This is a genomic window from Bacillus sp. LNXM65, assembly GCF_002998575.1.
In the GTDB taxonomy this organism is placed as follows: domain Bacteria; phylum Bacillota; class Bacilli; order Bacillales; family Bacillaceae; genus Bacillus.
Genome location: NZ_PVRB01000004.1, coordinates 284807 through 339674 on the forward strand (window position 1 = coordinate 284807; position 54868 = coordinate 339674).

The following is a 54868-nucleotide window of genomic DNA, read 5'->3' on the forward strand; positions in this document are numbered from 1 at the left end:
TGCTGTCATGTCGAATCCTCCTATTGCTGCTTTAGGTCGTTTTTAATGTTTGAAAGTACACCATTTACAAATTTCGGTGCTTTATCATCACCGAATAATTTGGCCAGTTCAATCGCTTCATTCATCGAAACACTAAGCGGGATATCTTCTTGATACACCATCTCGTACACAGACAGCCTTAAAATGGCTCTGTCTACGTTTGCAATACGATCGAGTTTCCAATTCACTAGATGCTGTGAAATCATGTCATCGAGCTTGTCCTTTTGTTCAAGCACACCGAAAACCAGTTCCTCGAAAAAAGGATCTGATTCTTGTTCATCCAGCGCATGTGTAATGGCCTCTTTCGGATCAATATTGCTCACATCAATTTGAAATAATGTTTGTAGCGCCTTTTCTCTTGCAGTTCTTCTTTTCATTATTTACTCCTTTAACCACTTTATCCGCTTGTCGTTAAGCCATACAGAGATCATAACATATTTTGCCCGTGGTCGCACCAAGATCCATGCGAGCTGTGACGAAAAACGAATCAATCAACGCGTGAGATCATTATTATTCGGAAATGACCCAAAAATGGGCTTTAAAAAACCAAAGAGGCAATGCCTCCTTGGTTTCACTTGAACTCTTTTTTTACATTTCTTGATCTACTTCAGCCTCAGATGCTTTAGTATCAAATTGAATACCAACGACATGAATATTGATTTCATTAATCGTCAAGGCAGTCATGTTCAAAAGAGTTTGACGGATATTTTCTTGGACAGCAGTGGATACCTTTGGAATGGATAGGCCAAATTGAACCACACAGTATACATCGATTGTGATGCCTTCATCAGAGACATCTACTTTCACACCTTTACGGTGATTTTTCTTACCAAAGCGTTCTGCTACATCAGCAGCGAAATTGCCGCGCATTTCGGCAATGCCTTCGACTTCTGAAGCGGCGATCCCAGCAATGACCTCAATCACTTCTGGTGCAATTTGCACTTTTCCCAATTGATCTTCATCAAGGTTCATTTCAAGCAAATTGTTTTCTGACACGATCATTCACCTCCGAAAGCTGTGATTATTTCATGATTTGGTATGTTTCTAAAAACTTCGTATTAAAATTACCGCTCACAAATGTTTCATGCTCAAGCAATCTTAGATGGAATGGGATCGTTGTGTAGACTCCTTCAATGACGAATTCCTGAAGCGAGCGTTTCATTCTCGCAATCGCTTCTTCTCTCGTTTTACCATATGTGATCACCTTTGCAATCATACTATCGTAATATGGCGGAATCACATAGCCCGGATAAGCGGCAGAATCAACACGTACTCCTAGACCGCCTGGCGGAAGATACATTTTAATTTCACCAGCTGATGGCATGAAGTTTTTCTCTGGGTTCTCTGCATTAATACGGCATTCGATCGCCCATCCTTCGTAGACGACATCCTCTTGTGTAAGAGAAAGTTTTTCACCTGATGCAACTTTAATTTGTTCTTTGATCAGGTCAACACCTGTGACCATTTCTGTTACAGGATGCTCTACTTGAATACGGGTATTCATTTCCATGAAGTAGAATTTCTCTTCATTATAATCATAAATGAATTCGACTGTTCCAGCACCAGTGTATTCAACAGCTTCTGCTGCTTTTACGGCTGCTTCACCCATTTGCTCACGGATGTCTGCATTCAGCGCTGGTGATGGCGTTTCTTCAAGAAGCTTTTGCATTCTTCTTTGGATCGAGCAATCACGCTCTCCTAAGTGAATGGTATGGCCATGCTGATCTGCAAGCACTTGGATTTCCACGTGTCTAAAGTCTTCAATGAACTTCTCTAAATAGACGCCAGGGTTACCAAAGTTTTGCGCTGCTTCCTGCTGCGTGATGGTGACACCATTAATGAGCTCTTCTTCGGTACGAGCCACACGGATTCCTTTACCGCCGCCGCCTGCAGTTGCTTTAATAATGACAGGATACCCAATACTTGCTGCTGTTGAAACAGCATCATCAAGATCTTTTACAATTCCTTGAGAACCAGGAACAATCGGAACCCCGGCATCTTTCATTGTTTCCCTTGCGACATCTTTCGTTCCCATTTTGGAAATCGCTGACGCAGTTGGACCAACAAAGATGACATTGCATTCCTCGCAAAGCTCTGCAAAGTCTGCATTTTCAGCAAGGAAGCCGTATCCTGGATGGATGGCATCTGTCCCTGTTAATTTTGCTACACTGACAATATTCGTGACATTTAAATAACTATCTTTTGAAGCAGTCGGTCCGATGCAATATGCTTCATCAGCCATTTGAACATGAAGCGCATCGCGATCCGCTTCAGAAAATACCGCAACTGTTTCAATTCCAAGCTCTTTACAAGCGCGGATAATTCTAACTGCGATTTCTCCTCTGTTTGCAATTAATAGCTTTTTAATCATGATCGTACTCCTTACTCTGCTTTCACTAGAAAGAGGGGTTGTCCGAATTCTACAAGCTGACCGTTCTCAGCTAATACTTCGACGATTTCACCTTTTACTTCTGCTTCGATTTCATTAAACAGTTTCATCGCTTCTACGATGCACACAACTGTGTTTTCCTTCACCTTAGAACCTGTTGTCACGTATGGACCTGCTTCTGGTGAAGATGAAGCATAAAATGTGCCAACCATTGGGGATGTGATTTTATGCAGATTTTCAGACGCAGCTGCCTCTTGTGCAGGGGCTTCGGTCTGAGCTGGAGCTTGTGCTTTAGGAGCTTGTTGAGCTGGAGCTGCTTGGACAGGAGCCACTGGTGCCGCAACTTGCTGAACGACTTCTTTATTTTTCTTCAGTTTGATTTTTGCACCTTCGTTTTCGTACGTAAATTCATCAATTGTAGATTCGTCAATTAATTTAATCAGTTCATGAATTTCTTCAATTTTTAACATGGATTTGCACCCCTATGTATGGATTTATCTTTTTCTTATAGGCTAGTACTAAAAGTACATACTATAACCATCTTACAGGAGGATTTCAATGAATTCAACTACTATTGTGGCGAAGCGCCTCGCGAAAGCACCTTGGAGAGGGCGCCAAACCGCATCAAAAAACGCCCTTTTCGGCAAGGGCGCCTGTTCATTTTTTATTGATTGGAGGGCTCAAAAGTGACAGCTACGTTATCAAGACCTCTCATTTCTTTTGTGACCATATCAATAATATCGGCCGCTTGGGACTTTGATTTTTTGTCAGAACGAACCGTGATGCTCACTTTATCTCCTTCAGCACTCACTAGCGCATCTTTATATCCTTTTGTTTTAATTAAGGTTTCGAGCTGACGCTCCGTCCCTTCTGCCTCACTAAGCGCTGTCATTTGATCATACGCTTCACTTTTTTCTTGTGCTGTTGCATCATCACTGGATACGATTTCGTTGAACTCTTCGCGCTGTTTGCTTCGTTTATCTTCAAGCTCTAATCTGTATGTTGTAAAAAGCTCATCGTCTGTTTGCTCCGACACAGCCTTTCCTTCTTCACCGCTTGTTTCGATATCCTCTTGTTTGCCATTTGTTTCTTTGTCAGTGGACTTCTCATCAGTGCCTTTTTCCGTTCCTTTGTCCGTCCCTTTTTCTGTTTCAGTCTTTTTCTCTTCCGTTCCTTTTGATTTCATATCTTCTACTGTCACTGCATTTTCACCTTGTGGAGACATGATATAGTACACACTTAAGACGACAACTAAACTTAGCATCGTTAATAGCCAAACCGTTTGTTTTTTTAACATCATTCCGAATCCTCCTTGATTTTTTTAGGGGCAACAGCCACTCTATGGCTCGGTACATCAAGCACTCGTGTAACCGCTTCAATGATGGTTTTCTTTATTTGAACGTTGTCTACTCCTTGAGCAACAACGAGGACACCGCGAATATCTGGTTTTTTCGTTTGAACCACTACAGGTGTTTCTTCATTGCCATTTTTGATGATGACAATTTCTTCTTCTTTTGTTTGATCAGTGACACTTCGCACGCCGCCTTCTTTATCTGTTTCCTCGGTCGTTGTGCTTTTATTGGATTTGTTTTTTTCAAACACTTTTAAAGAAGTTGCGTCTACATTGACCACAATCGATACATCCTCAACGCCAATGATGGTCTCTAAAATTTCTTTCAGCTGATTTTCGTATTCTTGCTCCACATCCTCAATCGAATTCTTTGATTTACTTGACGATGCCGGCTTGAATACCTCCTGCTCTTGTGAGGATGTTTTTTTAGAAGCAGGAACAGCAGCCTGTTCTTTGCTTGATGGCGGTGACAAGATCTGACTGACTAACATGAAAGATACGCCGATGATGAATACAAGCAGCAAGTAATGGTGCTTCGTTAATTTTGGTTTCCCTTCACCTTTTTCAGGCGGCTGCAAGAATGATTTCAGCTTTTGTTTCCAGTCCTTGTTATTCATGATCTGCTGCGTCACCTCCCTCAATGTTCAGCGCAATGTGCTCAGGACTCGTATTCCAAACATCAGCAAGTGTCTCTTTCACCCTCGTGATCTCTTTGCTAGAAGATTCAGCGCTTTCCTCCTTTTGCGTGGAGAGATCAATGTCCACCTTTGCCACCGTTTCTACAGCATCACCTGTGAGCGGGGAAAGAACTGCTTTGATGCGAAATTGATCCGCCTCCATATTCTGATCCAGGTGCTCCTCATCTGCCAGCACTTCTACGTGTTTCATTTCATAGCTCTCCTTCTCCAGTGGCTCCTTTGCGCTTTTTTCTAGTTGGACAGCCATTTGCTTTAAAATATATGCACGCTGAGAGGCTTGTATTTCTTTTTTTTCTAAATTCATCTGATTTTTTATTTCTTCTGACTGTGCTTCTTCCTTCCCCTTCATCAATTCCGAAAAAATTTGGTCAGGGTCTGCCCGAAATAAAGCAAAGATCGGATTGAGCATCACCACAATCAGCAGCAGGCTGACGACCATTTTGGCATACTTTTGCATGCTTGAATTGGGAAGCAGAAGATCAATGACAATCGCAAATAAGATAAAGAGAATAATACTTGTGATCCATTCCGTGAGAAAACTCAAAAGGTGTCCCTCCTTACTTCATCATCATGGTCAAGTTGCCAGCAGTGATAATGACGGTAATGCTTAAAAAGAACATGAGCGACACGACAGCAAGTGCGGCAAAGATATAAAGAACACTTTTTGAAATGACATCAAGACAGCTGATGATCGGTCCGCCTCCTAATGGCTGAAGAATGGCTGCGGCAAGCTTATATATAAGGGCTAGTGAGAGCACTTTAATCGCCGGGAAGGCGGCAATTGAAATGAGAATGGCGACGCCAACAAGTCCGACCGTATTTTTGAGTAACACAGAGGCACTGATCACCGTATCCGTCGCATCTGTAAACATTCTGCCAAGGACAGGGATGAAATTTCCGGTAATAAATTTGGCTGTACGAAGAGCGATTCCATCCGTAATTGCAGCAGATGCACCTTGCACAGAAATGACGCCAAGAAAGACAGTTAAAAAAACGGCTAACCCGCCTATCGCCACATTTCTTAACAGCTGGGCAAGCTGGGTGACCTTGTATTGTTCGGTCAGCGTACTGACAATGCTCAATATCGCAGATAAAAAGATAAGGGGAAGAACGACATATTGAATAAAAACGCCGCTCGTATTCATCAAAAATAAAATAACAGGATGAAAGAATCCGGCTGAGACAAGCCCGCCTGATGAAGCAATAAGTGCTAATAAAAGAGGAATAAGAGCAAGAATAAAACTGGTCATCGTTTGAATGGCTTCTGTTGCATAAGAAATCGCCACATGAAAGCTGTTGAGTGCAATAATGATCAGCACCATATAAACAAGAGCGTATGCGACTTTACTGACGGTGCTTTGCTCAAACGCATTCTGCAAAAGCTGCAAAAGCGAACAAAAGATGGTGAGTAAAATCAGTGTACCTAGGAGCTTTCCGTTTGCTATGACCTCGTGAAAAAGATAATGAACAAAGGCTTTCAGCCATGTTTGGGGAGACAGCTCTTTATCGCCATCAATCATTTCCTTCACTGTGCCTTTTTGGCTTTCTGGCAGAAAGCCGCCATACTCGTCCAATATGGTTTCCCAAAAGTCATTGATGGATTGAAGCTCTAGTGCATCAGCCTGTCCATTCGCCACTTCCTCTGCTGCTGGTTCTTCATTTGATAAAGGTACTTTCTCTTCTGCACCTGCATGCGGAGCGATCAGCCAGAAGAAAAGCATCAGTCCCATAACAGCTGTCACCCGTTTCATTGTCATCACCTCTTTTCAATTACGTCATGGACGGGATCATACCTAAGATGGTCTCAATGATGACTGTTAAAATAGGGACTGCCATGACCAAGATGAGAATTTTGCCGCCAAGCTCTATTTTTGATGCAATGGCGCCTTGTCCAGCATCTTTTGTCAGCTGGGCGCCGAATTCTGCAATATAGGCAATGCCAATAATTTTTAAAATGGTTTCAACATACTTCATATTGACGCCGGCGCTTGCCGCAATTTTTTCAATCATCGAGATAATGGCATAGATTTGATCAATTAAATAAAGAAAAATCACACATCCTGTAAAAACAACAAGCATAAAGGCGAAGGTCGGCTTTTGTTCTTTGACGATTAATGCTAAAAAAGTAGCGATTAAACCAAGTCCAACAATTTGTATGATTTCGATTTGTAAGCCCTCCCCTATCCTTGAAATAGAAATACGGCTTTAATCTTTTTAAACAAATCATCTACAATGGTTGCCACCATAAACAAAATGTAGATAAACCCAAGCAGCGTGACCCACTGAGCGTACTCCTTTTTCCCCATTTGATCTAAAATCGTATGGAGGAATGCCACAACGATGCCTACTCCCGCAATTTGAAAAATGACGTTTACATCAACGCCCATGCTCTCGACTCCCTTCCTCTCACATCAATAAAAGAATCAGTAGTAATCCGCTTAAAAATCCGAGACTTCTGACCATTTTTTCATTTTTCGCTTGGGCGATTTCAGCTTCCTTCTCCTCCGATTCCAAATGACCTAAAGCAAGCTTGATATACTTTTGCTGAGAAGTGACATCATGCTGGCCAAGTGTTTCTCCAAAGTGCTTCAGTGCCTCATATTCGCCTTTTTTCAAAACGGTTTTTTTCCAAACATCCTCAAGACTCTCATTCCATGCATGCCGTGCCGAAAAAGTTCCGACTTTGAGTTTTTCTGCAAATTGTTCAAATAACCGATTCACAGGAGGACCTACTTGCGACGCAATTTGCTCTGCAGCCCGCGCTAGAGGCGTTTGCCCATACATAATTTCAGCTTCAAGAGACTGGAGCGCAAACCGAAGCTGCCGAATTTGTTTCGGCCGGTCGCTATATCGTTTGGCAAACTCGAACCCTCCCCAAGTCGTAGCCGCGACAATCAAGATAGCGCCAATGAGCTTTAACATACGTCCACTCCCCGCCTCCATTTCATCTCTTGTCCGTCTTGGTCATATATCCGCCTAATCGTGCCGGGACCATTCTTGCGATTTAATTCAACATATCGTTCAAATACTCGAAGCTCCCATAATGGCTTCAATGATGGACGTTTATACACATCTTCAAGTGAATAGCCATGAGCTGAGACGATAATGGTGACTCCGGCATGAATCGCTTCTAAAAGTGCCTGTACATCCTCGCTTTTTCCGATTTCATCAACAATCATGACCTCTGGACTCATAGACCGAATCATCATCATCAAACCTTCAGCCTTTGGACATGCATCGAGCACATCAACCCGGTGTCCAAACTGGTGCTGCGGCACCCCTCTTATACATCCGGCGATTTCAGAACGCTCATCTATAATGCCTGTTTTTTTAGGAGGAATTGCTTTTCTGCCAGTACTAGCCAGTCTTGCTACATCCCGCAATAATGTCGTTTTCCCTGTTTGCGGTGGACCGATGATGAGTGTATTGCACCAGTGCTCGTCATATAAATAAGGAAGAAAGGGAAGCGCAATCCCGATTTTTTCTTTTGCGATGCGGATATTAAATGAAGAGATATCTCTTAATCCTTTGACAATGCCGTTTTCAACGATCACCTTTCCTGCAAGTCCCACCCGGTGTCCGCCAGATATGGTGATGTAGCCTTGCTTTAGCTCCTCTTCAAGTGTGTACATGCTGTAATTGCTCAGCCTGCCTAATAGCTGAGACGCATCTTCTCCTGTTGTGCGATAAGAAAGAAAGCGCGGTTTTCCTCTTTGCATCAATTCAATAGGACGATCCGTGCGAATGCGGATTTCTTCTATTTGATCCCATTCTGCTTCTTTTAGCAGTCTAAGTTCTTGTCCAATCGAGTGCGGGAGAATATCCAACAAACTCCGCAACGAATTCCCCTCCTTTTTTTCTTCTCTAAAATGTATGATGGGAGTCGTTAATTATGCCAAGCCGTTTCACTTATAGATCCCAACAAGAATAAACACGACACCAATGAAAATAAAGACGAGCTTGGCATAGGATAACTGCCCTGCAATTTGATAGATTCCAATCGTCATCGTGATAATAAAAATGAGCGGCCCAATGATCGCCAATATACTATTGATGACAACCGCTTTTCGAACGTCATTTGTGACTAAAATGAGGATGGCGGCCGTCAGTTCAATCGCTGCCGATAAGAACCTCATGCCTGCCATTGCAGCTACTGACGGATGGATGCCTGGGAAAAGAAATGGTTTCATATAGAACCTCCAGCTTTTTTTACACTATATGCTTGTCTAGCTGGAAGTAGTCTTGTTTTTCAGAAAGGAAGAGAGATGAATGAGAGAATTGAGAGAAGGTCTGCCTTTTGAGGAGTCTTACATGTTTTACAATAAAAAAAGACTGTAAACACGACGTTTACAGTCAAAGCGTGTAGACAAACCCTCGCATTCGGTGTCAGTCCTGCGCGCCGATGCTCACGAATGGCAAATTCGCTCCGCTTCGGTGCTCGTCCTTCCTAGACTTCAAAGGTTTTCTATCACGCTGAAAAGAAGACAAAGGGCTAAAATAAACGTCATTTTAGCCCTTTGTCAACAATCTAAAAAGACTGTAAACACGAGGTTTACAGTCTTTCTTCGTTCATTACGCTCTTGACACGTATGAACCGTCTGATGTATTAATGACTAGTTTATCTCCTTGGTTCACAAAGAAAGGAACGTTGACGATTAAACCAGTTTCAGTTTTTGCAGGTTTTGAGCCGCCTGATGTTGTGTCACCTTTAATACCAGGCTCTGTTTCTACTACTTCTAGTTCTACCGTGTTTGGAAGTTCTACTCCAAGTGTTTCAGCACCGTACATCACAATTTGAACTGACATATTTTCTAGCAAATATTTCAGCTCATCTTTAATTTGTGTTTCACTTAGTTCAAGCTGCTCATAAGAACTTGTATCCATGAAGACATGCTGGTCGCCATTTGCGTACAAGTACTGCATTGTTTTTGTTTCAATTTGAGCTTTCGCTACTTTTTCGCCTGCACGGAATGTTTTTTCTTGAATAGCACCAGTACGCAGGTTACGCAGTTTCGAACGAACAAACGCTGCGCCTTTCCCTGGCTTTACGTGTTGGAAATCCACTACACGCCAAATACCGCCGTCCACTTCAATTGTCAGGCCTGTACGAAAATCGTTTACTGAAATCATTTTGTCATCCTCCTACATTTCACCATCATAATATGATAAGTTCTTTCGGTGAGTGGGTCAATCGTTTATTGCCGTCAGCTGTCAGGACAATATCATCCTCAATTCTCACGCCGCCGACATCCGGCAAGTAAATTCCCGGCTCAACTGTCACGACCATTCCTTCTTCTAAGACGACCTCTGATCGTGAGGAAAGGCCTGGCGCTTCATGTACTTCCATCCCTAGCCCGTGGCCAGTTGAATGCCCGAAGTATTGACCATAGCCATACTTTTCAATGATGTCACGTGTGATGCGATCAGCTTCTTTTCCTGTTAAGCCTGGCTTGATTCTATCCACACCAGCGTTTTCTGCTTCTAATACGATATGATAAATTTCCTTTAGCTTATCGCTCGGTGTGCCGACAGCAATCGTTCTTGTCATATCAGAACAATAACCTTTATAGTAAGCACCAAAATCGAGTGTGACTAAATCACCAGATTCAATCACCTTTTCACTCGCTCTTCCGTGCGGCAGGCTTGAACGAACACCTGAGGCGACAATCATATCGAATGAAGATCCTTCAGCGCCTTCTTTTCTCATGAAAAATTCAAGCTCGTTCATGACAGCAATTTCCGTCAAGCCCGGCTTGATGTAAGTGAGAATATGATCAAAGGCGTGATCTGCAATCTTCGCAGCTTCCTCTAATATCTTAATCTCTTCACTAGACTTAATCAAGCGCAACTTTTCAACTGATTCTGAGACCGGAACAAGCTCTATATCGCCTGCTTTATCTGCATACTGCTGGTACGTGGCAAATGTCATATGATGTTGTTCAAACCCAAGGCGTTTTATCCCAAATTCCTTTGCCGTTTGGGCTGCGGTTTCCACGATGTTTCCTTTATGTTCAATAATGTCGTAGCCTTTTACTTGGTCCTTCGCTTGCTCTGTATAACGGAAATCCGTGATAAAAGCTGCCTGGTCCTTTGAAACAACTGCAAGACCGGCTGAGCCAGTAAAGCTGGTCATGTACTGTAAATTAAAGCTGCTCGTAATGACAAGACCATCGATCTCTAATTCAGATAAAAGTGCTTTTAACTTTTCAAGTTTCATGATACTGCTCCCCCTTCACTCACTAAATAACGAATCGCCAATTTATACCCTTCTAAACCAAGACCAACGATTTGCCCTTGGCATACTGGAGCAAGTACAGAATGATGGCGGAATTCCTCTCTCTTATGAACGTTTGAGATATGTACTTCGACGACGGATAAAGAAATACTTGCAATGGCATCTCTCAGCGCATAGCTGTAGTGTGTAAAAGCACCCGGGTTAAACACGACTCCATCGTACTGATCTTCTGCCTCGTGGAGCGCATCAATCAAATCCCCTTCGTGATTCGATTGAAAGAACGTTAACTGGATATTGGCTCTTTCTGCAAACTGGAACAAATCCGTTTCTAAATCTGTCAGCGTCTTACTTCCGTAAACAGCCGGCTCTCTTTTGCCAAGCCTATTTAAATTGGGCCCATTCAGCACAAGAAAATGAGGCATACAACCACTCCTTCACCCTAATTCAATCTATATCGAGATCTGTTTCTTTTTCATTAGAAACCTTTCGTTTCCAAAAATATTTTATCATATGAATAGGTGATTTACACTTTATTCTGTCTTTTCCCGAGAGCCCTTGCAAGCTTCTGACTCGTTAATTCATTATATTCAAACGAAATACTGTACCCGACAAACATGCCATATAAAATATATAGGCAAAATGTCGTGACGATGGTGCTTTGCTGCAAATCTTGGACTTGCTTTACATCTGGGAAAATCGGATTAAATACGTAAAAAACGAGCAGCCATAAAAGCGCGCCATATATCAGCCCCATCCAATAGCCTTTGATTCGTTTTAAAACCCCATAATAAATAAAGGCTGCTCCAATCGATAAAACCCCTAAAAGCACAATACTAATAAAAGTGCCAAGTCCTCCCTTTTTCCACTCTCCGAGCACAAATGGCTGAAGGAGCATATTGGGACTCACCTCTGAGAAATGAAACATATGGGTCAGAAACCCGATAAAGCCCCAAAAAACACCGCCAACAAAGCCTGTCGCAGCTGCTCTTGCCAACAGCGATGACGTTTGTACAGACTGATTTTTTTCTTCTTGGTTTTTCTTTTCATCACGTTTCATTTGTGAACACCTCCAGCAAGTAGTATGTCCAAAATGTCATAAAAAAAAGGATTTCCATCCGTGAGTGTAAAATTTTTATAACAGGGTATACTGGCTAAAAAGAGGTAGATAGAATTCTAGTAGATAATCGACCTGTGCGCTAGTGATTTCCCCTCATTTCCTGTACAATAAAGGTACAAGGAAATGCATGTAAATTACAGGAAACAGGCAGGTTGATGAAATATGTCCAATCAAACAAAACGTCCAGCATATGGAGGGCAGGCAGTTGTCGAAGGTGTCATGTTTGGAGGTAAAAAGAACTATGTGACAGCGATTCGGCGAAAGGATCAGTCCATTGAGTTTTTGAAGCTTCCCCGGACCTCCAATAAACGAACCGCCTTTCTCAAGAAAATTCCCTTTGTCAGGGGTGTTGCTGCACTTCTTGAAGCAAGCGCAAATGGCAGTAAGCACTTGAACTTCTCCAGCGAGCGCTATGACTTAGATCCTTCAGAAGATCATACTCTTGAAAAAGAACAAAAAAGCTCGAAATTATCCATGATTTTCGGCATTGCTGTAATCGGAGTTCTCTCTCTTCTCTTTAGTAAATTTGTCTTTACCCTAGTACCTGTCTTTTTAGCTGAACTGGTGCGGCCCGTCTTTTCAGGGAATTTCGCACAAATCGCAGTGGAAACATTCTTTAAACTGGTCCTGTTATTAGGCTACATTTACTTTATTTCCATGACCCCTTTAATTAAAAGGGTATTTCAATATCATGGCGCAGAACATAAAGTCATAAACTGCTATGAACAGAATCTTGACATCACAGTGGAAAATGTACAAAAACAATCACGGCTGCATTATCGATGCGGTAGCAGCTTTATTTTATTCACTGTCATTGTTGGAATGTTCGTCTATTTACTCGTACCGACAGATCCTTTATGGGTGAGAGTTCTGAATCGCTTGGCGCTCATTCCGGTTGTTCTGGGCATTTCATTTGAAGTGCTTCAGCTCACGAACAAACTCCGAGAAGTGCCTGTGCTTAAAGTGCTTGGCTATCCTGGCCTTTGGCTGCAATTGCTCACAACAAAAGAACCCTCTGACGATCAAGTCGAGGTAGCCATTGCAAGTTTTAATGAACTTCTTCGTTTAGAGGAAGCGTCTGAGAAACAAGCATCAGATTCTGCTCATCAAGTGATCTAACTTATAAATCCGGTAAATTCCTTCGGAGGTGGACAGTTATGAATCGCCGAGTACATCCTGCTTTTACCATTATTTTCGCTTTAGGTGTTTTGGGATTTGTGTATTTACTCACAACGAATCCAGGCAGACTTTTTACAATGCTGCTATCAGTTGTGATCATTGGAGCGGCTCTATTTTTCCTATTTAGATGGCTGATGAATCGAAGAACTGGAACAGAGGGCAATCTTTATCGTAAAGCAGTCAAACAATCAAAACGTCGCTACCAGCAGCCTAAACCAAAAACGAAAAGCCAGATGAAAAATCGGGTCACTCATTTGCGAAGCGTGCCGACTGACCACAAGTCTAAGCCCGTCCTTCTCAAAAAGAAAAGCCAAACACAGTTAACTGTGATTGAAGGCAAGAAAAACAAAAAGAAAAATCGCGCCTTGTTTTAAAATGTCCAGCTTTTTAAAAATTGCTCGGCTTTCTGTCTGCCTAGATCGACAAGCGCCTTTTTCTTTTCTGTCTTCAGATGAAAATCAGTGGCAATGACGTGTTCTACAGGAATAAAAATAACATGACGTTCGTGTTTTGTGGCAATGTGTCTTTCGTCATGAGCACCACGCATCGTTTCAAAAAGAGCGCCAAACAGTTCAAACGCATTGCGGATGGAGTGTTGAGGGCGTTCTTTTTCGTTTGGGGTTAATGTGACACCGACGAACGGTCTTTTTTTCTCTTCCGCAAACAACCAAATTGGAAAATTGCTAAGCACTCCTCCATCCACAATGGTACAAATGCCTTTTGATGACCTTAGTTTGACAGGCTCGAAAAAATACGGCAGGCTGCAACTCATCCGAATCGCCCTTGCAACGGAAAAGCGCTCTGGATTTAAGCCGTATGAAGGAAGGTCGTCTGGCAGCACGAGGATTTTCCCATTTGTTAAATCGGAGGCAACAATTTTCAGCGAATCTTTTTTGAGATCTCCAAATACGGTAACCCCTTTTCGTTTTAAAACGTCTGTCAGCCATTTTTCCAGCCGGTCGCCTTTGTACAGACCGAGGCGCCAGTAAATGGATACCCACCTGAGCATTTGAAACGGAATGAATTGGCATCTCCTGTCAAGCAAGTGATGTTCCTCCATTTCATCTAAAAGCTCCCGAATCTCCTGACTAGTAAAACCTGCTGCGATGAATGAAGCAATGATCGCTCCAGCACTTGTACCAGCAAGGCGGACAAATTGATATCCTCTCGCTTCAAGCGCTTCATAGGCACCCGCAAGTGCTGCCCCTTTAATGCCTCCACCTGAGAACACACCATCTATCTTCATCAAGGAGCCCCCTTTGATATCACGCTATTAATAGTGTAAGAGCATATGCTTTCAATTAGAACTTTAATCAAAAAGGACACCCATGCTGAGGGTGTCCTTTCAGCGCGCGGACAAACCCTCGCATTCGGTTTCAGGTCTGCGCTCCGGTACTCGCCCTTCCTAGACTGCAAAGGTTTTCAAATCACGCTGAAAAGAAGACAGAGGGCTAAAATAAAAATCATTTTAGCCCTTTGTCAACAATATGAAAGAACACCCTTGCTAAGGGTGTCCTTTTTCTTAAGATTCTTGATTTGTTTGTTCGTTTTTCTTTTGAATCGCTTTCAGCTGAACAGATCGCTCGTCGTTTTCTTCAAAGAATTGAACAAGATCGCCGATGCGGTCAATGCTGTTCCAGCTGAGATGATGTTCAATGCCTTCTACATCATCATAAATTTTCTCTTCATCTACACCAATGATTCTTAAAAATTGCTCTAGCAGTTCATGTCTGTATACGAGACGTTTTCCAATTTTCTTGCCTTTCGGGGTTAAAATTAGACCACGATACTTCTCATAAATGAGGTATTCATCTTTATCTAGCTTCTGAACCATTTTTGTTACAGAGGAGGGATGGACAGCGAGTGCTTCTGCAATATCAGAGACTCTGGCATATCCTTTTTCTTCTATCAGCATATATATTTGTTCAATGTAATCTTCCATACTAGGTGTAGTCATAAAACCCCTCCATAATGCACCTTTACTTAATAATCATAACAATTCTACACCATCGCCCATTAAAAAACAAGGAGTGTCCACTGTCTTAACGCTTGTAATTCCACTCGTCTGAGGCATATTTCGTTTTGGCGAGATGATGGACAAACGCTAATTCTTCATCTGTCAGCTCATAAGGCACAAGCTCAATATTTAACCCTTTTTCAAATCCTCGTTTAAACGCAACACGCGCATCGTCTATTGTACAAGTTCGGTCTGAGATTTCATTGATGGCGACCGCTTTGTTTTTAAAGCTCCGCTGCATCCGCTCTCTCACACGGTCGTTTGGATAAAGAAATAAATCGAACAATTTGTCCTCATCAAGGTCAATTAAGATGGAGCCGTGCTGGAGGATCACTCCTTTTTGTCTCGTTTGAGCACTGCCTGCTACCTTTCTGCCTTCTACGACAAGCTCATACCAGGAAGGAGCATCGAAGCATACAGACGATCTTGGATTTTTTAAGCTTTCTTTTTCTTTATCTGTACGAGGAATGGCAAAATATGCATCGAGTCCCAGTTCTTTAAAGCCCTCTAAAATGCCTTCTGAAATGACGCGGTATGCCTCTGTCACCGTCGCTGGCATTTCTGGATGTTCCTCTGACACAATCACGCTGTAGGTCAGCTCCTGATCATGAAGAACCCCCCGCCCTCCAGTTGGTCTACGGACAAACCCAAGACCATAGCGCTCGACTGCTTCCATGTTGATTTCCTTTTCAACATGCTGAAAATACCCCACAGACAATGTCGCCGGATTCCATCCATAAAAACGGATGACAGGCGGGATGAGCTTCTCACTATGCCAATAAAGCAAGGCTTCATCCATTGCCATGTTAAAGGCAGGGTCTTGATTTCCTGTATCAATGAAACACCATTTCTCTTTTTGCATATAAAAATCCCTTCTCTTTTACGTAGTCAATGTTAGATGATGGTGATGGCCACCGGTTTTCTCTCTTCATCAGTCTATCAAATAGGGAACGAATTGAAAATAATTCTTACCATTTATGATGACAAGTTTCTTTTGCTTTACTATAATAGTATTTGTCTAAAACGTACCATCAGACAGGCTACTGTGCTGATGCTCAAGAAGGAGTCGAGTTGTATTGTCAATATTCAACTATATCGTCCTCTCACTTTGTGGACTTTTCGTTCTTTATTCCATCGGCAGCTACATTTATCAGCAGCGCATTATGAAAACGCTGACGGAAGCAGAATTTATTAAAGGTTACCGCAAAGCTCAACTCATTGATGTGAGAGAGCCAAATGAGTTTGAAGGCGGACATATTTTAGGGGCCAGAAACATCCCCCTTTCCCAGCTAAAGCAGCGCAAAAATGAAATTCGTCCTGACAAGCCTGTTTATCTCTATTGCCAAAACAATTTAAGAAGCGGAAAAGCAGCTCAAACTTTACGTAAAAACGGCTGTCGTGAGATTTATAATTTAAAAGGCGGCTTTAAAAAATGGGGCGGCCGCATCAAAACGAAGAACTAACAAAAAAGACTCTGGGAGCGTGATCCCCCTGAGTCTTTTTTTCTTTATCTTTCAAAAACGAGGACTGGATTCCGCGCGGCCTTTGTTTCGTCCATTCGTTTGACGACCGTCGTATGCGGCGCTTCCTGTACCACTTCTGGATTCTCTTCTGCTTCTTTGGCAATCTGAATCATCGCTTCGATAAAGGCATCAAGAGTTTCTTTTGATTCTGTTTCAGTTGGTTCAATCATGATACATTCCTCTACATTGAGCGGGAAGTAGATCGTTGGCGGATGATAGCCAAAATCAAGTAATCGTTTGGCAATATCGAGTGTCCGCACACCTAATTTTTTCTGACGTTTACCTGAAAGAACAAATTCATGCTTACAGTGACGGTCAAATGGCAAATCGAAATGAGCACTTAAGCGGCGCATCATATAGTTCGCATTTAACACGGCATTATCCGTTACAGCCTTTAGGCCGTCTGGACCCATAGAGCGAATGTACGCATATGCTCTGACGTTAATGCCAAAGTTGCCATAGAACGGCTTCACGCGGCCAATTGATTCTGGTCGATCATCATCAAAGTAAAAGCGGCCTTCCTTCTTCACAAGTACCGGCTTTGGCAAGTACGGAATCAAATCCTTTTTTACACCAACAGGACCTGAACCAGGGCCTCCGCCTCCGTGTGGACCTGTAAAGGTTTTATGAAGATTTAAGTGAACGACATCAAATCCCATATCCCCCGGTCTTGCTCTGCTTAAAACGGCATTCAAGTTGGCTCCGTCATAATAAAGCTTACCGCCAGCTCCATGAACGATTTCAGCCATTTCTAAAATATTTTCTTCGAATAGGCCGAGTGTATTCGGATTCGTCAGCATTAAAGCAGCTGTTTCTTCATTGACAACACGGCGCAGGTCCTCTAAATCAACAAGCCCATTCGTATCAGATGCGACGGTAATGGTTTCAAATCCGGCCACTGTCGCAGATGCCGGGTTCGTTCCATGGGCAGAATCAGGCACAATGACTTTTGTTCGCTTATGGTCTCCTCTTGCTTCATGGTACGCACGGATCATCATGAGTCCTGTCCATTCCCCGTGTGCTCCTGCCGCAGGCTGTAATGTCACAGCGTCCATCCCAATAATTTCTTCAAGATGAGCACCCAGGTCGTGGAGTAACTCTAATGCACCTTGCACAGTGTCTGCCTCCTGTAGTGGATGGACTTGCGCGAAGCCTGCAAGGCGTGCGACCTTTTCATTAATCTTAGGATTATATTTCATCGTACAAGAGCCAAGAGGATAAAATCCGGAATCGACCCCATGATTACGTCTTGATAATGCTGTATAATGACGCATGATATCAAGCTCAGATACTTCAGGAAGCTCAGCATCCTCATGACGGATATACGTGTCATCAAATAAAGACGGGATCTCCTGTTCAGGTACATCTAAATCAGGCAGGCTATAACCAATTCTTCCTTCTTTGGATAATTCAAAAATAAGCGGCTGATCTTGTTTATTCATGGCGATCCCCCAATTCCTTAATGAACGTATCAATTTCTTCTTTCGTTCTTAGCTCTGTTACGGCGACAAGCATGTGATGTTGAAGCTCTGGGTAGTCTATCCCTAAGTCATAGCCGCCGATGATTCCTTTTTCAAGCAATCGTTTATTGGCTTCTTTCACAGGCTCTTGTAATTTGATCACAAATTCATTAAAATGGGCCCCTTCTACATCAGCAAGCAGTCCATATGCTTCTGCCTGCGTCTTAGCATAGTGCGCTTTTTGCACGTTTTGATAGGCGATGTCTTTGATGCCTGTTTTTCCGAGTGCTGTCATGGCAACGGAAGCGGCTAATGCATTTAATGCCTGATTCGAACAAATATTGGACGTCGCTTTATCTCTCCGAATATGCTGCTCACGCGCTTGAAGGGTCAGCACAAACCCACGAACACCATTTTCGTCTTCTGTCTGCCCCACTAAACGACCTGGCACTTTTCGCATCAACTTTTTCGTCACAGCAAAATATCCGCAATGCGGTCCGCCAAACGCTGCTGGAATGCCAAACGGCTGTGCATCACCAACGACAATGTCTGCCCCAAGTTTTCCTGGCGGCGTCAGTAACCCGAGTGCAAGCGGATTGCTTGAGACAATGAACAGACTTTTCCCTTTATGCGCAATAGGTTCAATGTCTTTTAACGGTTCGACGACACCAAAAAAGTTTGGATATTGCACAAGAACTGCTGCTGTATCGTCGCAGACGGCCTTCTCTAATGCTGCTAGATCCGTCTGCCCTTTTTTCGCAGGCACTTCAACAACTTCGATGTGCTGTCCTTTGGCGTATGTTTTTAGCACTGCTCTTGATTCAGGGTGAACCGTTTCAGAAACAACCACTTTTTTCTTTTTTGTATGTCCCGCAGCCAGCATCGCCGCTTCAGCTAATGCCGTCCCGCCATCATACATCGAGGAGTTAGCAAGATCCATACCCGTCAGCTCAGCAATCATTGTTTGAAATTCAAAAATGGCCTGTAATTCACCTTGCGAAATCTCCGGCTGATAAGGTGTGTAGGCTGTATAAAATTCAGAACGTGAGATGACATGATCAACAATAACAGGCTGGTAATGATCATATACACCGGCACCAAGAAACGATGCATAGGAAACCGTATCTTTATTCTTTGCAGCTAATCGGGATAATTCCCTTACAAGCTCTGTTTCAGATGCGGCTGGTTTAATGTTGTATGCTCCTTTAAATCTCACTTTTTCTGGGATATCTGAAAAAAGCTCATCAATCGACTGAACGCCGATGACATCCAGCATTTCTTTTTGATCTTGCTCTGTTTGCGGCAGATACCTATGCTTCATCCTCTATTCCCCCTCGTTATTTGGCTCTTTTATAAAATGGTGTCGAGACGATTTTAGCTTTTAGGCGTTTTTTGCGAACTTGTACTTCCACCTCTGTTCCAAGCTGCGCCTGAGAAGATTCGATCAAAGCAAGCCCAACATTTTTCTTTAATGTTGGAGATTGTGTGCCCGTTGTGACAACCCCAATCTGCTTTTCTCCTGAAAAGACCGGATAGTCTGTGCGCGGAATCCCTTTATCGATCATTTCAATGCCGACAAGCTTTCGCTTCGCTCCCTCTTCTTTTTGCTTTTTGAGCGCTTCTTTGCCAATAAAATTGGCTTCTTTATCCGTTTTGACAGCAAAGCCAATCCCGCCTTCTAATGGAGAGATATCCTTTGTCAGCTCCTGGCCATAAAGCGGAAGTCTTGCTTCAAATCTCAAGGTGTCACGTGCACCGAGCCCGCACGGTATTAACCCTTTTGGCTCGCCTGCTTCTAATAAAGCCGACCAGATGTGGACCGCATCTTCTGACTGGCAGTAGATCTCAAAGCCGTCTTCCCCTGTGTAGCCCGTTCTCGAAACAAGCACTTCTTTATAAGCGACCTCAGCTTTTGATAAAAATGTAAAATGCTTGAGTGACGTCACTTCTTCATCCGCCACATCTTTCATAATGCCAGCAGCAAGAGGTCCTTGAAGGGCTAGCAAGGCGATTTGATCCGAGACATTTTGGATCAATACGTCGTTCTCATCTTGATGCTGAAGCAGCCAATCCACATCTTTTTCAATATTTGATGCATTAATGACAAGCAGATAATTGTTCTTTTCTTTTTGATAGACGAGCAGATCATCCACCGTCCCGCCATCTTCATAGCACATGGCTGTATATAGTGCCTTACCGTCTGTCAGCTTAGACACATCATTGGTTAATAACCTTTGTAAAAAAGGAAGGGCATCTTGACCTTTGATTTCCACCTCACCCATGTGAGACACATCAAAAAGCCCTGCTTTTGTTCGAACAGCTTCATGTTCTTCTTTAATGGAAGAAAATTGGACAGGTAGTTCCCAGCCCCCGAAGTCAATGGTTTTTGCGCCAAACGTTTCATACGCATGAAAAAGCGGTGTTCGTTTCAACATCAATCGTTTCCCCCTTTTTTCTTTCAGTGCAGATCACAAGCTGAATTTTCAGAAAAAAATCGCAGCAAAAAAGGACAGAGCGCTCCCTTTTATCAAAAAGAAGTCTCTGTCCTTGCACCTGAAAGTTTACAGCACAACATCATTGTGCGTTTTCCCCTTTGGTGGTTTGCTAAAAAACGATGAGCAAACACTCTCCAGAGTTGCGTCCGGTAAGAGTACTTTTGCCTGAGAGATTCACTGAAACGATTCAGCTTGCTCCTTCGGCGCCTGCCAGTGCTAAATAACCGCCAAGTCTCTCCCCATACCATCATCCGCTCATATTCTTCACATTTATTGGACATACTATCAAAATGGGTGACTTATTTTCTAGATCACTTACCAACATCCTACCATTAGAAACGGATGAAGAGCAACAGAAAAATCATTAACATTTTTTAAACAAACATTCACTATTGTTCGCTTTTATTCATATATCTAGTCTTTTAAAGACCTCTTAAAAAATGAAGCGTTTAAATACAGAACAATTTTATCATTAACCTATTAGAAAGGCAGGCGATCACATTGAATATTCAAACGATTTTTGATCAGGAATGGGCAAGTGAATTTCAGCAGCGGCTTGCAGCAGACGGCCCCTGGGCGAACTGGGAAATGTACCGTTTAGCGACGCAGGTCCAAAAAGTCACAGCCATTGATTCATTTGAAGGACTGCAAGCTCCCGCGCACCTGCCTGCATTCACGCCTTTAAAACATCAGCTTGAAGTAGCCAGAAGAGTCGTAGAAGAGATGAACGGAAAAGCCATTTTAGCAGATGAAGTGGGACTTGGAAAAACCGTAGAAGCAGGACTCATTATCAAAGAATACATGATTCGTGGACTTGCAAAAAAAATTCTCATACTTGTCCCCGCCTCCCTTGTGTCTCAATGGGTACAGGAGCTGCGGACGAAATTTTACATTGATGCTGTTGAACAAAAAAAGAGCTACGTGTGGGAGCAGTGTGACGTCGTGGTTTCCTCCATTGATACAGCCAAAAGACAGCCGCATCGAGACACCATTTTATCAATTGCCTACGATATGGTCATTATTGATGAAGCACACAAACTGAAAAACAATAAAACGAAAAACTATGAATTTGTGAGAAATCTAAATAAGAAATTCTGCCTGCTGCTGACAGCGACACCTATCCAAAACCGTATCGGAGAAATATTTAATCTCGTTTCCCTTCTGAAGCCAGGCCACCTCGGGAATGAACATCAGTTTAAAGATGTCTTTGCCAAAAAGGATTTACAGCTTGAAGACCACGACCGATTAAAACAGCTTGTGAATAAAGTGATGATTCGTAACCGAAGGCAAGACACGGGCATCGAGTGGACAAAACGGCATGTCAAAACGATTTCCATTGATTTCTCTCCAACGGAACAAGCTTTATATGATGAAATCTGCAAGCTGAAAGAGAACCCGTCTTATACAAAGCACATGTTTTCCATCATGACCTTGGAACGTGAATGCTGTTCAAGCCGCGAGGCGGTCTATATGACGATTAAAAAAATGCAGGAAGATGAAAAACATATCCTTGGATCTTCTGCTATAGCGCAAATTATGGAGAAAATCAATCAAGTTCAGCAAAACACAAAGGCGCTTGAAGTCGTCAAGCTTATTCAGCAGTTAAATGAAAAGGTCATTATTTTCACCGAATACCGCGCGACACAAATATATTTACAATGGTTTCTTCAGCAAAATGGCATCAGCTCCGTTCCTTTTCGAGGCGGCTTTAAGCGGGGCAAAAAAGATTGGATGAAAGATTTATTTAGAGAACGGGCGCAAGTGTTAATTGCGACAGAAGCGGGCGGCGAAGGAATCAACCTTCAGTTTTGTAACCAAATCATCAACTACGATCTTCCGTGGAACCCGATGCGTCTAGAACAGCGAATTGGACGTATCCACCGCCTTGGACAAGAGCGAGATGTCCACATTTACAATATGGCAACAAACGGAACCGTTGAGGAACATATCTTAAAGCTTTTATATGAAAAAATTCAGCTGTTTGAAAACGTCATTGGCGATCTAGATGATATTTTAACGCGAATAGATATCAAAGATGCCGAAACAGAACTACATCAGATTCTCTTTCAGCACGAATCAGACGGAGACATGAAAAAGAAATTAACCCAGTTTGCTTCCTATTTATCAGAAGCAAAAACACCACTTTTAGAAAAAAGACAGCAAGGCTCATAAAGGAGAGTTGATCAATGGAGCAGCGTGACATACATACCTTTCTTCTCCGTTTCTTTCAGGCAAATCAATGCGACATACTAGAAGAAAGTGCAGGACATATGACCGTACAACTAACCATCGATATGGATAAATTGATTATGAACCGCCCTTTTTATTGGCACTGGCTTGAAAAAACTGGTGGTGTACCAGAGCCGCGGCAATTGACCCTCATCACCGATCAAAAAAAAGTGGATGATACGATTGAGGGTGAATTTATCCACTTTGGCTCCCCTCGTTTATTTCAAATATTTGAAGCTGTCAAACAGCAGGGCCGTTTTATCCGTCTCTATGAACGAGTCACTCCGCTCACGAACAACCAGATCGCACTCGAGCCATGGCTTGGTCTCAATGTGAAAATTTCTTATCTCGCAGATCGAAAGAAGGATAAGCTTTTATCACTAGGACTTCATCTAATACGCGGAGAAGTCGTTGAACAATTTCAAGAAAAGCTGGAAACCCGTGAGCTGTCATCTCAAATTCCCGATTATTGCTTTACAATGAGTACAATGATCAAGCCAGAAAGCGGAGTCAAACGGCTCTATAGTCTAATGGAGCGTTACGCCCATGAGGAACCAGACAATTGGGCGGTGAGAGCTGTTCAAAAATGGAAAGAAGACACTGAACTTTTAAACCAATTTTATGAAGGGACTTCAGACACGTCTGTAGAATATGAAATAGAAAGACAAGCACTCAAAACTTTATACGAACCAAAAATCAGTCTTACGATTGAAAATGGCGGACTTTTTTACTTACAGCAAAAAAGAGGAGGTTGACCCATAGGTCCCCTCCCTTTCATGTGACATACAATTTTCGATCAGCCAAAAGCAACGTTTGTCTGTTTGTATTGGGCGGAAAAATGACGCAAGCAAACTATGAGGTCTTACCACCTGTGTCTTTCCATTTCATGCGTTAAGTGCCTGAAATACATGATTCAGTATTTTAGGAGGGTATTTGTATGGAAAAGAAAACGAACATATTAGACAGTGAATGGATTGAATTATTACTTGAAGCTCGTAAAGCAGGGCTAACAGTTGAAGAAGTCCGTCAATTCCTCAAATCAAGTGAAAAGTCCTCTGAGTCTCACCCTCTGGTAAGAAGTCATTCTATCAAACCTTTCTGAATGTGCTATAATATCGAAAGGAAGGTGATGACATTGATTGGCCAGCGTATTAAACAATACCGCAATGAAAAAGGCTACTCACTATCAGAACTGGCCGAAAAGGCTGGGGTAGCGAAGTCTTATTTAAGCTCAATAGAAAGAAACTTGCAAACAAACCCCTCCATTCAATTTCTTGAAAAAGTCTCCGCTGTTCTGGACGTCTCGGTTCATACACTGTTACACGAAAAAGATGAAACCGAATACGATGGTCAATTAGATAGTGAATGGGAAAAACTAGTTCGAGATGCAATGACATCAGGGGTTTCGAAAAAGCAATTTCGTGAATTTTTAGATTATCAAATCTGGAAAAAAAATCAAGAAGAGGAGTAAAGCGCACATTTTAGCGCATACTCCTCCAATTGCTATGCAGAGCTTGATATCAGTCTAAAGACTGGCTTTATTTTTTATCTTCGCTGTGTGCTTTTTCGTTTTCTTTCACGTAGCCTTTTTCATCCGTATGCTTTTTGGGATTGATCGTTAAACCATTCCACTGAGTCGCTTCGAAGGATAGATCAATTTGAATCGCATCGCCTTGGTATTTATTTTGGATATAGTGACCAGCTTTATCCTTCGTCTGGTCATTGACAAATTCAATGATCATTTCCATTTTATCGTAATCAAACGGGTTCTTTGGAATGCCGTCATACTCTGGAGCCACTGTTCCATCAACAGTTGCTACATTAATCTTCCCACTTTCATGTAAAAACTTCTCATCGACGGCATGACGAAGCTTTTCAAATGCGGTCTGATCATGTTTTGACGTTAGTTGATGCAAGTCAAGCAGGTTTGCATGGTCTAAGATAATATTTTTCGGATAACCATTTCCACCTTCGGCTCCAACCGTAAGAACACTCACCTGAAACTGGCTGAGAAATTCTTCAGCTGTATTCTTACCGCCATTCTTCGCGGAAGCTCCGTCTTGAAACTGGCTGTAATCAAGACTCATCAGCACTTGATTGATCGCAAGCGATCCTTTATTTTCAAAATGAAATTCTTTCTTGATCCGATCACCAGGTTTTAAGTTCGCAAGGTTGATGGCGCCGGAGTTCTCTTTTGCTGATAAATCCAGCTCTCCTGTCGAGTAGACCGCGTTTGCCGTTTCTACATCGTTAAACGCCGCCCATGTCCCCCCGCCGATTAATGCAAGGCCTAAAGCCCCTGATAATACACCTAAACGAATTGATCTTTTCTTTGCCATGAATGAACCCCCTAATAAATTGTTTTATTGAAACCTAATTAGGTTACAAACGAAAATTTAAGCTTGTTCCTCTGACATATGTAAATCAGCCGTGTGTCTTCGGTGTTTTGCAGCGCCCACAAAATGAAGAGTGGAATAAACGAGCAGCATCACACCTGGTATAATGAGCAGCAACGCAGTTCCAGCCGAAGTCCCTGCATACGATAGAAGCTTTCCTGCATAAGGAATGTTCACACCCGTATACTGCGCAGCCACCTGATCCGCTTTTACTAGCGTGCCGTCCTGATACATATTGTGGTCACCTTTCGTCTCAAAGGCTTTATTTGCTCCCTTTCCTTTCACCCCAACAATTCGGTGGGTCACATAAGACTGGTCCTGCTTCGTTTGAAACGTGATAATATCTCCTTTTTTAAGCGCCTCCGGTGAAGTCACTTCTTTTACGACAATGAGTGAGCCAGTCGAAAATTCTGGTTCCATTGATCCAGATAATACTTGCTTGAATTGATAACCGAAAATCTGAGGATCTCCCCCAGTAGTTCTTGAAGACAATACGACAATAATACATGCAATCATCACCGTGAACACCACCACATAAAGAATACTTCCAGACATCTTCATCCATTTTTTCATGACCTCTTCTCCCCTTCGCCTATCATTGTTTCCTTTAGAAGACAGCTCCATTTAGGATGCCTTTTCTTGACACTTTGCGAGCTGCATATGTTTAGACCATATGAATGCTTCTTCAGATCCACCAAAACCTTTAGGATAATAGATTTTAAACACATAGATTCCATTCGTTTTTGCTTTATCTGTCGTGACAGTCGTTGTTTCTTGTGAAAGAAGAGACTGTATAGAGCCTTTTGCAAGAATATGACCATCTTGTAGCGGCTTCTGCTCACTTTTCACTTTATGTAATTCCCATTTCCATTCAGAGTGTGCAATAGATTGTCCACTATTTTTTAATGTCATGCTCAAGCTTTGAGGCGCGCAGACTGTTCCTTTGTTCATCGTTTGATCGATGAGTTCCAAATGACTTCTATCCCATTTGGTAGGCTGACAATGCTGATCCGTCTGTTCAAAATTTTCGCATGTTTTCATGACAAAGTTTGAGTGCTCAACATCGTTAAAAGAAGCGTTCGTTGTTGAGATCAAAAGAGATGTAAAAATCAAACAAATGGTACAAAAGAGTACAAAGAGCGACTGTTTCATTCATTCTCCAACTCCTTGAACGATTGTTCTTTAATAAGAACGATTACATACAGTATAAGGAAATACCTATAAAACCCAAAACGTCAAATTAGTCCATTTTGTTCTTAAACAAGAACTATTACGAGAAAATTCTTCCATTTTCTCATTCTTTCGCCGTATTCAATAATTTTTTGTGTGACATTTGTACTTCTTAAAAATTTACATAAAAGTGCAGCATTTGGTCAGAATAATAACAGGTGAGGTGATGTGAAGTGAAATATGGAAAGATGTTAATCTTGCTCAGTTTATTGTTGGGCCCTATGATATACGACGCCAATCCTGCTGATGCGAAAGGTTTCACTGCCGCCGCAGATCAATGGGAAACACGGGCAGTCAAAGAAGCAAAGAAACGATATCCGCTGGCACAAGTCTTATTCAAACAAAAAGTATGGGACCGTCATCGTGAGAAGGAATCTGTGAAACAGTATCATATTACGTTAAAAGACCACGCCAAAGAATTTGGGGTATTTGTCACTATTTCTTATAACCCTTACTCAAACAAGGTCAATAAAGTGATAGTTGTGGAAGAATACAGCTAAAGGGGCATAAAAAAACCGCCTGCTGGCGGCTTTTTACTTTCGTCGATGTCGCTGACGTTTTTTTAACATCATTGAAAACCCAAACGGCAGAACCCCAAATAAACGCTGTGAAAATGGCGGTTTCGTTTCCATTTTCTCTTGTTTATGTTCCTTCCGTTCGTCACGTGGTGTATTCATATATTTAATGATTTCCTGCGTCATATATTTTACATAGTCATTGGTTTTCAACACATTCACCTCTTCTTTCTTCAAGTGTTACCTAGAAGAGGATCATTTTATACACTGGCTATTCAGGGTTTGCCCATTTCATGATTTCACGGGTCTTCCAATCCAGCACCAGTTCCCGCTCATCTGATAAACCATCCTTTGTTTTCACACTGACTAACATGAGGATACGCTTTTTCTTTTGATCGCATGTCATCTGCTTCAATGTCACGCGGCCTTCTTCAGTGTCAATATGGGTATGCTGCTTTTCACACAAACGATGTAATGTACGGGCAGCTTCACTCGCCCCCACCCTGAAAAGCTGCTGTTTTTTATAAAAAGAAATCGTCAGCTCTGCACTTCTCAGCTCTTTTTGAAACCCTATCGTCATTGATCCTAGGATCAAGAGAAAAAATAGAATCGCAGCTAGTACATGCGGATAGATAAATCCTCCTTCTCTTTTCACGATGTAGGAACCACCCCTTTATATATGAAAAAAACGGCTTCATACACCTTACCAGATTCATCTGTGACTTTCAGGATGGCTCTATATTGATTCGTTCTGACACGAAATTCTTTCACCTTTTGCAATAAAGGAAGATGGCCTGCTTGATCCATTCGCTTCCGAAGCATCTCTTGATATGGCTCAATCGTTACCACTCGCCCTTGATCAGATACATACTCTAACGCTTTACCTCCTTGCACCGATCTAACAGCCGTTGCACGGCTTAATTCCTCATCTAATTGCAGGACAGTCTGTTTCCACTCCATTTGTGAAAATCGGTTAATCTCTTCAAAAGGACGGGCTTTCTCAGCTGTAGAAAAGATTAGTACACAGCCAAAAGAAAGGAACAAAAATAGCTGTAATTGCCACAAAGCCTGGACAAGGGTAAAACCTTGTTCACCGTTCAGCAACATGGTGAAAGCATATGGTCTGCTTTTTTTGTATTTTGTATGATACACACCCCTTCTCTTTACTCCAATTGAATACATATGTGACGTCGCCTCGTTTCTTTTTGACAGAAGGTTTTGTACCATCTATGAACGATTCATTCATCTGTTCATGCAAGATTTGGTAAGCTTCAAGTTTGGCTCTTACTTCATTTTTCCCTATCATGATTTTTTCATAGGCTGGCATGAGCACAAGGGCTGCAAATAGGAAGATATGACAAGCAAACAGCGCCTCAATCGTACTAAACCCTCTATTGTTTTTGAACATGGATTCGCCCGCTTCCTAAATAGATCGTGAGTTTATACGTTTGACTGCCAAATTGAATGATGAGAGACCCGCCGCTGCTTGGATGTCCGTTTACATTAAAATAGATACCTTGTGGAAATGTAGAAGCCTTAATGCTTCCCTTTTGTTGCTGAAAAGAAGTAATGACTTCGCCATCCTTCTGATCGATTACCTGATACGATACATGTGGCGGATGGAATTCAACATACACACGTGTTTTTTTGATAAATGCAGTATAAGCAGCCAATTGAAAATCTTGTTTCATGATGTTCACTTGTCTTTTGGCTTCAGCGCCTTCTATTAAATTTGGGATTTTTCCTCCTATGATCGACAATAGAATCGATAGAACAAGTAAGATCATTAGCTGTTCAATGAGGGTAAAACCCTTCTCATGAAAAATCAATTTATTCATGCTTCACATGGCCGTTTTGAATGACAATCGCTTTTCCATTAGGACACGTTAATCCCTTTTTGACATAGCCTTCTTTTTCTAATTCAGCTAAAGATGGTGTCTTGCCATCATGCTCTAATTCATATGCCATCACCTGTGTGCTCACCATTGATTTAAGCCCTTCACAGCCCTTTGCTTGAATCGTTTGGTGGTGACGAGTGATATTCGGGATGGTAATAAGTAAAAGAATCGAAATCACGAGCATGACAATTAACATTTCTAACAGGGTAAATCCTTTATCATTCATGTCTTTGTCCTCCTTCTTACACTTGCTCCATGAGTTGATACATTGGTAAAAGAATAGATAGATACACAATGAGTATAAGAAGTGCTGTCACACCATAGATCACCGGCTGCAGCCACGAAATCCATTTTTCAATTTTCAGCTCTGCATTCTCTAATAGAAATTGGCTGTACGTGTACATTTCTCTTGCAAGCATCCCGCTCGCTTCACCATGCTCGATGACGGCTGCAAAATGTTTCTCGAAAAAAGGAGACGAGCTTACTTGATGTGCCATGCTTTCTCCTTTTCTTAGCTCTTCAATCATCTGTTCTGATATTTCTTGAAGAAAGGGTAAGTAGCTTTGCTGTTTAAAAGCTAGCAAGCTCTCGTACATCGATAATCCAGCTTGAAGCAGTCCGCTTAACTGAAGAGAGAAAAGGTACGTATGCATCAGCTGCATTCCTTTATATAAAAAAGGAAACCTGCTTATCACCATCAGCTTCTCAAGGGTGGACTTTTTCCTAAAAAAGACAGCATAGTATCCGGTCAAACAGATACACACACAGCCGATGAGGAGGAGAGAAACATGCAGCAATTGAAAAAGTCCAAACATACCTTGAATCAGCCATGACATTCGGGTATCCATCGAGGAGTACAAGAGAGAAAATTGAGGAATGATCATTTGTTGAACGAGTATGAGCACGACCAAAACCGTAAAGATGAGGAAGATCGGGTAACGTAACATGCGTTTAAACGTGTCTACCTGTTTGATTTTTTTCTCTAAAAACCGCGCGCTTTGTTCAAGTGCTTGTGCTAGACTGCCATGCTTTTCGGAGAAACTTAATATGGCAATGACTTCCCGCTGAAATTGGAGTCTCTCCAGCACCACATAAAAAGGCTCCCCTTCAAGCAGCCACTGAATGCCCGGTGTTAATTGTTGCTGCTGCTCATTCGACAACTGGATATTCACCATCGTTAATGCCTCAATCACTGTATATCCAGCCTGAATCAATTGAGCAAGTTTTGATAGACATTCCGCTTGGTCCTTTTTAGACCATGCTTTAGAGGCTTGCTTCTTCATAAACCCAGCGATGATAGGTGTTTTTCGATAAATAGCCTAGTGCCACTCCTTTACGAATTAATCTTTGCAGTGTTTCATATGACGAGTGAGCATATTCTCCTTTAGCCTCCTTGATACACTCACCTAGCTCCTTTCCGAACAGCAGTTCAAATACATTTGTTCGTCTGACCGGTCGATTTAATTTACAGTAAAGCTGACATGTTTCTCCGCAAAAAGGACAGGTAAGCTCGATTAATCGCTGCGCAGCAATCGCAACCATCGTTTGTTCGAGTTCATTCATCGTGACACCAAATTCAAGCATACGATAAAGGGCTCCTTTTGCATTTTTCGCATGAAGCGTACTCATCACTAAATGGCCTGTCAGTGCTGCTCTAATTGCCGTTCGGGCCGTTTCGGCATCTCTTATTTCTCCTAGCACAATCAGATCTGGATCATGTCTTAAAATAGCACGTAATCCTGCGGCATATGTGATGCCGGCTTTTTCATTCACTTGAACCTGTAACACTTCTTCATTTCTTGTTTCCACAGGATCTTCAAGTGTAATAATATTTCGGTTGAAATTCTTTTTTGCAAACTGGATTAATGAATAAAGGGTTGTTGTTTTCCCTGAATTTGTTGGACCGGTAAATAAAATCAGCCCATGCGAATGATTCAAAAATGATAATAATCTGATGGAGGCTTTCGGAAATAGTGACAGATGTTTTATTTTTGGAACATGATCCTGCGGCAATATTCTAATCACTAAACTCTCATCATTTACAGTTGGTAAGGTAGACATCCGAATAAACACCTGGCCGCTTCTTAGCATCACAGCTAGTGACCCATTTTGCGGCCTCCTTTTTTCCCCGATATCCATGGATGATAAAAATTTAAAATGAGCAATGAGCCGCTCGCCGCTTTTTTTATCAATGGTTCGCTGCTGAATTAAATCTGAGTCTACGCGGAAAGATACCGACGCTTCCTTTTCTTTTGGAACAATATGCACATCAGATGCTCTCATGCGGCATGCTTCTTCTAGCAGCTCTTGTCCCAAATATTCAATATCATACAAATGGTTCACTCCCTTCTCTGACCATATTGTAAGTTGGAGGAACCTGTCTGACAAAAGAGCATTTTATCATTTTAACGACTAAGCATGCGAAAAAATCATCAGCTTGCGATGGAAAACGTGGTTTTTTAAAAAAGAGCATATAAAAAAACCTGACTTTTACAAGTGCAGGTTTTTTGGTCATGTGGCTTCTTGCGGCTGTTCTTCAAAAATACGAAATCCTCTTTTTTCTAAAGCTTTTGCAAGGCTGTGTTCAGTATTTACTTTTGAGAAATCAATGCCCAATTTCACGACGGTTTGAGCAATTTCTGGGCGGATGCCTGAAATAATCGTCTCGATTCCTAGAAGCTTCGCACTATCCACCACTTTAAAGAGCTGATAAGCAACCATCGTATCAACGACCGGTACGCCTGATATATCAATAAACAAATGCGTTAGACGCAGTCTTGAAGCCTGTTCTAGTACGGATTCTAGAATAATTTTGGCCCGGTACGTATCAATCTCTCCGATGAGCGGCAAAATCCCAATTTCCTTTGAAACTGGAATAACAGGAGCACTCAGTTCCTGAATCATCTCTCTTTGTGCATTTAGCTGACTCAGTGTCACACGGTCGTATTCTTCTGATAAACGCTCGATCATATTATCAAACGTGGAATGAAAATGCTGATTCCACCCGCACACATCTTGGAGCGTCACTTCAAGCTCGGTTTCTATTATGAATTTCTCGATTCTCGAACAGAAAATCTGACGGAATATCTTAAATTGTCCAATGATTTCATATAAAGGCACCTCGTGAACGGCTCGATCACGTGCAATATCAACAGACCATTTTTTTAAATGATTTTCTACTTTGTCTGACAGCGTCACAAGCGTTGCTGCAATGGTTTGAATAAACGCTGTGTTCTGTTCCTTCAGCTTCATTTCCGTTTCCTCTGAAGCATGTTTGGAATATAATGAGCCTTCTTCTGTTCTTGTTTTCAGCCATTCTTCGGTCATGACAGGGGCTTCTTTTAGGATAAATTCATATAATTGCTTAGATTTTTCATTTTTCATTTACTTCTTCCGCTCCTTTTTCACTTAAAACTAGTGACATACAACTTTTATGTATAAATGACCGCAGATGGTGAACAATATCATTACACGTTTGATATTGGGCTATAGCCAAGTGGTAAGGCAATGGACTTTGACTCCGTGATCGTTGGTTCGAACCCAGCTAGCCCAGTTCAGCACAAAAACGAAGACGGCTGAAGAATGTTTCAGCTGATCTTCGTTTTTATTAGGAAACTGATTGATGAATCGCTTTCTTTTTTGATATTTTCATGAGTTCTCCGGGATTATAGCCTACTACTAATTTATTTCCATCAATGATAATTGGCCTCCGGAGCAGTTTTGGTTTTTCAATGAGAAGCTGAAGAACCTCGTTTACTTTTAAATCATTAATATTTAAATTTAAGCTTTTAAAAGCCTGGCTTCGTGTGGCTAAAATTTCATCCATTCCTTCTGTTGTTAAGGAAAGAATCTTTTTTAATTCATCTAGGGTTGGCGTTTCTCTGAAAAGGTGACGCTCTTTAAAATCAATTTGATTCGCCTTTAGCCAATGTTTTGTTTTGCGGCAAGACGTGCAGCTCGGGTATGAATAAAAAGTAATGTCACTCATTAGTCTTCCTCCTTAGGTCGTTAACCTTTTCTCTTATGGAGTAAGTACCCTCATGTATTTCGGCATAAACACGTTTTGATCACTTTTTCAAAAAAATTTTTTCTACTTGTAAAATAAATGTTCACACGTTGTCAAAAATGTAAATGTTTACATAACAAGTGGTGATCAGCTATAATATGAATCAAAGGGGTTTTTAAGGGGAGGGAAAGAAATGAATCGCATGTTCCGCGTGCTTGGCTTTTGGACGGGTATTTTTGCTGTCATGTTCTATTTAGGGCATATGAAAGATGCATCGCTGCTGTTCTTCGGTCAAACCGTTCTTTTTGTATTTTTATCCTACTTGAATTTATCCGAAAGAATGTATATTTACATTTTCGGAGCGTACTTGACGATTTTCTTTGCCGGATTTACATATTATTCGATCTTCATCATGGTTCCCGGTACCGGACATTAATTGAAAAAAGCGTCTCTTTAAAAAGAGATGCTTTTTTCATACCTGTGTTTAAAGAGAAAAACCATTGATAAACGGATTTTGCTCCTGCTCTGTGAGTACAGTGGTTTCACCGCCATGTCCACTTAAAACAAGAGTTGATTCTGGTAATGACAACAATTTGTTATGAATCGATTGAAGCAGCACTTCTTGACTGCCCCCTACTAAATCTGTTCTCCCGATGCCACCTTCGAATAACGTGTCACCAGAAATCACAAATCCTTCTTCCGCCGAATAGTAAGACACACTGCCTGGTGAATGCCCAGGTGTATGGAACATCTCTAATGTAAACGATCCAATTTGAAGAGTTCCTTCTGACGTAATTAATTTTTCTGCTTCTTTGACCGTAATTCCATTCCCAATCAATCGAGCTGAACCGTTTAATTCAGCGTTCGTCAGCCATTCCTTTTCATTCTCGTGTACATAGAGTGGCACTCCCCACTCTGCACGCACCTCATCTGCCGCACCGATATGATCAAAATGAGCATGTGTCAGTAAGACAGCAAGCGGTGTGAGCTGTTTTTCTTTTATATAGGAAATCAGCTTTTGTGCTTCACCGCCTGGATCAAAGATTAAGCATTCTCCGTGCTCATTTTTCCAAATATACGCATTCGCTTGTACATAGCCTAGTGGCATTCTTCTCCAATTCATTTTCATCACCTACTTTATTCATTCTTTTTTATTATGAAGGCTACACAATAAAAATTCAAACAATCGTCAACTGGAATCTACTCGACAAGCTTTATGAAAACGGTTAAAATGAAAATAAAGGAAATCAAGGGGATTGATGACAAAGGGGGACTTTCACATGATGCTCGTCATTATTTTTGGTCTAGTCACGATTTTAGCTGCACTCGGGATCTATCGCTCACTTAAAAAAGTGAACGTACTTGCCATCGCTTTTGCTGGCGCGACATTTTTGGTTTTTGGATGGTTTACTGTCATGACCATCATCTATAGCGGTTATCCAACCGCACATTAAAAGCCTGCAAATAGCAGGCTTTTTTTATTGATTCAAGTGCTTATTCACGCTTTCTATTTTACTTGTAAGCGTTGTGGTTTGATCCCGCCTGTCATCAATGCGGATATTGGTGGCTACGCGGTGCAATCCCTTTTCAAAAGGTGCTTCATGAATGCGCTGAATGACTTCAAATAAAACAGATAATTCACCTTCAATTAACGTATTCATTGGTGTTAATTGATAATTAATTTTCCCTTCTTTTTGAAAGCCTTCTAAAATTCTTTGTACATCTGCTACATAAGCACTGACACTTGGTGTTTCAGTACCTATTGGAATGATGGTCACATCTGCTATGGCCATGTTTCTTGCCCCTTTCCATTGAATCCTCATGTTTTCTCGTCCTCATTGTAACCTATTCACAATCAATCATGCCATGCTCACGTTGCATTTAAAGAAGGTTTGTCTCGTTCTATCGTCAAATCCGCCCTCTCTACCTTCCCAATCTTTGTGAATAGAAGCAGGCATATCCCTGACACAGCTTCAATGATGCCGCCAGCCGCAATGACATACCCAGACCCAAATAGTGTCGCCATATAGCCGCCAATGAGAGCACCTAACGGAATCATGAAGAAGGAGATCATGTTGATAATCGCATACACTTGCGGCTGATCCTCTGCTTTTACTGACAATTGAATCATTGTATGTTCAGGTACGTTGACTGCACTGATGGCAGCCCCTAAAGCAAAGGCTGATATAAACACAAGTGGTAAAAATGCGTTCATGCCTGTGATGAAGAACGAGATTCCATCAACGATCCCGGCACCTATAAACAGCAGCCCATACCGGTTCACTTTTACCTTTGTCAAAACAAACCCCATCAAGAAGGCACCTAGTGCCGTTGTGACTTTAATAAATGAATAGATAACTGGTCCACTATGTAAATCCTCTGTTAAATAAATAACAGACAATGCTTCCCATGGTGCTGCAGCGAAGTTTGAACAGACACAAAAAATCGCCAATGGAAACAAAATATGATGCCTTTTAACAAGTGAAAATCCCCGAATTAATCTTTTGCCGTATGATAACCCTTTTTTGGCTTTATCGATGATGACTTCTGTTTCATATGTAATCATTAATACCAATAAAGCGGAGAAGAGATAAAGAGGAATGATCACAAGCATTGTATACCCTACCCCTACAAACGCAATCATGACACCACAAATCGTTACCGTCACAAGCCTGACCACATGACTTGCTGATTGGATAGTTGCATTCGCTTTTTGTATGAGGTCCTCATGGACAAGCTTTGGAATAATTGATACGGACGCCGGTTCGTAGGAGCCACCAGTCGCCGAATGAAGCAGCATACAGCCAATCACAAGTGCTAATGGCGTGAAATCATAAAAGTAACTGACCACGATCACAAGGATTATCGCTCCTCTTGTTAAATCAGCAAAACACATCCAAAATTTCAATTGATGCGGCTTCATCATTGGGGTAATCAGCGGCCCAACAATGGCTTGCGGAACAAAGCTGACCGCAATAAAAAAAGCTGTTCCAATTGCCCCTTTCCCGCCTAGTACTAAAAGCCACAAGATGGTGTTGAAAGATAAACTATCAGCTGTTATTTTGCACATTTTAGAAATAAATAAGTAAGTGAAATTCCTTTTCCACAGGCTTTGAGCACTCAATGTTCGACATCTCCCTAAAACATATCCTTTTTTTTACATCCGTACTTTTCACAATAGCTCACAAGGCGGCCTTCGTCAATTGCTCTAACATTATTTTTATTGACAATAAGAAATTGATTCACGTTCAAATGTAAAAAGCACCTGACAGGTGCTTTTTAACACTTACATGCTTCCCATAACAGCCGCTTTGTTTTCTCATAGATGGTGTCAAATTGATTCATGGAAAGAGGATTTTTTCCTAGACCAAGCTCGACTGTATAGCCCTCATTGTGAAATTGATAAATAAACCAATCGCGATAGCCTGCATAGCTGTCAAGATATCGAACCGGTTTATAGCCGCTTACTTGCTCGAATCGTTTGACCGTTTCTTTTGAGATGGCAGGTTCGTGGCCAAGAAAGCCCCAGTATATCTCTTCTCCTTGTGTATGGAGAGCGATCAGCCGGTCAAAGCGTTTTCGTAACGCTAGATTTGCCATCGCTTTCGCTTCTGGTTCTGTTAGCGGCTCGCGCCCTGGAAAACCCCGATTGGACGGTGCCTTAGGCTGATGACGGTAGTATTCGATCTCCCAATAAGCTGGAAATTGATTGTTCAAATCCACCCCTCGAATATTTGCTTTCCACTCCTGATAATCAGCATATCTACCATGTAGCGGTGTGAATTCTTCACTGCTGAGACCTAGCGACTCAGGTCCATTCCGTACGAGGTCTACGCCATCTGGATTCACCATTGGCACGATGGAGAGAGCTGTGGTTCGCAGAATATGAACGGCTTCATGATGTCTTGCTTGCACCGGGTCAGATGCGGCTAAACACAGCGATTTCAGCCATTTTATTAAAACAGACGTCGTGATCCATTCATTTGCATGAAAAGAGGCATTCAAATGAATAGAATGTAAATGCTGAACAGGCTCTGTTCGGATTTCATAAATAGGTGTATCAAGCACTGAATGACCTATTATGCTGATTTGAAGAAAAGGAAATGCGGCTTTCAAGCGGCTCAGCTCTTCTTCTAATTGAGCACTATCATATTCAAAGGTTCCATTGATCCAATCATCGGATTGCTGCAGCCTGTAAGGCGCAATAAATTTCTGCAGCTCACCTATGGAAGAAAATGAATGGATGCCTTCCGGAAGTCTATATCCCGGTAAAAGAAGGTGATCAGTGCTTGTTTGATTGGATAAATGAAAAGCCGCATTCCCTATCCCTAACTGTTTTGCCACATTATCCTTTCCCGCTTCATCCAGCTGCCATTCAATTTTCCCAAACGACGTTGTCTTCATTTACATCCCTCCTCTCATACTATATGAGCCGGCAGACAAAAAAAGAAAACCTCTGCATCTAAAAATAGCAGAGGTTTTCTCATATGTTAGGACGCCTTTTTCAGCTTCGTTTCATCTTCTTTTTTGGATGGAGAATGGTCCGGGCTGTTCCGGTCATAAAATCTAAGGAGATCACCGTAGATGATTTGATCAGAGAATTGAAGCTCTTGCTTTGCCTTCTCTTCATAAGACTGACAAACGGTCTCATCATCTCTTGGCTCACCCGTTTCTTTATTGTAGCAAACTCCATCTGTGAAAACACTGTCCTTCGTAATAAAGCTGCCATCACGAAGCACGGTAAAGTCATTCTTATCTTTTGATAAAAGATCATGACCAAATTGAATCTGTTTACTTGTATCAATTCCTAAAAGATTGAGTATAGTTGGACGGATATCGACTTGACCGCCTACCGTATCAATTTCTTTTGGATGTTGATCTGTGATCCCTGGAATGTGTACAACAAACGGGACTTTTTGAAGCTGCACTTCTTCAAATGGCGTAATCTTTTTATTTAAAAATTGTCCCATTGCTTCGTTATGGTTTTCTGAAATTCCATAGTGATCTCCATATAAAACAAAGATGGAATTTTCGTACAAACCTGTTTCCTTCATCTTTTCAAAGAAAATCTTCAGCGCCTCATCTTGATAACGCACTGTAGGAAAGAACTTGTTTAACGTTTTGCTCTTAGAATCATATTCATCAATGAGCTTATCTTCTTCATCTAGATCAAATGGAAAGTGATTCGTTAATGTAATCAATCTCGTATAGAAAGGCTGCGGGATCGATTTCATCAATTCCGCTGACTGTTCAAAGAACGGACCATCTTTCAAGCCCCAGCCAACTGAGTTCTCTTCATTCACATCAAATGATTTAATATCAAAAAACTTATCGTAGCCAAAGCTATCGTAGATCAGGTCACGATTCCAGAAACTTTTGTTATTCGCATGAATAACAGAAGAGTGATACCCCTCATCCTTTAACAACTCAGGTGTGGCTGTATACTCATTGCTTGGGTTTGTGAAGAACACAGCCCCTCTTCCAAGTGGATAGAGAGAGTTATCAACAATAAACTCTGAGTCCGATGTTTTCCCTTGACCTGTTTGATGATAGAAATTAGTAAAGTTGTAGCTTTTCTTGATTAGTTTGTTTAAAAATGGGGTAATTTCTTTCCCATTTAATTTTTCATTGACCACAAAGCTCTGAGTAGACTCTAGGGAGACAAGAATGACATTTCGCCCTTTCGCTTGACCAAACGTTTTTTCATTACGGTCGGTTTGATTTGCGCTTACATAGTTTTCAATTTCCGTTAAGCTATTGCTGTCGGCAAGGGCTCGTTGAGCAGACTGCTTCGATTGCAACACTCCATCATAAATATGGAAATTATATAAGCTAATATTTTTCACCAGCATCTCACGGTCAAATGAGCGAGTGAGCAGTTCTGGTCTTTCTGTTTCAGCCAAACCAAGGTTAAAGAAGAAAGTGGCTGCCACAAATAAATAATAAGCTGCTCGTTCTTTTCGTGAAATGGTGACATCCGTTCTAAAGGAAGGCTGCTTTTTATAGAGCCACATTAAAATCATAATATCAACGAACATCAGAAAATCGACTGGTTCAATTAAAGAGGTAATACTTGACCCGAGGTCACCCATATTGTTTGTTTGAAATAGGACGGGGATGGTTAGAAAGTCACTATAGAATCGATAAAACACAATGTTAGCTAACAAAATGAATGTCAGGATAAAACTCATCACGATGATATATCGATTGCGATTTTTTTCTTTCATAAATAAACCGATACCGAAGATAAACAAGAGAAAGCTAAGTGGATTAATAAACAGGATAAACTCCTGCATGAAATTTTCTATTTTAATATTAAAGCTAGATTTATAGATAACATAGGTTTTGACCCACATTAACAATGTCGCAATCAGTAAAAATGAAATCGCCTTTAATCTTTTCTTTCGCATTGTAACCTCCTTATGCTCTAAGCATGCACTCAAGTTAGGGAATACCCTAATTATTGGTGCTTCTTCAAAAATAACTAAACTATATCTTATCCTGTATGTGCTGGAAAATCAATGTCTTTTTCCTCATGACAAACTTATGAATATGCTAAACATTTCATTTCATGCCCATCTATCGCTTTTTTTAATAAAAATGACATCATGATGACTTTTTTGTTTAAGACAGCCATTTGTTTTTTGCCATCCATGCACCACCGATGACTCCTGCATCGTTTCCGAGTGAAGCAATCACGACTTCGACATCATCAGCGCAAGGCGGAAATGCGTGATGTTTAACAACGCGCTCTACTTTACTGCGAAGAAGCTCCCCTGCTTTTGAAACACCGCCGCCAATGACGATTTTTGTTGGGTTTAACGCACTGGCAAGATTCGCTAAGACTAGTCCAAGATGAGTCGTCACTTCTTCTACGACACGTATGGCAAGATCATCTCCACTTTCAGCGGCCCTAAACACATCCTTTGCAGACAGCGAAGTGAGCGTGCCAAGTGAAGATGTATGCTGCTCCGTTTCTAATTTATCCTTTGCAAGCCGAACGATGCCAGTCGCAGAAGCAATGGTTTCAATACAGCCTGTTCTTCCGCAGTTACACGGTGCTCCTTGGAATGGAACGGCACAAATATGGCCAATTTCTCCGCCAGCCCCAGTCTCACCTTGAACAACTTCACCATTTACAATAATACCGCCGCCAACACCCGTGCCAAGTGTGACCATCAGGATATTTTTTGCGCCATCTCCTGCCCCCTTCCACATTTCACCGAGTGCAGCAATATTCGCATCATTTTCTATGACAGATGGAAGTCCTGTCTCTGCCTCCAGGTGATCTTTGAGTGGATAGTTTGTCCAGCCGAGATTCGTTGTTTTATAGACAATCCCAGATACTTTATCTACAGGCCCAGGTGCACCCATTCCAATCCCAATAAGCGCTGATTTTGGCATACTGATTTCGACCAGTTTGTGGTCAATTGATTTGGCAATATCGACTGTGATCGTCTGCCCTGATTTATCCGTAGGAATCTCCCACTTATGCTGAATTTCACCATATAGATTAATGAACGCAAGCTTAATTGTCGTACCGCCAAGATCAACTCCTACAAACCAATCCCCTATCATATGCCCTCCACCTTCACATTGTTTTTCGATTTAATTTGGCTAGTTCCATTTGAAGAATAGTCATTGCGTTTGACCATTCGGTCCGGTCAATAATGCCCGATGTATACATTTCCTTCAGTTCATCTGCCATAAATTCTAATTCCACTTCACGATCTCCGAAATACACATAATTTCCAAATCTCATGAGCAGCTGCTGTACATCATATAACGTTTTCATTATTTCCACCATTTCTTCTCATCAACAGATAGGATAAGCGTATTCATAAATGCGCTTTCAGTCAAGTCATTCAATGTGTTTACGTGCTTTCAATATATTGTTTCAGTTTTAAAAATTGATCATTTTTTGGATCTTGGTCTAACCCTTTCTCGATTAGATCCTCCGCTTTCGCTGTCTCTCCTTTTTCTACGTACAACAACGATAAATGATACAGTTTATTTGGATCATCAGGATCTTTTTTAAGCGACTTTTGTAAAAATTCAATCGCTTTGTCAAGGTGGCCGAGCTGCGCTTCAGATAGTGCATATATATGGAGAGCATCAGCTGATGCATCCTTTTGGTGTACATGTTCCTCTAACCGTTTACTTGCTTCGTTATAGTTCTTCTCATCAAATAGACTTGCCGCCTCACTTACTGCCGCCGCTTCCTTTTGATCGTCTGAATGAAACCCTGTATACAGTCCAAAACTGCCAATCAACAGCAAAACAACACTAGCAACAAACATTTTGACAGGCTGCACCTGTTTAGGGAGCCGGACAGCTAAAGCGGCTAAAAAACCGCCAACCAGACCGCCAAGGTGCCCTGCGTTATCAATACCTGATACGGTGAAGCCTATCCCTAAATTGATTAGGATGATCACAATAATATTTGTCCCCATCGTTCGAAAGAATAGCTTGCGGTTAGAAATTGCTAAATATAATAGCGCACCTAAGCAGCCAAAGATCGCACCTGATGCACCGGCTGCGATGGCCGTATTAAAGACAAAGCTCGCAATGGAGCCAAAAATGCCGGAAATGAAATAGATGAGCAAAAATCTCCCTGAGCCATAAATTCTCTCAACAGCCGCTCCGACAGACCAAAGAGCAAATGTATTAAAGAGTAAGTGCGTCAAGCCAATGTGCAAAAACATTGGTGTAATGAGGCGCCACCATTCTCCATCTAAGATCAGCCCATTATTTTTAGCACCAAACGCTGTTAAAGTCGCGGTATTGGTACTTCCGCCAGATAGTTCAAGCAAAAGAAACATCACCACTTGAACAGCGATGAGCAAGTAGGTGAAAATCGGTCTGCCATTTTGAAAAACGGCCCGTTCTCGTTCACGCTGCTTTTCCTGATCATTAAATGCTTGAAGTACATTCATTTTAAGCTGCATGACATCCTCAGCTGTGTCTCTCTTCGCCTCTTCTACATCCAATGTTACCGAGGTGTTCAGCCATTTTTGCAGCTCGTTTACATCGTGCTGAAGAGTGTCTGCGTTCAGTAATACAGGTGTAACCGTCACCTTTTGTTTTTTCTGCGGCTGACCGTTTAAGTCTTCCCAATCATCTACAGGATCGTCAGCTGTAAATTGGAGCTGCAAGAGATGAAGAGACCGTTTACGCATCGCCTCTCTCAGCTGATTCACCCGATACGTCTGCTCTTCGATATCTCGAACAATCTCCTGTCTAAAATTCACATCTTTTCTATATAGACGGATGAGATCATACCCTGAGTTTCTTGGTGCTTCAAAAAATATTTCATCTTCTGGATACGGACTTTGAATCATCTCGTACCCTTTTTGCCTTAATTCATCAACAACTCGCCAAAATAGACTATCTATGACATTCATTCATTCGCGCTCCATTTTTTACATTATTATAACAAGAATCGTTCTTATCCGCATTTCTGAACAAAAAAATCCCGGCTTCTGCGGGATTAGAATGCTTGGCGAATAAATTTCGTCCGAAAATATGGGATTTTCATCAGCCACTTAATAAAAAAGTGACGCACTTGATTTTGACCTAAGATCAAATTCATCAGCCGATAACGATTTTGCACGAGAACGAATGCAAACAATGTGAACACAATGCTCCAAATCATTTTATTCATCATATTCCCTCCTATGTTCGTATCGTGGCTTAAATAGGATTTGTTTATGCATGAACGATCATTTTTATCGCTTACAATGGTTCTTTTCATTAGCCGGCTTTCACAATCTAATCCCTTGTTCTTTTGATTGAATATAATAGACCTCTTCACACTCTGATTGATCATAAGAAACGTCATTATTCACTTCCTCCCACATATTACGGAAGTATCTTTTCTTTCCACGAAATTTTTTCAAAACGGACCTCTTAGCAAAATGCCACTACATGCAGATTTGTTGATCAATGTGAAATCATATTGCGTTTCACCCTACCGTTACTGCAACTCTGATGAAAGGATCTCAACACAAAAAGCCCGTTCTTTGGACAATCAGCGGACTTTTACTTTTGATATAATATACCTTTTTCACTGACAATCATAGACACCGGTATGTCGTGTGCTTCAGACGGCACATGGCTGATTTGCTGTAAAGACAGACAAAGTGCAATGGTTACACCGTGATAGTCAGCTAAGTAGCGGTCATAATAGCCGCCCCCAAATCCAATCCGGTAGCCTTTTTGATCGAAGCATACCCCAGGCACAATGATTAAATCAATGGTTTCTTTATGTACAGCTGTTGATACTTGAGGGTCTGGTTCCAATAGCCCAAAGTAGCTAGATGTCATCTTTGTTTGCGGTGTATATTCATAAAACATCATCTCTTTTGTTTTCGGAAAACAGGTAGGGATACATACTGTTTTTCCTTCTTCCCACGCTTTTTCAATCAGAGGCATTGTCGGTATCTCTTTTCCTCTAGACATCGTCAAAGCGATCGTTTTCGCCTGTTTCCATGCTGGCAGCTGCAATAAGTACTCATGAAGTAAAGCCGTGCTGCGCTCAAACTCTTCAGCGCTTATCTGATCCAGCTTGGCTAATGTTTGAAGGCGAAGCTCCTTTTTCATAAAGATCATCTCCCATCATAAAAAAACAGCAGGAAAATTCCCTGCTGCTTACTTTGTTTCACGATGTAAAGTTTGTTTTTTATCACGTGAGCAATACTTTTTGAATTCAACGCGATCTGGATTGTTTCGCTTATTCTTTTTAGTAATATAGTTACGCTCACCGCATTCAGTGCAAGCTAGAGTAATATTTACGCGCATATTTTTCCCTCCAAACTAAAATCAATTCACATTCAGACCTAACTATAATACCACTTCTAGCTTAGGAATGCTAGAATGTTTTTTCACCAATTTCATTTTGAGTGCATTCACTTACATATCGCATGGTTATGTCATGAAAAATCGTCTGCTCCCCTATAAAACCTTATCCTTTGTCGTACTGTATACATGAGACCCCTCTTCTCCCCGCCTCTTTCATTTATTTTGACAGCGAAGCAAGGTTTCATACCCGTTTTACATATAAAAAGAAAAAAGATGAAAAAAAGGTGATTTTCTTCAGCAATTCCTTTTGAAACTAGCTTTTTTATGGTATAAAAAAGAAGGGTCGAAAACTGTCTGAAACAATCTTGAAAGCCTTTTATGGCTTTCAGCATAAAAATATGAATAAAAGGTGATGAAACATGGAAATTGCAATTATCGGATTGCTTGTTGTCAGTATTGTACTGATCGCATTCTCATATTTTCAAAGAGAGCCGATTAAAGAAGTCGAGCAGGAACTTGAAACACTTCAACTATCTGCAATGCAAGAAATCTATAAACTGAAAAAGAAAATGAAAGTGCTTGAAGAAGAATTACTTGAAACAAACATCGTCGTTCGCAAGCATTCAGAAATTGATCCATCCATCGCAAGACAGATCATTTCAAAGCACCAAAATGGCATGTCTCCTGAGGCCATTGCGCGCGCTGAGCATGTATCTGTAGAAGATGTCAACATGATCATTAAAGACAACGAGAGGGTGCTTGTATGACGAAAAAAAGCATCCAAACGTTTGCAGCAGGTATGATTCTTGCAACTGGGGTTCTTGCGATTGTCTTTTTTCTCACTGGGAAAGACGAGGCAGCAGCTGATACAACAACAAAAGAAACCCTCGCACAGAAAGTAACAGACACTGACGTGAAAAACTATTTAGACTCCAAAAAAGAAGTCACTGTCAGCCGTGAAACGTACCAGCAGCTTCTTGACTATAAAGAAAAAGCGCTGAAGGCAAATGAAGACGGCGATTCTAAGAGTGATAAACAAAAGCCTAAAGGCAAATCGATCAAATTCGTGATTAAAAACGGTATGAGTACAAGTGATGTTTCAGACATGCTTGAAAAGGACGGCATCATCAACTCGTCTAAAGATTTTAATGATTACGTAATTGACGCCGGCTACCATAAAGAAATTCGTGCAGGCAAGTTCAATTTAAAAACAGGGATGACGTTCAAACAGATTGTCAAAGCCTTAACAAAATAACAACAAAAGCCCCCTGGCGGCACTGACCTCCAGGGGGCTTTTCTTATCCAAATCGACCAGATATATAATCATTCGTTCTTTGATCGTTTGGCTCAGAAAACATCACATTCGTATCATTAACCTCAACAAGCTCCCCCATTAAGAAGAATGCCGTTCGGTCTGATACCCTAGCCGCTTGCTGCATGTTATGCGTCACAATGGCAATTGTATATTTCTCTTTCAATTTCATAATCAATTCTTCAATCTTTAATGTTGAGACAGGATCAAGCGCTGATGTTGGTTCATCCATTAATAAGATGTCTGGGCTTGTGGCAATGGCTCTTGCGATACAAAGACGCTGCTGCTGACCGCCAGAAAGACCTAGAGCGGGCGCACTTAATCGATCTTTCACTTCATCCCAAAGGGCAACATCTCGAAGCGCTTTTTCAGCGATTTCTTTCAATTGCTGCTTGCTCTTTACTCCGTGAATTCTTGGTCCGTATACGACATTATCAAAGATAGACTGAGGGAATGGATTCCCTTTTTGAAACACCATCCCGACATTTTTACGCAGCTCCACTAAATCGACACGGCCTTTTAAAATGTTGTCACCGTTATACATCATATCCCCGGTGATTTTCACACCTGGCACTGTTTTGACCATAAGATTTAACGTTTTAATAAAGGTTGACTTTCCGCAGCCGGACGGGCCGATAATCGCTGTGACTTCATGCTCTCTTATAGCTAAGTCAATATGCTTCAGTGCATGATGCTGTCCATACCAAAGATTCATATCATTCACACGAAACACTTCTTTTTTTGCTGTTTCAGTTGCTACTGCATTCATCAAAATCCACCCGCCTTATCCAAATCGACCATTGATATAGTCTTCTGTTTTTTGCTGCGCAGGACGTGTAAAGATACGTTCTGTGGCATCATATTCTACTAGATCTCCGTTTAAGAAAAAGGCCGTACGATCAGATACACGGAGTGCTTGCTGCATGTTGTGTGTCACAATGACGATTGAATAATCATTTTTCAATTCCCCTAATAGTTCTTCAATTTTCGCATTTGAGATGGGGTCTAGGGCAGAAGCCGGTTCATCTAATAGCAGAACACTAGGTTTCATCGCAAGTGTACGTGCAATACAAAGGCGCTGCTGCTGACCGCCTGACAATGACAAAGCAGATCTGTGCAAACGATCTTTGACCTCATCCCATAGCGCCGCCTTTGTTAAGCTTTCCTCAACCGCATCATCAAGCACAGATTTTCTTTTTTCCCCGGCATACTTTAACGCATGGGTGATGTTATTGTAGATCGATTTAGGAAATGGATTTGGCTTTTGGAAGACCATGCCGATTTCTCTTCTTAAATTCACCACATTAATGCGGTCATCCAAAATATTTAACCCTTCGTACATGATCGCCCCTTCACTTCTCGCACCTGGAATTAAGTCGTTCATGCGGTTAATGCTGCGTAAAAAGGTAGACTTACCGCAGCCAGATGGGCCGATTAATGCGGTAATCGCATTCTTCTCGATCTCGAATGAAATGTGATTGACCGCTCTTTTTTCACCATAATAAATGCTTAAATCCTGCACCTGTAAAATCTGTTCCGCTTGAAGTGGAGCCTTTTTCGCTGCAATCTCTTTTTTTTCTGCCAGCATTTGAACCATATCCCCTTCACACCTCTCTCACATTATTTTGACGTAAGCTTTTTATGAATAAATGAACCAAGCCATCTAGCTGCTAAGTTGAACAATAAGACTGAAAGCACAAGTACGGCTGATGCACCATTTGCAATGGCTTCTGCATCTGGAATGATTCCTTGTGTATTGACGTTCCATATATGAACGGCTAATGTTTCAGCCGGTCTAAAAACATTCAGCGGTGACGTATCAGAAAAAGGACTCCAGTTTGTGAAATCAAGGCGCGGTGTTGAGAGACCTGCTGTAAAAAGAAGGGCAGCCGCCTCACCAAAGACTCTTCCTGATGCTAAAATCGCACCGGTGATAATAGACGGGAGCGCACCTGGAATAAGAACCGTCTTGACTGTATGCCACTTCGTTACACCAAGCGCAAGTGATGCTTCCTTTTGATCCTTCGGTACAGAGCGCAGTGCATCTTCTGTCACCCTGACCATCACCGGCAGGTTAAACACAGTGAGCGCCAGAGCTCCTCCAATGATCGTATAGCCCCAGCCTGTTAAATTCACAAACATGAGTAAACCAAACATCCCAATGACGATAGACGGAAGTGAAGACAGCACTTCAATACATGTACGAATAAAATCTGTGACTTTGTTTTGAGGTGCATACTCTGCCATATACACTCCCCCGCCGACGCCAAGCGGGACTGTGATCAGCATCGTAATAAACAAAATATAAAACGAGTTAAACAGCTGATCCCTGATGCCGCCGCCAGAGCCAATCGCACTTGAGCGGGTTGTCAAAAAGTCGAAATTTAATTCTTTTGCACCGTTGAAAATGATATAAGAAAACAAACCAACGAGAATCGCCGTAATAATGGCAGCACATAATCCAAATATAAATGTGGCAAAACGATCGGTCATTTTGCTATTCATTAAATCTTCCTCCTAGACGACAAGTATCTGATAATGAGTATGAACATAAATGATACAACTAGAAGGACAAGTCCCATTGACCAAAGTGTATTGTTCTCAACACTTCCATACGTTGTGTGACCCATGTTTAACGTAATAATGGTTGTTAATGTACCAGCTGTATCCATAATGCTCTCTGGTAAATTACGCGTGTTTCCAATGACCATCTGTACAGCAAGGGCTTCTCCAAATGCTCTAGCCATGCCGAGCACGACCGCTGTCATTAATGTTGGCAGAGCTGCCGGGACAAGCACACGTCTAATCGTTTGCCATCTTGTTGCGCCTAGTGCATACGATCCCTCACGTAAACTTTTTGGTAGTGAAGCCATTGCATCAGTCGCAATGGATGTAACGGTTGGCAGTATCATAATAGACAGGACAATCGTTCCTGCTAGCACGCTATGTCCTGAGCCGCTTGACTTGAAATGTCCGATAAACGGCACCAATACTGTAAGACCTATGAATCCGTAAACAACGGATGGAATCCCTACAAGCAATTCAATGACTGGCTGGAGGATTTTACGTCCCCAAGCAGGTGCAATTTCTGTCATAAAGATGGCGCCAGCGATGCCTAGCGGCGCTGCAATGAGTGCCGATAGGAGCGTGACGGCGATTGATCCAAAGATAAACGGAAATGCACCGTACTGCGGGTTTTCTGCTGTTGGGTTCCAATTGATACTGGTTAAGAACTCAATTGGGCTTACACCATTTACGATGAAAGATTGTAAACCCTTAATGCCAAGGAAGATGGTAATGGCGATTGATACAGCAATCATTAAGAATGCGCAGAATCTCACCAAAATACTTCCTCTTACTTCATCCATTTGCCTATTTTTCTTCGAGCTGATCAGTCGATCGCTCGCTTCTGTATGTTCTATCTGCTTCATCTTTTTCTACACTCCTATGAATGTCATAAAAGGAAAAGTGAAAAGCTCCACTTTTCCTTCATCAGCAATTCAAGACCTCTTACTTATCTGTTTGTTTGCCTGTTGCGTCTCTTTCTACTTTCATATTAGAAACTGAGATGTAACCTTGGTCTTTGACGATTTCTTTTTGTACTTCATCACTCATGAGGTAATCTAAGAATTGTTTTGCTAGACCATCCGGCTCACCTTTTGTATAAGAATGCTCGTAAGCCCAAATTGTATATTTACCGCTTTCTACATTGCTTTCTTCCGGTTTCACACCATCAATGCTAAGCGGTGTAATTTTGTCATCTGTTAAATAGGAGAATGCTAGGTATCCAATCGCACCTGGTGTTTCTGCAATCAGTTTTTTCACTGTGTTTGAAGAATCTTCTGTGATTCCTTCTGCAGGTGTTGCACCATCAAGTGCATACTTCACAAATGTTGCACGAGTTCCTGAAGAGTCAGGTCTGTTCACAAGAGTGATTTTTTGGTCTTTCCCGCCAAGCTCTTTCCAGTTTTTGATTTTACCAGTGAAGATTTTTTTCAATTCGTCCTTTGTGATGTCTTTGACACCCACTTCAGGGTTTACAGCTGCGGCCATTCCAACAACTGCTACTTTGTGGTCTGTTAAAGCTTTTGCGTCGATTCCATCTTTCTCTTCTGCGAATACATCTGAGTTACCAATTTGTACAGATCCTTCTGACACTTGAGAAAGTCCAGTTCCTGAACCGCCGGCTTGCACTTGAATATCGGCTTTTGGATGTTTATCCATGAATTTTTCTGCTGCCGCAAGAACTAAAGGCTGCATCGCAGATGATCCTGAGATGGTAATGGAACCTGATGCCTCATCTTTGTTTGAAGCATTTCCTTTACTGTCTTTTGAATCTCCGCTTGAGCTGCTGTTTCCGCATGCTGTGACGAATGCTAACAATGCGATAGTAAGGAAAGTAAGCAGCCATAATTTGTTCTTTTTCATTTCAAGAATACCCCCTGAATAATTTGTCCTACGAGTAATACATTAAAGGTTCTTTATTAATTTCGTTTAAATGAAATGTTAAGGTTTTGTAAATGTCGAAGTTTTGTAGAATTCTTGCGATGTTTTTTATGAATTTTGTCAATTTATCTCGAAAAATTTGAAGAAAACGTAAAAAAACGCCCACAAAAAGTGAGCGTTTTTACCTAGAAAAGGTCTAGTCATTTGTTTCTGCTTCATTTTCAATTTTATTTTTGTTCTTCGCTTGTGTATCATTGCTTTCCTGTTTTGATTTCAGCTCAAAGTACTTGTCTAGTACTTGTTCACCGATATCATTTGTAATTGGATAGCGCTGATTGTAGTCTTGATACACCCACGGTACAACGACGGAAATGGCCACTTCTGGATTATCAGCAGGCGCATACGCAACAAGAGTGGTGTTATACGTCGGTGTGCCGCGTTTGCTTTTAATTGGGCCGTCATAGAATGATTGAGCGGTCCCTGTTTTGCCAGCCGGGTTGTATTTTTTGTTGCCAAAGTTCGAATAGGCTGTCCCTCGTGGGTTCTGCATAACAAGCTTGAAGCCTTGCTGAACACGCTTGATCTCATCACTCGTCATGTCTAGCTTATTCAATACGTCCGGTTTGACGGATTCTGTCACAGCACCAATGCCGCGCTGCGGATCTGGCTCTCTCACTTCTTTAACAAGCTGCGGACGTAAACGATATCCGCCATTGGCAACTGTTGAAACGTATTGCGCCATTTGCAGCGGTGTAAACGTATCATACTGTCCAATTGCATAGTCAAGCAGGAGACCAGATTGTGTAGACGTTCCCCGGTAGCCTGTCGCTTCGTTTGGCAGGTCAATCCCTGTTTTGACCCCAAGACCAAATTTACTGAAATTATAGCGGAATGTATCAAAAGCTTTCGGATCGATTGGGAGCGGTTGGTTCTTACGATACTCCCCTTTTCCAACGGCAATCGCTGTTTTAAACATATACACGTTAGATGAACGCTCGAGTGCCGTTAAATCATTAATGAGTCCCATATTTTGATAGGATTTCTTGGGCGGTGACTGCGCGATATATAGCGGTTCATCGTACTGGGTACTTCCTATGTGAAGCACGCCTGTTTTATATCCCGTCAGTACAGTTGCCCCTTTGACAGCTGAGCCCATCGCATAAGATGATGTCATCGTTCCTAATGCGTAGTCATCAAATTTGTATTTTCCGTTTTTGTTTGAAATCTGTTTCCCCGCAACTGAGAGAACCTCTCCATTTCTCGGGTCCATCATGACAACAAACGCGCGATCAAGAAGCTCTGTTCCGCCTCTTTGTTTCGCACTTCTCAAGTTCTTTTCAACGATTTTTTCAACCGCTTTTTGCAGCTGAATATCAATGGTGAGCACAAGATCTTTCCCGCTCTTTCCTTCTGTTAGCACTTTAGAGCTTGTCACATTGCCCTCTTTATCGGTTGTGCTCTGTTCTTTTTCCTTTTGGCCTTGCAGGACATCTTCATATTGATATTCTAGATAGCTTTTTCCTACACGGTCATTTCGGCTGTAGCCGAGCGATAAATAATGTTCAAGAAGTGACTGCGGAAGTCCTTCATCACTTGAGGACACACTGCCGAGCATACTGCGGAGCAGTCCTTTATACGGATAGCTGCGTGACCAGTCTGTCGTGACATCCACACCTGGCAGCTCGTCCAAATGCTCAGAGACGTAAGCAATTTCGCTTGGCTTCACATCTTCATTTTTAATAAACTGAGGCGTAAGTGCATAGCCTGCATCCATTTGTCTTTTAATGGCAAGCACTTGTAAGTCTTTTTTCGTCAGTTGATTTAATTCCTTGTCCGTGATGCGTTTTAGTTGAAGCTCATATAGTTTATCATCAGAGACCTTATCGTCACCCTTTAATTCCGATTCCTTTTGAACAAGCTTTTTCGCTTCATTCGGATGCGTTAAGATCCAGAAATCTTTTTTGTCACGATCTGTGATTTTTTTCGTACTCACATGAATCATATCCGCTAATTTTGTTGCCACTTTGAGCCGCTCTTCTTGTGAAGTTGTCGAGGTTCTCGTATATGTAATGGCATTTAGCGCTTTATTGCTGACAATCGTATTATAGTTTCGATCGTAAATTTTTCCGCGCGGAGCAGATGAGCTGACATTCACATCTTCTTGTTTTTCTGCCTGCTTTTTATAATCTTCTCCATTGACAATTTGTACAAATCCGAGTCTCACAACAACACCGGTAAAAATAATAAACGCAGCTAAAAATAGTAAATTCAGCCGGAGTGGAAGTGTTTTGCGCCCTTCCTTTGCGTCTTTTTTGTTTTTCTTGTTTCTCATCACATCACCTTTTCTATCAAGAAAGAAATGGCACCCCTTTTTGTGTATAAAAGGTGCCATCATCATTTTAGCGGTTTTTCTATTATTTATCTAGAAATTTGATGTTCCATTGGTAAGAAATTTTACCTTTCTCCCTTAATAAGGTTCGTGTGAGAAACTGGCTTTTGACCGTCAGTCTCTTTCATATCAGCTGTTTTTTCTTTTAAATGAATATCTTTTACAAAATAATAAATGAGTGTGTGTCCCGCTCCAAGCACAACAAGAGAAGCAGGAATTCCGAGCTCATCACCTAGTAAGGTGACAGACAGAAGAAACAACACAATGGAACAAATACGGCCAGCATTTAAAAACAGCTCTCTGACCACAATATATTCAATTCGGGCTTTCCTTGCATACCTTGCATGGCCGATGACATCGTATGTTAAGGATACATATGGAACAAGCAGAAGCGGGTATCCTATCGCAATGGCTACCGCATACATGAGAAGTGATACATAGGACAAGTGAAAGACGATTAAAAACAAAGCGCCATATAAAATCAGCCCGCCAAGCATAATGGCTTTCTTTCGCCACTTTTTCTTAATCAAACGTGTAGCGAAGAAATAAGCGAAAAAGGCAACACCGGAGTTCACTAAACCAAACGTCCCGAGAGCAAGCTCACTGTTTGTTGCGATAAACACAAAGACACTGATTAAGAAGACAAATACCCCTTCACGAAGCCCTTGAAAAAAGTGAGCTGTTGTAATCTTACGCCAATTCTCGTCGGCATGGCGTTCTTTCCATATTTGCTTGATGATAAATTTCCCTTTTGACTGCCTTCTCTTGAGGAAAAAGCTCATCACAACCGCCAGTGAAAACAAAAAAAGCGATAACGTGAAAATCACCGTATAGCCTGTATCATCCGTTAATTGAGAAATGACAATCCCCGCAATGAGAGGACCGATCATGCCAGCAGTAGATGACAGCACTCCGAGAAACCCATTAAAGAAATCTCTTGTTTCAGGCTCAGTGATCTCAAAGGTAAGTACGTTAAAAGCAAGCCAGTAAAAACCATAGCCGATCCCAAGGACACTCCCTAATAAAACAAGCCGCGCGGCCGCTTGCTCTCCTGCCATTAAGACAATTAAGTAAAAAGCGGCTAAAAAGATAACGCCGAAACGAAGGACAAACGCCCGGTCTATTTTTTTAGCGAGCCGGCCTGCGAATAAAAATGTAATGGGCTGAAGCACAACAATAGCCAGATTGTAAATTGCAAGATCCGTGAATTTCCCAGACTGTTTCCATAAATACACGTTTACAAACGTATTTGAAAGCGCAATGGCAAGTGCATATAATCCGCCAATCGTGAGGAGGAGCATTAAATCTCTTGTAACATCCATGTCCCCGAACATTTTCTTTAATCTGCTCATATATTTCATTCTCCTTTTCTACACAATAGTCTGTCTCATCAAAAGACAGATATGTAAAAAAAGGAGGGAAAATATAAAAAGACCTGCTTCTCTAAAGAGCAGGTCTTTTCAAATCGAATGATTTATTTAGCTTCGCTGTAAAGGCGAGCCACTTCATCCCAGTTCACAACATTCCAGAAAGCTGAAATGTAATCAGGACGACGGTTTTGGTAGTTTAGGTAGTAAGCATGCTCCCAAACGTCAAGTCCTAGAATTGGTGTTTTTCCTTCAGTTAAAGGAGAATCTTGGTTTGGCGTGCTTGTGATTTCAAGTTTGCCATTGTTCACAACAAGCCATGCCCACCCAGAACCAAAGCGTCCTGCAGCTGCTGCAGCGAAATCAGATTTGAATTTTTCAAATCCGCCTAATTCTTTTTCGATTGCATCTGCAAGTTCACCAGTTGGTGCGCCGCCACCGTTTGGTGAAAGAAGCGTCCAGAATAATGAGTGGTTAGCATGTCCTCCGCCATTGTTACGTACAGCTGTACGGATGTTTTCAGGCACAGAGTTTAGGTTAGCCACTAGCTCTTCGATTGATTGATCTTCAAGAGCTGATACACCTTCGATTGCTTTGTTTAAGTTTGTTACGTATGTGTTGTGGTGTTTTGTGTGGTGAATCGTCATTGTTTCCTTGTCGATATGTGGTTCTAATGCATCGTAAGCATATGGTAATTCTGGAAGTTTAAAAGCCATGGTTAAATTCCTCCTTAGAAATGTATGTACTGAAATGCTTCCTTAGGTCGTAAGCAAGCAATTCAACCTACTCAAAGAGTATCAAAAGAATTGGCTTGTTTCAATGTTATTGCTCATGATCTGAAACATTTCAGTGTTTATTTTGTATTTAGCCCTTTAGAAAAAGTTTTAAACTCCCTTTTTCTATTTAGCGAAGGACATAAAATAAAAAGATGCCCAGCATCAGCGCTTGAATCAATCCTTTGGCAAATACACCTGATATAAACCCGATTAATGAGCCTAATCCCACTTTCACACTCGTCTTCACATCTTTTTGATGAACAAGGAGCTCTGCAATGACACTTCCGATAAATGGACCAATGATAATTCCTGCAACGGGAATCACAAAAGGACCGACTAATAACCCAATGGTGCTTCCCCAAATAGCTGCACGACTGCCGCCAAAACGCTTGACCCCAATGAGGTTTGAGACATAATCTGCCGCAAATAATACCGCGGTAAACACGGCTTGAATGAGCCAGAACGTCAGTGTAAGCGGCTCGAAGCTGAAAAAGAAACCATATAGAATAAATCCGAGAACCATAAAGACCACGCTAGGGATAATTGGATAAACAAGTCCAACAAACGCAATGATAAATGCACAGATAACCAGAATCCAATACAGCACGTCCAAGTCACTGCCGCCTCCTTTTTATATGCTGTATACATTATGCCTCATTCCATCTATCTTAACCAGCGATGAAGGCCATACTTGTACTTGATAGATAGACATTGATACAATATGAGAAATAGAAAAGAATGTAGGAAGTGAATTGATTGAACGTATTTAAACTATTGTTAAAAGGCATTTATTCTCCAAAAGATATTGCTAAAGCACGGTTTACAGGGATTGGCAAAGCGATTTTATTCATTTTTATCCTTTCGATTATCGCAGCAGTTCCTCAGGGTTATCATATGAGTCAGGAGATCTCGAATGCGATGTCAGGATTTCAGCATGTGATCAAAAAAGATTTACCTGATTTCTCAATCGAAAAAGGAAAGCTTCAAGCGGATCAAAGTGA

The 54868-nt window shown here is 41.6% G+C and carries 71 protein-coding genes, 1 tRNA gene and 2 riboswitches (2 of these 74 cut by a window edge); of the genes, 14 read left to right on the plus strand and 58 right to left on the minus strand.

Annotated elements, in window-relative coordinates; genetic code table 11:
- The 18 genes from folD to C6Y03_RS10055 all read right to left on the minus strand — a co-directional run.
- Window positions 1-9, minus strand: partial view of a bifunctional methylenetetrahydrofolate dehydrogenase/methenyltetrahydrofolate cyclohydrolase FolD gene (gene folD / locus C6Y03_RS09965; protein ID WP_060596823.1) — the 5' end (the start) only. 843 nt of this gene lie to the left of the window's left edge; the window shows 9 of its 852 coding nt (coding positions 1-9); the start codon lies at window positions 7-9; its stop codon lies beyond the left edge, outside the window.
- 11 nt (window positions 10-20) lie between these two features.
- Window positions 21-416 (minus strand): transcription antitermination factor NusB, encoded by a 396-nt coding sequence (gene nusB, locus C6Y03_RS09970; protein WP_034661255.1) that lies wholly within the window; start codon window positions 414-416, stop codon window positions 21-23.
- A 211-nt stretch (window positions 417-627) separates the two neighbouring features.
- Window positions 628-1035: an Asp23/Gls24 family envelope stress response protein gene (locus C6Y03_RS09975; protein ID WP_034661256.1), complete on the minus strand. Its 408-nt coding sequence runs from the start codon at window positions 1033-1035 to the stop codon at window positions 628-630.
- A gap of 25 nt (window positions 1036-1060) precedes the next feature.
- Entirely contained in the window at window positions 1061-2410 is a 1350-nt protein-coding gene (gene accC / locus C6Y03_RS09980; RefSeq protein ID WP_106039244.1) for an acetyl-CoA carboxylase biotin carboxylase subunit, read from the minus strand.
- Between the two features lie 11 nt (window positions 2411-2421).
- Window positions 2422-2898, minus strand: a complete 477-nt coding sequence (accB, locus tag C6Y03_RS09985) for an acetyl-CoA carboxylase biotin carboxyl carrier protein (RefSeq protein ID WP_034661259.1) — start codon at window positions 2896-2898, stop codon at window positions 2422-2424.
- Window positions 2899-3092: 194 nt separating this feature from the next.
- The gene (locus C6Y03_RS09990; RefSeq protein ID WP_034661997.1) at window positions 3093-3725 is read right to left on the minus strand and encodes a SpoIIIAH-like family protein; all 633 of its coding nucleotides are present in this window, start codon (window positions 3723-3725) and stop codon (window positions 3093-3095) included.
- Window positions 3725-4396 (minus strand): stage III sporulation protein AG, encoded by a 672-nt coding sequence (spoIIIAG, locus tag C6Y03_RS09995; RefSeq protein ID WP_034661260.1) that lies wholly within the window; start codon window positions 4394-4396, stop codon window positions 3725-3727. The genes C6Y03_RS09990 and spoIIIAG overlap by 1 nt, the downstream gene beginning before the upstream one ends.
- A complete protein-coding gene (spoIIIAF, locus tag C6Y03_RS10000; RefSeq protein ID WP_034661262.1) occupies window positions 4389-5021 on the minus strand; it encodes a stage III sporulation protein AF in 633 nt (210 codons plus the stop codon). The genes spoIIIAG and spoIIIAF overlap by 8 nt, the downstream gene beginning before the upstream one ends.
- 13 nt (window positions 5022-5034) lie before the next feature.
- Window positions 5035-6228: a stage III sporulation protein AE gene (spoIIIAE, locus tag C6Y03_RS10005; protein ID WP_034661263.1), complete on the minus strand. Its 1194-nt coding sequence runs from the start codon at window positions 6226-6228 to the stop codon at window positions 5035-5037.
- Between the two features lie 19 nt (window positions 6229-6247).
- Window positions 6248-6661: a stage III sporulation protein AD gene (gene spoIIIAD / locus C6Y03_RS10010; RefSeq protein WP_087978339.1), complete on the minus strand. Its 414-nt coding sequence runs from the start codon at window positions 6659-6661 to the stop codon at window positions 6248-6250.
- Window positions 6658-6864, minus strand: coding sequence for a stage III sporulation protein AC (spoIIIAC, locus tag C6Y03_RS10015; protein WP_003153142.1), 207 nt, complete (start codon window positions 6862-6864; stop codon window positions 6658-6660). The genes spoIIIAD and spoIIIAC overlap by 4 nt, the downstream gene beginning before the upstream one ends.
- A gap of 19 nt (window positions 6865-6883) precedes the next feature.
- Window positions 6884-7399, minus strand: a complete 516-nt coding sequence (gene spoIIIAB / locus C6Y03_RS10020) for a stage III sporulation protein SpoIIIAB (RefSeq protein WP_034661265.1) — start codon at window positions 7397-7399, stop codon at window positions 6884-6886.
- Window positions 7393-8316 (minus strand): stage III sporulation protein AA, encoded by a 924-nt coding sequence (gene spoIIIAA / locus C6Y03_RS10025; RefSeq protein WP_106039245.1) that lies wholly within the window; start codon window positions 8314-8316, stop codon window positions 7393-7395. Before spoIIIAA ends, spoIIIAB begins: the two co-directional genes overlap by 7 nt.
- Before the next feature lie 66 nt (window positions 8317-8382).
- Window positions 8383-8667 (minus strand): YqhV family protein, encoded by a 285-nt coding sequence (locus tag C6Y03_RS10030; RefSeq protein ID WP_066030673.1) that lies wholly within the window; start codon window positions 8665-8667, stop codon window positions 8383-8385.
- 382 nt (window positions 8668-9049) lie between these two features.
- Window positions 9050-9607, minus strand: a complete 558-nt coding sequence (efp, locus tag C6Y03_RS10040; protein WP_012010541.1) for an elongation factor P — start codon at window positions 9605-9607, stop codon at window positions 9050-9052.
- A 25-nt stretch (window positions 9608-9632) separates the two neighbouring features.
- Window positions 9633-10694 (minus strand): M24 family metallopeptidase, encoded by a 1062-nt coding sequence (locus C6Y03_RS10045; protein WP_106031008.1) that lies wholly within the window; start codon window positions 10692-10694, stop codon window positions 9633-9635.
- Complete coding sequence (aroQ, locus tag C6Y03_RS10050; protein ID WP_003215787.1) at window positions 10691-11134, minus strand: type II 3-dehydroquinate dehydratase; 444 nt, start codon at window positions 11132-11134, stop codon at window positions 10691-10693. The genes C6Y03_RS10045 and aroQ overlap by 4 nt, the downstream gene beginning before the upstream one ends.
- Before the next feature lie 101 nt (window positions 11135-11235).
- Window positions 11236-11769: a YqhR family membrane protein gene (locus tag C6Y03_RS10055; RefSeq protein WP_106031007.1), complete on the minus strand. Its 534-nt coding sequence runs from the start codon at window positions 11767-11769 to the stop codon at window positions 11236-11238.
- Window positions 11770-11991: 222 nt separating this feature from the next.
- Here C6Y03_RS10055 and C6Y03_RS10060 point away from each other — a divergent pair, with 222 nt between their 5' ends.
- Both C6Y03_RS10060 and C6Y03_RS10065 read left to right on the plus strand, forming a co-directional pair.
- Window positions 11992-12948 (plus strand): DUF1385 domain-containing protein, encoded by a 957-nt coding sequence (locus C6Y03_RS10060; RefSeq protein ID WP_106039246.1) that lies wholly within the window; start codon window positions 11992-11994, stop codon window positions 12946-12948.
- Window positions 12949-12986: 38 nt separating this feature from the next.
- Window positions 12987-13382, plus strand: a complete 396-nt coding sequence (locus C6Y03_RS10065; protein WP_060596828.1) for an SA1362 family protein — start codon at window positions 12987-12989, stop codon at window positions 13380-13382.
- Here C6Y03_RS10065 and C6Y03_RS10070 read toward each other — a convergent pair.
- From C6Y03_RS10070 to C6Y03_RS10080, 3 genes are all read right to left on the minus strand, one after another.
- The gene (locus C6Y03_RS10070) at window positions 13379-14254 is read right to left on the minus strand and encodes a patatin-like phospholipase family protein (RefSeq protein ID WP_060596829.1); all 876 of its coding nucleotides are present in this window, start codon (window positions 14252-14254) and stop codon (window positions 13379-13381) included. The genes C6Y03_RS10065 and C6Y03_RS10070 overlap by 4 nt on opposite strands.
- A 276-nt stretch (window positions 14255-14530) precedes the next feature.
- A complete protein-coding gene (gene mntR / locus C6Y03_RS10075; RefSeq protein ID WP_003215946.1) occupies window positions 14531-14965 on the minus strand; it encodes a transcriptional regulator MntR in 435 nt (144 codons plus the stop codon).
- A gap of 85 nt (window positions 14966-15050) precedes the next feature.
- Window positions 15051-15887, minus strand: a complete 837-nt coding sequence (locus C6Y03_RS10080; RefSeq protein WP_003216009.1) for a lipoate--protein ligase family protein — start codon at window positions 15885-15887, stop codon at window positions 15051-15053.
- A 220-nt stretch (window positions 15888-16107) separates the two neighbouring features.
- On the opposite strand from C6Y03_RS10080, the gene C6Y03_RS10085 reads away from it, so the two are divergent.
- Window positions 16108-16488, plus strand: coding sequence for a rhodanese-like domain-containing protein (locus C6Y03_RS10085; protein ID WP_024718853.1), 381 nt, complete (start codon window positions 16108-16110; stop codon window positions 16486-16488).
- A gap of 44 nt (window positions 16489-16532) precedes the next feature.
- Here the strand turns inward: C6Y03_RS10085 and gcvPB are convergent, their stop codons facing one another.
- Genes gcvPB through gcvT form a run of 3 tightly spaced genes read right to left on the minus strand, consistent with a single transcriptional unit; the run spans window position 16533 to window position 20443 of the window.
- Complete coding sequence (gcvPB, locus tag C6Y03_RS10090) at window positions 16533-17990, minus strand: aminomethyl-transferring glycine dehydrogenase subunit GcvPB (RefSeq protein WP_106039247.1); 1458 nt, start codon at window positions 17988-17990, stop codon at window positions 16533-16535.
- The gene (gene gcvPA, locus C6Y03_RS10095) at window positions 17983-19329 is read right to left on the minus strand and encodes an aminomethyl-transferring glycine dehydrogenase subunit GcvPA (RefSeq protein WP_106039248.1); all 1347 of its coding nucleotides are present in this window, start codon (window positions 19327-19329) and stop codon (window positions 17983-17985) included. The genes gcvPB and gcvPA overlap by 8 nt, the downstream gene beginning before the upstream one ends.
- A 16-nt stretch (window positions 19330-19345) precedes the next feature.
- The gene (gene gcvT / locus C6Y03_RS10100; protein ID WP_106039249.1) at window positions 19346-20443 is read right to left on the minus strand and encodes a glycine cleavage system aminomethyltransferase GcvT; all 1098 of its coding nucleotides are present in this window, start codon (window positions 20441-20443) and stop codon (window positions 19346-19348) included.
- A 104-nt stretch (window positions 20444-20547) separates the two neighbouring features.
- Window positions 20548-20643: riboswitch (glycine riboswitch) on the minus strand.
- A 3-nt stretch (window positions 20644-20646) separates the two neighbouring features.
- A riboswitch (glycine riboswitch) is annotated at window positions 20647-20754 on the minus strand.
- A 250-nt stretch (window positions 20755-21004) separates the two neighbouring features.
- On the opposite strand from gcvT, the gene C6Y03_RS10105 reads away from it, so the two are divergent.
- The 4 genes from C6Y03_RS10105 (at window position 21005) to sinR (ending at window position 24203) form a co-directional block, all read left to right on the plus strand.
- Window positions 21005-22675, plus strand: a complete 1671-nt coding sequence (locus tag C6Y03_RS10105) for a DEAD/DEAH box helicase (protein WP_060596833.1) — start codon at window positions 21005-21007, stop codon at window positions 22673-22675.
- A gap of 14 nt (window positions 22676-22689) precedes the next feature.
- Window positions 22690-23487 (plus strand): YqhG family protein, encoded by a 798-nt coding sequence (locus C6Y03_RS10110; RefSeq protein ID WP_034661279.1) that lies wholly within the window; start codon window positions 22690-22692, stop codon window positions 23485-23487.
- A 182-nt stretch (window positions 23488-23669) separates the two neighbouring features.
- Window positions 23670-23834 (plus strand): anti-repressor SinI family protein, encoded by a 165-nt coding sequence (locus C6Y03_RS10115; protein WP_106031001.1) that lies wholly within the window; start codon window positions 23670-23672, stop codon window positions 23832-23834.
- 33 nt (window positions 23835-23867) lie between these two features.
- Window positions 23868-24203, plus strand: a complete 336-nt coding sequence (gene sinR / locus C6Y03_RS10120) for a transcriptional regulator SinR (protein WP_095285385.1) — start codon at window positions 23868-23870, stop codon at window positions 24201-24203.
- Between the two features lie 67 nt (window positions 24204-24270).
- Here sinR and tasA read toward each other — a convergent pair whose 3' ends face one another.
- Genes tasA through tapA form a run of 3 tightly spaced genes read right to left on the minus strand, consistent with a single transcriptional unit; the run spans window position 24271 to window position 26280 of the window.
- Window positions 24271-25071: a biofilm matrix protein TasA gene (gene tasA / locus C6Y03_RS10125; protein ID WP_106039250.1), complete on the minus strand. Its 801-nt coding sequence runs from the start codon at window positions 25069-25071 to the stop codon at window positions 24271-24273.
- Between the two features lie 57 nt (window positions 25072-25128).
- Entirely contained in the window at window positions 25129-25701 is a 573-nt protein-coding gene (gene sipW / locus C6Y03_RS10130) for a signal peptidase I SipW (RefSeq protein WP_066031752.1), read from the minus strand.
- Window positions 25702-25752: 51 nt separating this feature from the next.
- Window positions 25753-26280, minus strand: a complete 528-nt coding sequence (gene tapA / locus C6Y03_RS10135; RefSeq protein WP_106039251.1) for an amyloid fiber anchoring/assembly protein TapA — start codon at window positions 26278-26280, stop codon at window positions 25753-25755.
- A gap of 299 nt (window positions 26281-26579) precedes the next feature.
- Here tapA and C6Y03_RS10140 point away from each other — a divergent pair, with 299 nt between their 5' ends.
- Window positions 26580-26858 carry a DUF3889 domain-containing protein gene (locus C6Y03_RS10140; protein ID WP_223250494.1) on the plus strand — a complete coding sequence of 93 codons (279 nt, stop codon included), beginning with the start codon at window positions 26580-26582 and terminating at the stop codon, window positions 26856-26858.
- A gap of 33 nt (window positions 26859-26891) precedes the next feature.
- Here C6Y03_RS10140 and C6Y03_RS10145 read toward each other — a convergent pair whose 3' ends face one another.
- The 9 genes from C6Y03_RS10145 to C6Y03_RS10190 all read right to left on the minus strand — a co-directional run bounded on the left by C6Y03_RS10145 (window position 26892) and on the right by C6Y03_RS10190 (window position 32155).
- The gene (locus C6Y03_RS10145; RefSeq protein WP_024718846.1) at window positions 26892-27086 is read right to left on the minus strand and encodes a YqzE family protein; all 195 of its coding nucleotides are present in this window, start codon (window positions 27084-27086) and stop codon (window positions 26892-26894) included.
- Between the two features lie 58 nt (window positions 27087-27144).
- Complete coding sequence (locus C6Y03_RS10150; protein ID WP_034661288.1) at window positions 27145-27528, minus strand: competence type IV pilus minor pilin ComGG; 384 nt, start codon at window positions 27526-27528, stop codon at window positions 27145-27147.
- The gene (gene comGF, locus C6Y03_RS10155; RefSeq protein ID WP_034661289.1) at window positions 27525-28025 is read right to left on the minus strand and encodes a competence type IV pilus minor pilin ComGF; all 501 of its coding nucleotides are present in this window, start codon (window positions 28023-28025) and stop codon (window positions 27525-27527) included. Before comGF ends, C6Y03_RS10150 begins: the two co-directional genes overlap by 4 nt.
- On the minus strand, window positions 27964-28281 hold the full coding sequence (comGE, locus tag C6Y03_RS10160; RefSeq protein WP_034661291.1) for a competence type IV pilus minor pilin ComGE: 318 nt from the start codon (window positions 28279-28281) through the stop codon (window positions 27964-27966). Before comGE ends, comGF begins: the two co-directional genes overlap by 62 nt.
- A complete protein-coding gene (comGD, locus tag C6Y03_RS10165) occupies window positions 28265-28711 on the minus strand; it encodes a competence type IV pilus minor pilin ComGD (protein ID WP_066030666.1) in 447 nt (148 codons plus the stop codon). The genes comGE and comGD overlap by 17 nt, the downstream gene beginning before the upstream one ends.
- Window positions 28704-28997, minus strand: coding sequence for a competence type IV pilus major pilin ComGC (gene comGC, locus C6Y03_RS10170; protein ID WP_003217322.1), 294 nt, complete (start codon window positions 28995-28997; stop codon window positions 28704-28706). Before comGC ends, comGD begins: the two co-directional genes overlap by 8 nt.
- Before the next feature lie 16 nt (window positions 28998-29013).
- On the minus strand, window positions 29014-30054 hold the full coding sequence (gene comGB, locus C6Y03_RS10175) for a competence type IV pilus assembly protein ComGB (protein ID WP_106039252.1): 1041 nt from the start codon (window positions 30052-30054) through the stop codon (window positions 29014-29016).
- A complete protein-coding gene (gene comGA, locus C6Y03_RS10180) occupies window positions 30035-31105 on the minus strand; it encodes a competence type IV pilus ATPase ComGA (protein WP_106039253.1) in 1071 nt (356 codons plus the stop codon). The genes comGB and comGA overlap by 20 nt, the downstream gene beginning before the upstream one ends.
- A 177-nt stretch (window positions 31106-31282) precedes the next feature.
- Entirely contained in the window at window positions 31283-32155 is an 873-nt protein-coding gene (locus C6Y03_RS10190; protein WP_106039255.1) for an STAS domain-containing protein, read from the minus strand.
- Between the two features lie 98 nt (window positions 32156-32253).
- Between C6Y03_RS10190 and C6Y03_RS10195 the strand changes: the two genes are divergently transcribed.
- A tRNA-Gln gene (locus tag C6Y03_RS10195) sits at window positions 32254-32324 on the plus strand.
- 54 nt (window positions 32325-32378) lie between these two features.
- On the opposite strand, the gene C6Y03_RS10200 is transcribed toward C6Y03_RS10195, so the two are convergent.
- Window positions 32379-32759, minus strand: coding sequence for a Spx/MgsR family RNA polymerase-binding regulatory protein (locus C6Y03_RS10200; RefSeq protein ID WP_007501232.1), 381 nt, complete (start codon window positions 32757-32759; stop codon window positions 32379-32381).
- Window positions 32760-32970: 211 nt separating this feature from the next.
- Here C6Y03_RS10200 and C6Y03_RS10205 point away from each other — a divergent pair, with 211 nt between their 5' ends.
- Window positions 32971-33213, plus strand: a complete 243-nt coding sequence (locus C6Y03_RS10205; RefSeq protein WP_003217440.1) for a DUF2626 domain-containing protein — start codon at window positions 32971-32973, stop codon at window positions 33211-33213.
- Window positions 33214-33261: 48 nt separating this feature from the next.
- Here the strand turns inward: C6Y03_RS10205 and C6Y03_RS10210 are convergent, their stop codons facing one another.
- Window positions 33262-33900: an MBL fold metallo-hydrolase gene (locus C6Y03_RS10210; protein WP_060596838.1), complete on the minus strand. Its 639-nt coding sequence runs from the start codon at window positions 33898-33900 to the stop codon at window positions 33262-33264.
- A 157-nt stretch (window positions 33901-34057) separates the two neighbouring features.
- Here C6Y03_RS10210 and C6Y03_RS10220 point away from each other — a divergent pair, with 157 nt between their 5' ends.
- On the plus strand, window positions 34058-34231 hold the full coding sequence (locus C6Y03_RS10220; RefSeq protein ID WP_003217333.1) for a DUF2759 domain-containing protein: 174 nt from the start codon (window positions 34058-34060) through the stop codon (window positions 34229-34231).
- Window positions 34232-34255: 24 nt separating this feature from the next.
- Here C6Y03_RS10220 and C6Y03_RS10225 read toward each other — a convergent pair whose 3' ends face one another.
- From C6Y03_RS10225 to rpmG, 11 genes are all read right to left on the minus strand, one after another.
- Window positions 34256-34570: an MTH1187 family thiamine-binding protein gene (locus C6Y03_RS10225; RefSeq protein ID WP_034662003.1), complete on the minus strand. Its 315-nt coding sequence runs from the start codon at window positions 34568-34570 to the stop codon at window positions 34256-34258.
- A gap of 77 nt (window positions 34571-34647) precedes the next feature.
- The gene (locus C6Y03_RS10230; protein ID WP_060596687.1) at window positions 34648-35901 is read right to left on the minus strand and encodes an MFS transporter; all 1254 of its coding nucleotides are present in this window, start codon (window positions 35899-35901) and stop codon (window positions 34648-34650) included.
- Between the two features lie 155 nt (window positions 35902-36056).
- A complete protein-coding gene (locus C6Y03_RS10235) occupies window positions 36057-37181 on the minus strand; it encodes a M14 family metallopeptidase (RefSeq protein WP_060596686.1) in 1125 nt (374 codons plus the stop codon).
- Window positions 37182-37267: 86 nt separating this feature from the next.
- Window positions 37268-39187: an LTA synthase family protein gene (locus C6Y03_RS10240; RefSeq protein WP_106039256.1), complete on the minus strand. Its 1920-nt coding sequence runs from the start codon at window positions 39185-39187 to the stop codon at window positions 37268-37270.
- Between the two features lie 214 nt (window positions 39188-39401).
- Entirely contained in the window at window positions 39402-40355 is a 954-nt protein-coding gene (locus C6Y03_RS10245) for an ROK family glucokinase (protein WP_106030992.1), read from the minus strand.
- Window positions 40356-40368: 13 nt separating this feature from the next.
- Window positions 40369-40572: a YqgQ family protein gene (locus tag C6Y03_RS10250; protein ID WP_008342322.1), complete on the minus strand. Its 204-nt coding sequence runs from the start codon at window positions 40570-40572 to the stop codon at window positions 40369-40371.
- Between the two features lie 79 nt (window positions 40573-40651).
- The gene (locus C6Y03_RS10255) at window positions 40652-42181 is read right to left on the minus strand and encodes a rhomboid family protein (protein ID WP_106039257.1); all 1530 of its coding nucleotides are present in this window, start codon (window positions 42179-42181) and stop codon (window positions 40652-40654) included.
- Window positions 42182-42267: 86 nt separating this feature from the next.
- A complete protein-coding gene (locus C6Y03_RS19170; protein WP_017367602.1) occupies window positions 42268-42441 on the minus strand; it encodes a hypothetical protein in 174 nt (57 codons plus the stop codon).
- Between the two features lie 100 nt (window positions 42442-42541).
- Window positions 42542-42676: a hypothetical protein gene (locus C6Y03_RS19495; RefSeq protein ID WP_258182066.1), complete on the minus strand. Its 135-nt coding sequence runs from the start codon at window positions 42674-42676 to the stop codon at window positions 42542-42544.
- A gap of 142 nt (window positions 42677-42818) precedes the next feature.
- Complete coding sequence (locus tag C6Y03_RS10260; RefSeq protein ID WP_106039258.1) at window positions 42819-43379, minus strand: 5-formyltetrahydrofolate cyclo-ligase; 561 nt, start codon at window positions 43377-43379, stop codon at window positions 42819-42821.
- A 48-nt stretch (window positions 43380-43427) separates the two neighbouring features.
- On the minus strand, window positions 43428-43577 hold the full coding sequence (gene rpmG, locus C6Y03_RS10265; protein WP_008360061.1) for a 50S ribosomal protein L33: 150 nt from the start codon (window positions 43575-43577) through the stop codon (window positions 43428-43430).
- Window positions 43578-43996: 419 nt separating this feature from the next.
- Between rpmG and C6Y03_RS10275 the strand changes: the two genes are divergently transcribed.
- Together C6Y03_RS10275 and C6Y03_RS10280 are read left to right on the plus strand one after the other, a co-directional pair.
- Window positions 43997-44344 carry a hypothetical protein gene (locus C6Y03_RS10275; RefSeq protein ID WP_003217285.1) on the plus strand — a complete coding sequence of 116 codons (348 nt, stop codon included), beginning with the start codon at window positions 43997-43999 and terminating at the stop codon, window positions 44342-44344.
- Entirely contained in the window at window positions 44341-44832 is a 492-nt protein-coding gene (locus C6Y03_RS10280) for an endolytic transglycosylase MltG (RefSeq protein WP_034661306.1), read from the plus strand. Before C6Y03_RS10275 ends, C6Y03_RS10280 begins: the two co-directional genes overlap by 4 nt.
- 43 nt (window positions 44833-44875) lie before the next feature.
- On the opposite strand, the gene pstB (C6Y03_RS10285) is transcribed toward C6Y03_RS10280, so the two are convergent.
- The 9 genes from pstB (C6Y03_RS10285) to C6Y03_RS10325 all read right to left on the minus strand — a co-directional run bounded on the left by pstB (C6Y03_RS10285) (window position 44876) and on the right by C6Y03_RS10325 (window position 54480).
- Entirely contained in the window at window positions 44876-45658 is a 783-nt protein-coding gene (gene pstB, locus C6Y03_RS10285; RefSeq protein WP_066030657.1) for a phosphate ABC transporter ATP-binding protein PstB, read from the minus strand.
- Window positions 45659-45673: 15 nt separating this feature from the next.
- A complete protein-coding gene (gene pstB, locus C6Y03_RS10290) occupies window positions 45674-46486 on the minus strand; it encodes a phosphate ABC transporter ATP-binding protein PstB (protein WP_034661308.1) in 813 nt (270 codons plus the stop codon).
- 23 nt (window positions 46487-46509) lie between these two features.
- On the minus strand, window positions 46510-47394 hold the full coding sequence (pstA, locus tag C6Y03_RS10295; RefSeq protein ID WP_003217489.1) for a phosphate ABC transporter permease PstA: 885 nt from the start codon (window positions 47392-47394) through the stop codon (window positions 46510-46512).
- On the minus strand, window positions 47394-48320 hold the full coding sequence (gene pstC, locus C6Y03_RS10300; RefSeq protein ID WP_060596681.1) for a phosphate ABC transporter permease subunit PstC: 927 nt from the start codon (window positions 48318-48320) through the stop codon (window positions 47394-47396). Before pstC ends, pstA begins: the two co-directional genes overlap by 1 nt.
- Window positions 48321-48399: 79 nt before the next feature.
- Window positions 48400-49317 (minus strand): phosphate ABC transporter substrate-binding protein, encoded by a 918-nt coding sequence (locus C6Y03_RS10305; RefSeq protein ID WP_034661310.1) that lies wholly within the window; start codon window positions 49315-49317, stop codon window positions 48400-48402.
- Window positions 49318-49531: 214 nt separating this feature from the next.
- Window positions 49532-51667 carry a peptidoglycan D,D-transpeptidase FtsI family protein gene (locus C6Y03_RS10310; protein ID WP_060596704.1) on the minus strand — a complete coding sequence of 712 codons (2136 nt, stop codon included), beginning with the start codon at window positions 51665-51667 and terminating at the stop codon, window positions 49532-49534.
- A gap of 122 nt (window positions 51668-51789) precedes the next feature.
- Complete coding sequence (locus C6Y03_RS10315) at window positions 51790-53076, minus strand: MFS transporter (protein WP_060596680.1); 1287 nt, start codon at window positions 53074-53076, stop codon at window positions 51790-51792.
- 122 nt (window positions 53077-53198) lie between these two features.
- Window positions 53199-53807 carry a superoxide dismutase SodA gene (sodA, locus tag C6Y03_RS10320; protein WP_007501264.1) on the minus strand — a complete coding sequence of 203 codons (609 nt, stop codon included), beginning with the start codon at window positions 53805-53807 and terminating at the stop codon, window positions 53199-53201.
- Window positions 53808-53994: 187 nt separating this feature from the next.
- Window positions 53995-54480 (minus strand): DUF456 domain-containing protein, encoded by a 486-nt coding sequence (locus C6Y03_RS10325; RefSeq protein ID WP_060596679.1) that lies wholly within the window; start codon window positions 54478-54480, stop codon window positions 53995-53997.
- Between the two features lie 143 nt (window positions 54481-54623).
- Between C6Y03_RS10325 and C6Y03_RS10330 the strand changes: the two genes are divergently transcribed.
- A protein-coding gene (locus tag C6Y03_RS10330) for a DUF1189 domain-containing protein (RefSeq protein WP_060596678.1) crosses the window boundary here: on the plus strand, window positions 54624-54868 show its start. 526 nt of this gene lie beyond the right edge of the window; only the first 245 of its 771 coding nucleotides appear in the window; its start codon is at window positions 54624-54626; the stop codon falls past the right edge of the window.

Bases quoted from the DNA above. Each gene is read 5' to 3' on its own strand.
- nusB (WP_034661255.1), bottom strand. From the start codon at position 416: ATGAAAAGAAGAACTGCAAGAGAAAAGGCGCTACAAACATTATTTCAA.
- accC (WP_106039244.1), bottom strand. From the start codon at position 2,410: ATGATTAAAAAGCTATTAATTGCAAACAGAGGAGAAATCGCAGTTAGA.
- accB (WP_034661259.1), bottom strand. From the start codon at position 2,898: ATGTTAAAAATTGAAGAAATTCATGAACTGATTAAATTAATTGACGAA.
- C6Y03_RS09990 (WP_034661997.1), bottom strand. From the start codon at position 3,725: ATGTTAAAAAAACAAACGGTTTGGCTATTAACGATGCTAAGTTTAGTT.
- spoIIIAG (WP_034661260.1), bottom strand. From the start codon at position 4,396: ATGAATAACAAGGACTGGAAACAAAAGCTGAAATCATTCTTGCAGCCG.
- spoIIIAE (WP_034661263.1), bottom strand. From the start codon at position 6,228: ATGAAACGGGTGACAGCTGTTATGGGACTGATGCTTTTCTTCTGGCTG.
- spoIIIAC (WP_003153142.1), bottom strand. From the start codon at position 6,864: ATGGGCGTTGATGTAAACGTCATTTTTCAAATTGCGGGAGTAGGCATC.
- spoIIIAB (WP_034661265.1), bottom strand. From the start codon at position 7,399: ATGTTAAAGCTCATTGGCGCTATCTTGATTGTCGCGGCTACGACTTGG.
- C6Y03_RS10030 (WP_066030673.1), bottom strand. From the start codon at position 8,667: ATGAAACCATTTCTTTTCCCAGGCATCCATCCGTCAGTAGCTGCAATG.
- efp (WP_012010541.1), bottom strand. From the start codon at position 9,607: ATGATTTCAGTAAACGATTTTCGTACAGGCCTGACAATTGAAGTGGAC.
- C6Y03_RS10045 (WP_106031008.1), bottom strand. From the start codon at position 10,694: ATGAAACTTGAAAAGTTAAAAGCACTTTTATCTGAATTAGAGATCGAT.
- aroQ (WP_003215787.1), bottom strand. From the start codon at position 11,134: ATGCCTCATTTTCTTGTGCTGAATGGGCCCAATTTAAATAGGCTTGGC.
- C6Y03_RS10055 (WP_106031007.1), bottom strand. From the start codon at position 11,769: ATGAAACGTGATGAAAAGAAAAACCAAGAAGAAAAAAATCAGTCTGTA.
- C6Y03_RS10060 (WP_106039246.1), top strand. From the start codon at position 11,992: ATGTCCAATCAAACAAAACGTCCAGCATATGGAGGGCAGGCAGTTGTC.
- C6Y03_RS10065 (WP_060596828.1), top strand. From the start codon at position 12,987: ATGAATCGCCGAGTACATCCTGCTTTTACCATTATTTTCGCTTTAGGT.
- C6Y03_RS10070 (WP_060596829.1), bottom strand. From the start codon at position 14,254: ATGAAGATAGATGGTGTGTTCTCAGGTGGAGGCATTAAAGGGGCAGCA.
- mntR (WP_003215946.1), bottom strand. From the start codon at position 14,965: ATGACTACACCTAGTATGGAAGATTACATTGAACAAATATATATGCTG.
- C6Y03_RS10080 (WP_003216009.1), bottom strand. From the start codon at position 15,887: ATGCAAAAAGAGAAATGGTGTTTCATTGATACAGGAAATCAAGACCCT.
- gcvPB (WP_106039247.1), bottom strand. From the start codon at position 17,990: ATGAATAAACAAGATCAGCCGCTTATTTTTGAATTATCCAAAGAAGGA.
- gcvPA (WP_106039248.1), bottom strand. From the start codon at position 19,329: ATGAAGCATAGGTATCTGCCGCAAACAGAGCAAGATCAAAAAGAAATG.
- gcvT (WP_106039249.1), bottom strand. From the start codon at position 20,443: ATGTTGAAACGAACACCGCTTTTTCATGCGTATGAAACGTTTGGCGCA.
- C6Y03_RS10110 (WP_034661279.1), top strand. From the start codon at position 22,690: ATGGAGCAGCGTGACATACATACCTTTCTTCTCCGTTTCTTTCAGGCA.
- C6Y03_RS10115 (WP_106031001.1), top strand. From the start codon at position 23,670: ATGGAAAAGAAAACGAACATATTAGACAGTGAATGGATTGAATTATTA.
- tasA (WP_106039250.1), bottom strand. From the start codon at position 25,071: ATGGCAAAGAAAAGATCAATTCGTTTAGGTGTATTATCAGGGGCTTTA.
- sipW (WP_066031752.1), bottom strand. From the start codon at position 25,701: ATGAAAAAATGGATGAAGATGTCTGGAAGTATTCTTTATGTGGTGGTG.
- tapA (WP_106039251.1), bottom strand. From the start codon at position 26,280: ATGAAACAGTCGCTCTTTGTACTCTTTTGTACCATTTGTTTGATTTTT.
- C6Y03_RS10140 (WP_223250494.1), top strand. From the start codon at position 26,580: ATGATATACGACGCCAATCCTGCTGATGCGAAAGGTTTCACTGCCGCC.
- comGE (WP_034661291.1), bottom strand. From the start codon at position 28,281: ATGTTCAAAAACAATAGAGGGTTTAGTACGATTGAGGCGCTGTTTGCT.
- comGD (WP_066030666.1), bottom strand. From the start codon at position 28,711: ATGAATAAATTGATTTTTCATGAGAAGGGTTTTACCCTCATTGAACAG.
- comGC (WP_003217322.1), bottom strand. From the start codon at position 28,997: ATGAATGATAAAGGATTTACCCTGTTAGAAATGTTAATTGTCATGCTC.
- comGB (WP_106039252.1), bottom strand. From the start codon at position 30,054: ATGAAGAAGCAAGCCTCTAAAGCATGGTCTAAAAAGGACCAAGCGGAA.
- C6Y03_RS10190 (WP_106039255.1), bottom strand. From the start codon at position 32,155: ATGAAAAATGAAAAATCTAAGCAATTATATGAATTTATCCTAAAAGAA.
- C6Y03_RS10200 (WP_007501232.1), bottom strand. From the start codon at position 32,759: ATGAGTGACATTACTTTTTATTCATACCCGAGCTGCACGTCTTGCCGC.
- C6Y03_RS10205 (WP_003217440.1), top strand. From the start codon at position 32,971: ATGAATCGCATGTTCCGCGTGCTTGGCTTTTGGACGGGTATTTTTGCT.
- C6Y03_RS10210 (WP_060596838.1), bottom strand. From the start codon at position 33,900: ATGAATTGGAGAAGAATGCCACTAGGCTATGTACAAGCGAATGCGTAT.
- C6Y03_RS10220 (WP_003217333.1), top strand. From the start codon at position 34,058: ATGATGCTCGTCATTATTTTTGGTCTAGTCACGATTTTAGCTGCACTC.
- C6Y03_RS10225 (WP_034662003.1), bottom strand. From the start codon at position 34,570: ATGGCCATAGCAGATGTGACCATCATTCCAATAGGTACTGAAACACCA.
- C6Y03_RS10235 (WP_060596686.1), bottom strand. From the start codon at position 37,181: ATGAAGACAACGTCGTTTGGGAAAATTGAATGGCAGCTGGATGAAGCG.
- C6Y03_RS10240 (WP_106039256.1), bottom strand. From the start codon at position 39,187: ATGCGAAAGAAAAGATTAAAGGCGATTTCATTTTTACTGATTGCGACA.
- C6Y03_RS10245 (WP_106030992.1), bottom strand. From the start codon at position 40,355: ATGATAGGGGATTGGTTTGTAGGAGTTGATCTTGGCGGTACGACAATT.
- C6Y03_RS10250 (WP_008342322.1), bottom strand. From the start codon at position 40,572: ATGAAAACGTTATATGATGTACAGCAGCTGCTCATGAGATTTGGAAAT.
- C6Y03_RS10255 (WP_106039257.1), bottom strand. From the start codon at position 42,181: ATGAATGTCATAGATAGTCTATTTTGGCGAGTTGTTGATGAATTAAGG.
- C6Y03_RS19170 (WP_017367602.1), bottom strand. From the start codon at position 42,441: ATGAATAAAATGATTTGGAGCATTGTGTTCACATTGTTTGCATTCGTT.
- C6Y03_RS10260 (WP_106039258.1), bottom strand. From the start codon at position 43,379: ATGAAAAAGGAGCTTCGCCTTCAAACATTAGCCAAGCTGGATCAGATA.
- rpmG (WP_008360061.1), bottom strand. From the start codon at position 43,577: ATGCGCGTAAATATTACTCTAGCTTGCACTGAATGCGGTGAGCGTAAC.
- C6Y03_RS10275 (WP_003217285.1), top strand. From the start codon at position 43,997: ATGGAAATTGCAATTATCGGATTGCTTGTTGTCAGTATTGTACTGATC.
- C6Y03_RS10280 (WP_034661306.1), top strand. From the start codon at position 44,341: ATGACGAAAAAAAGCATCCAAACGTTTGCAGCAGGTATGATTCTTGCA.
- pstB (WP_066030657.1), bottom strand. From the start codon at position 45,658: ATGAATGCAGTAGCAACTGAAACAGCAAAAAAAGAAGTGTTTCGTGTG.
- pstB (WP_034661308.1), bottom strand. From the start codon at position 46,486: ATGGTTCAAATGCTGGCAGAAAAAAAAGAGATTGCAGCGAAAAAGGCT.
- pstA (WP_003217489.1), bottom strand. From the start codon at position 47,394: ATGAATAGCAAAATGACCGATCGTTTTGCCACATTTATATTTGGATTA.
- pstC (WP_060596681.1), bottom strand. From the start codon at position 48,320: ATGAAGCAGATAGAACATACAGAAGCGAGCGATCGACTGATCAGCTCG.
- C6Y03_RS10305 (WP_034661310.1), bottom strand. From the start codon at position 49,317: ATGAAAAAGAACAAATTATGGCTGCTTACTTTCCTTACTATCGCATTG.
- C6Y03_RS10310 (WP_060596704.1), bottom strand. From the start codon at position 51,667: ATGAGAAACAAGAAAAACAAAAAAGACGCAAAGGAAGGGCGCAAAACA.
- C6Y03_RS10315 (WP_060596680.1), bottom strand. From the start codon at position 53,076: ATGAGCAGATTAAAGAAAATGTTCGGGGACATGGATGTTACAAGAGAT.
- sodA (WP_007501264.1), bottom strand. From the start codon at position 53,807: ATGGCTTTTAAACTTCCAGAATTACCATATGCTTACGATGCATTAGAA.